We start from the raw sequence: 57671 nt of genomic DNA on the forward strand, positions 1-57671 counted from the left end.
TTCATGATAAGTAGATCAGAAAGCAAAACTATTTACATCCCATCCGGTCAACAATATGCACTTGCTCGTTGATTTACGCACCTCATAGGTTTTCTGTGCCATTTTCTCCCTTTGAGAAGCTCTATTCAAGAAATGATTTACAACTTCGCTTAGAAAACGTTTCAAGTGTGCTATACCTGCATCTGCTTTGTTTGGCCGTATAGCAAAAGCCCCGAGCCCTGGAAGCAATTCATGAAATCCAACGATCTGCTTTGACTCAGATCCAGGATATAATATGTAAGCACCTGCAGTTCTTCTTATTGCATCTCTGTATGTATGCATTTTCAGCAGGTCAGCACGCTTGAAGGTTCCTTTTGTTTGATCTAACTTTTCTTCATCTAAATAGTCATCTGTGCCAAAGATGCTCTTTAGGTCCTCTATACGATATTTTGCATCAAAATGAATATGCGTCATCAACTCTTGCTCCTCAGCCTCTTTAGCACCTATTCCAAATGGCCAAATACTCAGTGTATAATCAGGTCTCAAATTCTTCGACCAACTTCCACCCTTGGGATACTCCTTCTCCCCTACGAACGTTCTGTTATAGCTAAACTCAATATTGAGTACTCTTGTTTCAGCTTTATAGACTCCTTTGACTGGTAAGTATTGCCCTTGCTTCAATTTTAACCCTAATCCATCTTTTGTTTTTTCTATTAATTCTCCAACAGATAAACTATCTAATTGAAACAGCTCTTTGATGACTTCAAGCAGCTTAAAGAATAACCAATACTCATAGAGCACTGCCACGTCTTTTTTGTTGCCCGCATACACATCTTCACCACCAAGCCAAACCAGTTTGGCAGCCAGGTCAAACATTAGCCAAGCCCTCAGTATTTCGCGATAACCTTCTTTGCGTTGTAAAACAGGGCTATTAAGAGGAAGAAGATTGGGATAGGAAATATCCTTGAAAATAGAATGGCTTAAATATTCTTCCAATTTTAATTCTAATAGAGAGGCCTCAGTGGCTAAGCGTTGGCTCGTAGCCTTCGTTCGGATCTCTGTGCAGACAAATAGGAATGAAATCAACACATATCGGACAAACTGATTTTCGGGCGTATTAATTGATTCTTTTTTATAGGAGGTCTTGATTCTTGATGGTATAGTGGGTAAACTAGTGTGTAGGTGGTGGCTTTCAGGTAATGGAATCCTATTACCTGCAGCTACAAATTGTCGCAAATCCTTACTATCGATTCTTTTGAGTGCTCTTACGTCTCTTTCTATTTCTGTTTCAGCCCATTTTGTAATAGGGGATTGCATAAATTTATGAACAGCGTCATTGAATTCAGATGAATCGAGAACGGATTTGAGAAATGCGAAACGCTGATAAAGTGTCTTGGAATCTACTTCAAAGTCAGCAGTGAAGTATTGAGTAACAGGTGAGTTTGGCTGCAAGAGCAGGTCGGTACACCGCTCTGTAATATCTTCAAGCATTGTCCGATAATCACTGCGGTACGCGGACTTAACAGATCGCACCTCTAATTTAACCTCAGAAACTTTCTGGCGGCTCTTCTCCTCAAGTACATTTAAGGAGAGCGTACCTACATATATGCAAGGATTGATCCGCCCTTGATTATTCCGTTTTTTTGATTGGGTGAGGATCCCGTTTATCTCTTCAAATACATAACCTTCTTCTATTGCATACTCGTATGTATGTCCTTCTAAAATTTGATAAGGCGACTCACCATTTTCTTTGGCCTCGGCCTCACTAATTTCGAAAATATCATTGCTAGAAGTTTCAGAAAAAACTTCTAGCTGAAGTGATTTTTTCTCACCCAAAGGCAGATTGATTGTTAGCTTGTTCAATTTAGAAGTTTAAGCTTCTGCATAACTTGTGAAACCATTGTTTACTAACCCTCTTTGCATACGCGCAATCTTTTCCAGGGAAAGAGGGTAACGACAAATTGAAGCATCTAGCGAAGACTCCTGTAGTTCTTCTAGTTTTACAGCGTCTATATTTTCTTTATCCCTTAAGCAAATTGATGCTAAGGCCTTTAACACATCTTCCAGCTTTCTTCTTGAACCATGAACTTTTGGCAACAGCTTTTGCATTACAGCGGCATCAATAACTTTCTCATCTGACCAACTGGGTTCAAGTTTATTAACAACAGCAGCGAATCGCTTAATTTCAGAGGCCGTGCGGTAACCAAATTCAGCACCTAGTTCTCTTAATTCGTCAAAGAATGATAATAGACTAGAATTGATGTTATTTGGATCACTCTGCATTAAGTTTTTATCAGATGCTTTTTCAAGGAATGATTCTGCCATGGCGGCGCCTTTCCCAGCAATTAGGTTAAGATCTATCCTTCCACCGGCATCTAAAAAGGTTTCAAGCTCATTCCTAGTTACTCTAAACTCAATAACATTTGCCCTATCTAGCACCTTCGGACTAAACATGTAGGTAGTTTCGTCGATATTTACGGTTCCAACTATGAATAGATTTGTCGGCAGTTTGATACTAGATGGCACGTGATCTTTCCATTCGGCAGTTTGAGTATGTAAGGGTATGGATCCTGTTGACTCCATTACACTAAGGAAATCTGCAAAGTATCTTTCAACATGACTCAGATTCATTTCATCCAAGATGAGGAAGTAGGGTTTGTGCTGATTCTCTGGTTTATTTGCTTCAATCAATAGGCTTAGTGCCCCATTTTCTGGTAGAACATATTTGCCAGTTTCTAACGCATTAGGAAAACCTAATAAAGGTTCTCTATTGGTCCAATCAGCTCCCACCGGAACTATGCAGATTTGATTGTCATCTAGTGACATCCATTTTGCAAAAGCTTGAGCCAACTTTGTTTTTCCTGATCCTGATAGGCCGGTCAAGATTACAAATGGTTTTGTGAGTAAAGAACAAATGAATCTTGTAATTATATCTGGGTTTAGTAAGAGGCCTGCTGCTTTAACATCAGTAGCAAAGGCATCAATCTGAAATGGGGCGTCTACTTGAATTGTTTGTAGATCAACATCGTTGGAAGAAGGGAACGGTAGATATGGAATATAGGACTGGTTTTCGCTATAATAGATCTTGTTTATCAAATCGAATAATAGCTTTGGGCATTCGGTGATATAAGCTCCTTGACGCAATGTGAGTTCTGAATTGTAAAATACGTTGTGCTTAGATTTAATATCTAAAAGCAGCTTTTTGTTTTCTTCGGTTAAAATCTTGGATTTGGGAAGCGGTACTAGATCGACATATTCTTTTAGGTCAACCAAGTAAGCATCACCTTCCCAATTGGAATTAGCGACACCTTTACCTTCTATATATTTATCCTTTACTTTTGAAACGCCTGTAAATCCATAATTATCTGTTAGATGTAAAATAATATCTCCTTCAGATACCTCGCGCATAAATCCATATATGTTAGCTCCGCGTTTATCTTTTGTTGGGCTCCACATTCGTTTTCCAAGCGCATATTCTCCTTCTATTCTATCTGGTCTATCTTCTACAATTGTTTTTTCAACCCACACTTTGGGAGTTAGGCCCTCCGTGGCATTCTTTTTTTCGACAATAAAACCATGTTCATTTAAAAGTTTGAACGCGGACTTTGTAGAATTATTAAAGTCTTTCAATGTAAGTTCTGTACCGCCCAGAATTTTACTAGCTTCAGATAGAACTAGTATGGGTGGATATGTTTTATTCTTGAATTTTAAATCATATTCAAAAGAATCCCTTCCTTTTCTTAATTCCGGTTGGCTATCAATTTTCTCAATGGCTTGTAGGATACTTTCCTCATTAAATTGTACCATAAGCAGTTAGTTATACACTTGATGCAATTTGATGTAAAATATTGAAAATACAATATTGTAAATATCTAGGCCGGAAAGTTCTTTAAGATACTTCGCTTTAAAAGTACTGGCATTGATGGCAAAAAGGATAATCATCTGCTCTCGGCTTTCTGACATGTTGATTATAAAATCTCTATCTGGAATTAAATTGGAGTCCTCTGATGAATTCTCTGATGCTTTATGCATTATATCTTGTTCTCTGAGCTCAGGCAGCATTGTGATGCTTTGTGCAAGTTTGGAGATAGTCATCGGATTATGGAGAAGATTGCCAGGAGTTTAGCTCGTATCATTGCATGAAAGACGATATCTTAGTTATGTATTAAATGATAGAAGATGAGATCAGAAGTGAATATTCACCTGCTGGATTTTTTTGTATTGATTGCCATCTTCCAGGCAGCTTATATCTCATTTTTCATCATCCGCAATGGAAGAAAACACAGCTACGCCAATGTGTACCAGGGTTTGTTCCTGCTTTCATTTGCACTACTGGCATTCGAAGAATTTCTCAACAATACCGGGTACATTACCAGGATCCTGGCCTTAACCTCGTTCAGCCAGCCATTCAATTACTTCCTGGGTCCTTTTTTCTATTTGTATATAGCGGCCAGTCTTTACCCCGATCAAAAGCGACGTACCTGGATCCATTTCATATTGCCGGTTTTCTGGTGTTGTTATGTCTGGTTTTACCTGGCGCAACCCAATGAGGTGAAATACAATGCCTATATCAGTTTAAAACACCCGGACTGGGAGCCCGCTCAAGTGGTTTCAACTTTTTCGCAGGATCCTTTAGGCATCAGGCAATATGCGAACGAACTGACTATCCTGTCTTTACTGGCGTATGATGTGGCAGCCCTGGTCGTAATTCTGAAAAAACTGAAATCAGTCAACCAGGCCTTCTTCAACATCACCCAGCCACAGATCGCTATGATCCGTAACAGCTTTGTCCATTGTATAGTGGTTGCGTTGCTGTATAGTGCTTTGAAAATACTATGGGGCATGACCAGCGATGTAGGCATGATCGTAGTGCCCTACTTTTGTATTTATATATTTATCATCAGTTACAGGATTACGAGCTCGGCTACCTATTTCAATCAGCCCTTTTCCGTGTTGGATTTTCCCGTATCCAAATATCAAAAATCTTCGTTGGGCGAGGATCAAAAGGACGAGATATTGAGCAAGATCCGGCACGAAATGGAAGTGAACCGCTACTTTGCAGACAACCTTTCGTCACTGGGCGGACTGGCCAAAAAGATCCATCAATCTACCCACCATGTATCGCAGGTGATCAACGAGCGGTTGCATAAAACCTACTTTGAACTCGTGTCCTCCTACCGGGTTGAGTATGCCAAACAACTGCTGAAAGAAGATGCCGGTTCGAAACTGACCATAGAAGAACTGGTGGAAAAAGTAGGGTACAACTCCAAATCTTCCTTCAATACGGCCTTTAAAAAGCAAACCAGCCTTACACCCACTGAATATCGTAAATCACTGAAAGTCAATTAGATTTTTTTCATAAACCCGCTACAATCGTACGAGCCTATAGGTTCGAACGGCTTCCCGATGATTGCATTCGTACCCTTCCGGGAGGATGCTGCAGATTGCACCCGTTTCCAAAACGGATGTTATGAAATCAATATACCTGTTGGCTTGCCTGTTGTCCTTTACAGCTACTGCCCAAAGCGGATGCATTACAGGGTTTGTGCTGGATACGAACCAACAGGCTTTACCCAACGCTTCTGTGGTGCTGCAAAAACCGGTCAACGCATCTTCTGTTGCAGGAACGGCTACAGACAGCACCGGGCGCTTTATGCTGAACGTTCCGGCGGGCGGCTATCATTTGATGGTAACGATGTCAGGGTTTCAGCATCAACTGTTCCCGGTGGAAGTATTCGTTGGTAAGACTGTCCGGGTAGGTCCGGTAATGCTCCGGGGAGCGATCCGGGAACTAAAAGAAGCGGTGATCACGGCTACCCGGAGACCAATAGAGTTTGAAGCCGGCAAAACCATTGTTACGCCCGGCGCGTCCATCCTCACAGCACAGGGCAATCTTTTTGAAGCCCTCAAAAATATTCCCGGACTCGTGGTGAATGAAGACGGAACCCTGATCCTGAATGGGCAGAAAGGAGTAAATGTGCAGGTGAATGGCAAAGAAACCTATCTCTCAGGCATGGCCTTGGTGAGCCTGTTGAAAGCAACTTTGGCAACCTCCGTCGACAAGATTGAACTTTTGACCAGTCCTTCGGCAGCATACGATGCCTCCGGAAGTGCCGGCATGATCAATATCCGCCTTAAAAGATCTGCTGCACAGGGCTTTACTCTTTCATCGCACCTGAATTATCAGCAGGGGAGGAATGGGAGGGCGGATATGGGCGTACGCACCACTTTCAGAAATAAGCTAACGGGGATCAGCCTGGATTATTCCTTCTTTGATGGGGATAAGGCTAAAAAAGGTACGCTCCACCGGGAGTACCACCCGGCCAATGACACCTTCAGGAAGACTGCCAGTCAAAAAGTGGCTTTAACCAACCAGGACCAAACCCACAACTTCAAACTTACGGCTGATTGGGATGTGACAAAATATGTTATGGTAGACGTTTATGCTGCCACTGTTTTCTTTCAGAGAAGCGTACCGGGCAGTTCTTATACCAGTTTTTCTTCCGGCAGCACTATTGAAGATTCAGTGCTCAATACCAATACTCAAAGCAGGTTTCAGCAAAAGACCTTCAATGGCGGTATGTGCACCGTGTATAAAGACGAAAAAAAGAATGAGCTCAATTTTTCAGTTGACCACCTTTCCTTCCGGCACCAGGATCATTTACAGATGCATAGTTGGATGCAGCGGACAAACGCCAGTCTGCCTCTGCGAAACGATACGCTCTTTGGAACGTTCGATGACAAAGTGCGGATGTGGTCAGCTCAAGCTAATTTTTCAAAACCCCTTCCGTCTCACCTGCAATTTCAATCCGGCCTTAAACTCGTAAGGGTTCATATCGATAACCAGGCCCTATACCGTCAGCCTTTCTCCGGTGCGATTGCCACCACCAACAACAGCATATACGCCTATAACGAGCATAACAACGCCGCTTACCTGCAGTTGAGTGGCAAATTCAGCCGATGGAGTTTCGTGGCGGGTTTGAGAGCCGAAAACAATCAGATCAGCGGAACTGCCTTCGACCTGAAGGGGAGTGGCCATGATTCTACTTACTGCATGGATGATACAAAACTGTTTCCTAACCTGGCGCTGCTCTATCAGCTAACTGAGACCCAGGATATATCCGTTACGTATAACCGGAGGATCACCCGGCCCAACTACCGTGACCTGAGTCCATCAGGATATACGGTAGATGAATACATACTCGTTAGTGGCAATACCGGACTGCAGGCAGAGCTGACCCACAAGATAGAAATGGCATATATCCTGAAGAAGTTATACCGTGTTACTGTTTTTTATACATGCACGGATGATGCTATTGCACAGGGGTTCCGTGAAAGGGAAAATGGTGGCCTGCTGGTTATTCCTGAAAATATGGTAAGCCGGAAAACCCTGGGGTTAAAGGGCGATGCCGGGAACCTGCTTGATGCAAAATGGTGGAAAATCAGCGGCAGCGGTTCGTTATTCTATACGGAAAACAAATGGACAGAATCATCCCGGCCCAGGAAAAATAGTACCCTTACACCTACGCTCAGTATCAATAACAGTTTTCCTTTGGCAAAAGGGTGGAGCGCCCAGGTGACGGGATATTACAATGGTAAAATGGGGCTGGGGCAAATGGAGGTTCCCGCTCTTTGGTCTGTATCAGCCGGTGTTCGTAAAAAAATGTTGAAAGAGCAGTTGAATCTTCACCTATACGTGAACGATATCTTTGCCTCTGTCCGCGAAAGAGCTGCTTTCGGAAGTGGAGCCATTGATGGCTTCAGTAATATTCGGTACGATGAAACCTCCGTTGGACTTTCCATCCACTATCATTTTAAAAAAGGCAAACAAAAAGAAATGGCGGACAGAAGTATAGAGGAAAGTAAAAGAATTAATTTTTAGTTTTATAACCGGAAATTTCTGCTGTTACCATTCGCTCACTACACTCTATTGAACAGGGTAGCGGGAATCCTTCCTTCTCCCGTCACAAACGAGGTTCTCTAACCAACCGCGCTATGGAAGAGCATCATCAAACCTTTAGCGGTAGTTCTGGTTTGTTTTGGCACATTTTTTAGTCTTATTATTTGTTTCGTTTATTTCGTTTAGCTACTTTTAGATTGAAAATGTGGTTTATGGATGCTGTACTAGAAAGAACTACCAGAAAAGATCAAAAGATTGCTCAATCTTCTATTTCGAAGATTGAAAAAACATCGAGAAAAGTAATTAGAAAAGACAGTAGTTCTGTAAAAATCAAAATTCAAGAAAATGGGGAATTTTTGGAAATTCCTAAAAAAGCTCTTTATCTGCTTTTCGACATATTGAAAAATATGGCAGAAGGGAGGTCCATTACATTACTTCCTTCAGATTCTCAAGTGAGCACTCAACAGGCAGCAGATCTGTTGAATGTATCCAGGCCTCATTTAGTAAAGCTTCTTGAAAAAGGTGAAATTCCTTTTAAGAAAGTGGGTGCTCATAGAAGAGTTGAGTTAAAAGATGTTATTGCATATGAAGAGAGAATGAAGAAAAATAGAAAGGAGCAATTAGATTTTTTAAGTAGACAGGCACAAAAACTTAATTTAGGATATTAATGATTCATTCTGGGAGATTTACAGCACTATTAGATGCAAATGTACTTTACCCAGCTCCTTTGAGAGATTACTTATTACACCTGGCAAGCTTAGATTTGTTTAAGCCAAAGTGGACAAGTGAGATCCATGATGAATGGATTAGAAATCTCCTCGCAAAAAGAACCGATCTGAAAAGGGCATCTTTGGAAAAGGCTAAAGAAGCAATGGATGCTGCATTTCCTGATGCGAATATTGTAAACTATGAAGATCTGATCAGTGGTGTTGTATTGCGTGATGAAGGAGATAAGCATGTGCTCGCAGCTGCGATCAGGGGAAATGTGGATGTTATCGTAACCTTTAATCTAAAAGATTTTCCTTCTAAATATCTGAACAAATATGACGTAGATGCTCAGCATCCCGATGAATTTGTCTCCAACCTGATCAACCTTGACAAAGTCAAATGTCAAAAAGCATTGAGCAACCAGGTGAAAAGTTTAAAGAACCCTCCTAAGACACAGGTTGAGGTTTTGGAAGCATTGAAAAACTGTGGTTTGGAAAATAGTGTTGTACAATTAATAGATTAGGAAAGTTGGATTATATCTTTTGATGAAACAAAAAAGGCCGGCATTTGCTGACCTCTTGAAGAAACTTGACTAATCATCTTCATCCTTAAACCTGGGATCTATTTTCAGACCGAGGGCTTTTAAGCCCTTTCCGTGTGCGCCGAAGTACTGTTTGGGAAAAGGTTTGTCACCATGGATGGTAGACCATACATACTCACTAAATAACAAGGCATCCCTATCAATCAGATCGGGCCTGGAGAAATCCATTCTCTGTGTCAGGGGCGCTAACCTGGCAGTGGTTTTTAAGTTATCTTTTGAAAGGTCAACAACAGCAATCTCGTTTGCGATGGCAAGGGCTACAAAAGCAATATTATTGTTGCATAATCCGATTCCTAAGGGATGTAGATCACGCCACTATACAGCGGTGGGTATATAAGTTTACTCCACTTATCGAATCGGCATTTAAAAAAAGAAAGAAGTTAGTAGGTAAAAGCTGGAGATTTCAACAGACGCGACAGAGCCGTGAGGTGACTGCTTCGAACATTATTTGTGATAAACTGCACTGAGCTTGAAGAAAATACCGGAATCATTTTTGCCTATTGCTTTGACATTTAAAAGATCATCTTTACCAGCATATTCAATTGAAACAGTTAGTTGTTTCACTTCAGCAGGATTCAGGACTTTTAAAAACTTACAATCGGGCATCTCAATCAAATTCAATTTTCTTTTGAGTTGATTTTCCAGCAGTTCTTGTACTATTTGGACCTGGATAACACCTGGTGTTACGGGATGTCCCGGGAAATGACCCTTATAAATAATATGACCGGGGTGTAATTTTATTGTTGCGGTCAAGCTGGATTCATTACCAGAATTTTCCATTATTTCAAACAGGTCATTGATCAGGGTCACCTTGCAGGGTTTAATTTTTGAGGAGCATTAATCCCAGGTTTCCGGGAATTAAATTGTTGCAGACAAGAATGTTTTTTACCTTATCTCCAAAAATAGAATGGCCTTTGTTGGATAGTATATCAACAGCATAATGCATTGCAAAGGAGGAGTTGGTATAATAAGTACCCGTGATTTCCTGGTAATCGAACATTTGCCATGGTTGGAATATTGATTTCAAATCGTTCTTATTCTCCTGATCGCTGACGGCAAAAAGCACAAGGTCTATTTCTTCTGCCAGTGTATTATTTGTATCCAGGAAATTCTTAATTGTTCCGGTTGTGTTATCAATCAGCCCAAAACTTGCTACATCGACAAGCCGGGCAGATGTGATGCTATCCTGGTTTTTTGACAAGATGAAAAAAGAGGCGCCACAAGTAAGATGGATCTCTTCATTCTTTAGCCTTGCCCGCATATTATAAATCGTGTCTTCCTCCTCGTCGGCACCGCCCACCAGTACATTCTGAGCGCCATTCTCAATGGTTAAAATTCCATCGATCAGGCTTTGCTCAAAGGACAAGCTGTTTTGCGTGTGCGTCATATTGTAGCCATGATTTTTTAGTGACAGGGCTATTTGCCCGGCTATTGTGTTGTGGGTTGATACGATGAAAGAAGTAGGGGATAAGGGTCCGTTAGTTGCAGCCAGTATTTTATCGAGAAAGTTTTTGGTGTTGATACTGCAGCCCATGCTAGTGCCTACAATAATTGCATCAGGTTGCTGAATGCCGGCCTGTTGCAAACAATCGAGGGAACATGCAATGGCCATTTTTTGTACATGGCTCATTCTTCTTCTTTCCATGGCAGGGATAAAATCGCCATAGTCGGGTGTGATCAATCCAGATGATGGATCCAGTTTCCTGAGGTTCGATGAGAACCCGGCATTCCTGAACGTGGGTTGATGCGATATGGTTGATGCTGCGTTTATATACATTTACCAGGCTTTACCAAATATTAAGCAAGTACAGTTTCCTCCGAAGCCAAACGAATTGGAAAGAACATAGTCAATTTTTGCTGAACGGAAACTGGTTTCAGGTGTCATGTTGGTTTCTTTCATTGGCGTTGAAAAATTCAAATTAGGCAGTGGTGCCTGCGACAGTATGGATTGAACACAATAGACGGCTTCGATGGCGCCTGCGGCAGCTAACGTATGCCCGGTAAATCCTTTGGTAGAGCTGAAGGAAGGCATGGCATCACCAAACACATTTCTTAGGGCCATTGATTCTGACAGGTCATTATTAGAGGTGCCGGTGCCGTGTGCATTGACATAATTTATGTTGCCTGCAGTTATGCCGGCTTTTGCCAAAGCATTGATCATTGCCAGATAGGCTCCTTTTCCATCAGGGGAGCTGGCCGTTTGATGGAAAGCATCAGTAGCATTATTCCAGCCCGACAGCATGCAAAGTGGTTTGTTGCCTGTAACGGAAATGCTATGTTCATTTTCGAGCACCAGGTAAGCGGCTCCTTCGCCAAGGTTTAGCCCCGATCTTTTATCATCAAAAGGCTTGCATATTTCGTTGTCGAAAATATTCAATGAACTAAAACCCTTTACATCGAAAGTTGCCAGTGGTTCAGACGCTCCAACAACTACCCTGTCCAATTTATTTCCTTCCAACAGGCGGGCTCCCTGCATAATGGCATTTGCGCCCGATGAGCAAGCGGTGGATATGGTGCCAATGTAACCGGAAATCCCTAATTCAGCCGCTACTCTTTCCGTTGTGCGGCCGTTGTCGTGCGTCATTAGTGAGTAGGTGCGGGCTGTTTTGCTGGTTTGTGATTCAAAGTAGTATTTCTCTGTTCGATCCAGTCCTCCAACAGACGTTGCAGATATCAACCCTGTTCGTACCGACTTGTTTATTTTATTGTTGCTCCAGGCTTCCTTTGCTGCCAATATTGCCAGCAGCGTAGTGCGGGAGTAATCTTCATTGGGCAGATCCAATTTTTCTATCAGTTGCTCATTGCTCAACCTGACTTCTCCAAGCATCAGGTTGAAGTTAGCAGATCTGCTGAGTCCCGTGGTAAGAGATTGGAGTGAACGAAGATTTTGTTCAGCATCCTGGCCAATAGCACTTACCACACCAATACCTGTTACAAATATTTTCACTTGTTTTTTTCTTTTTGTTCAAGGATAAATTCGCTCATAGCGTTGATGGAAGCGAGCACTTTTTTGCCGGTTTCCTCATCGGTAATTTTTACCCCGTAGTATTTTTCCATCAGTACTACAAGTTCCAAGGCATCAATTGAATCCAATCCTAGTCCATCTCCAAACAGGGGCGCATCATCCTCTATATCTTCCGGTTGGATGTCTTCCAGGTTCAGTTCTTCGATAATCTGTTTTTTAAGTTCATATTTCAGATCACTCATAATCATTTCGTTAATCTTAATTGTATCAGATGCCAACCAGTTTTATTTCACATTCCATGAGCTTCCTGTCCTCGCAGTAATTTACTCCTTTCAATAAAAACATATTCTCCAGCCGGGCAACCAGGTTTACTATTGTATAGATGGTTTCATTTACTTTGGGCAGTTCATATAATTTCAATTTTGAAACGCCCCCAAGATATCCATCGGCCTTTTGTTTGCCAAAAAATAAACCGGACGATGCCAATCCTGCTGAACTGGTTTGAGCAATATTTTCGATCAGTGCAAATTCTCTTAGTAAATCATTTTCAAGAAAAATATTGCCTGGTAAGATCCGGAAATCTGACCTAAAAGTTTCAGCAGAAGCCTCAATAAGGTTATCGATCATAATGAACGGAGGCCGCTGCGGAATAAAGTCTTCTATTTTTTCTTTAGGAATGATCATCAGGAATAAAGTCCGCCGTTTATATGGATCACTTCCCCGGTAATGTAAGAAGATTTTTCGGATGCCAGAAAACTGACAAGGTGTGCCACTTCCTCGGGTTGCCCGATCCGGCCTGCGGGAATTGACTTCATGTACTTTTCCATATCAACACCTTTTAACATGGCTGTATCAATAAAGCCAGGTGCTACTGCATTTACGGTAATATTCATTTTGGCAACTTCCTGTGCCAACGATTTAGTGGCACCGATGATACCTGCCTTGGCTGCCGAATAGTTGGTTTGTCCTGCAACGCCTTTGAGACCTGACACCGACGACATGTTAATGATCCGGCCTGTTTTATTTTTCAGCATCTGGCGTATCACATTTTGTGTCACATTAAACATGCCTTTTAAAGAAATGCCAATGACGTCGTCCCAATTTTTCTCAGACATCCACATGAATAGCGTATCCTTTGCAATACCGGCATTATTTACAAGAACGCGGATAAATCCATCCGGATGCTCTTGCTGCCAATTGCTGATCACGCTGTCCACCTCCTGTTTGTTTTCAACATTAAATTTAAGAAGTTCGGCGCTGCCGCCCTCAGCGGTGATTGTGGCCAGCGTTTCCTCTGCGGCAGGTAAGTCCGATGAATAATTGATTAAAATGTGCAGGCGGTGGTCCCTGGAAAGTTGTAACGCAATAGCCCGCCCAATGCCTTTGGAAGCCCCGGTTATTAATGCACAATTCATCAGGCTGGTTTAATTCTCTTTTTCCTGTTCACTAACTTTATTATACCAAAGATGGATAGGGCGATAAGAACCACTCCAAACGCGACAGTCCCTGCACTACCGCCAATTGCGATCATGCAAATGCCTGAGCAAGTAGTCACGATCAATAAAAGAACCAGAAATATGGTACCTACAGTTGCCCAGGCACCAAAAGCCTTTCTTAATTTTAAGACCTGCTTCATCATTCTCTGTTTTTTCCTTTCCAGTCTTTTGGCTTTTTTCCCGGGTTTTATCTTTCCCGGTTCTTCTTTCCCCGGATCGATTGTGGCTGATTTGTGTCCCGTAACGGCGAATGAAGCAAACGAAACCATCGAGGCGTTTTCATTGATCGATGCTGCCTGCTGTTGATTGCTGTAAGATGCTAATTCCAGGTCCGGCACATCGGCTGGTGGAAGGTCCTGGGAAAAAATTGCCTGGTCAATTGAGCTTAAAGTATGGCTTAATGGCGAATTGGGGAATTGATCTTCAATGCGGTTTCCGGTGATCACCATCAGTGCAAATGCCGAAAGGATAATACTCAGGTAAGCTATTCTATCCCTGTTCAGTGTAACAGGCAAGGCAATGGTATTTCTTTTCGGAAGAAAGGGTATGGAGAAAAACCCGATGCACAGAATAGTACCAAATACAACAGTGGCCGTAGTACTTAGCTGGTAGCCTAGTTCTTTCAAATTATAACCGATCAAAAGTCCCAGGAAAATGATAGCTATTTGCAAAACAGTGATGAGTACCTGGGTTTTACGGGGATTTGCTTTTGCCCATCTTGTCACCTGCATACCTCTGAAATTCCGCATGACTGCTATGATCGCTATAGCCATGAGCGCGGTTGACGAATATATCCGCCCAGCACTGATGAATATGGCGGCTGTAACAACCAAAACAATTGCTGCGATGGAAAGGAGTAAATTTCTATTCATGAAAAATCTTATTTGTACCTGGTAAACCCTCCCGTCTCATGCTAGTTTTCTTGCAAAAGTTCGGATTGGATCTGTGCCGGCAAGTGACCGTTATTATGATTGAAAATATAGAAATAATTATTTGTAAGCAAGGCGCCAGGAATTTTTATATCGTTCACTGGCCTGTTGCAAATTATACGACAAGCCATATCCACATCCTCATTAACTGAATTGGATGCCATACGGCTGATGGCTGCAAGCAGGATCCCAATTTGTAATTGTTTATAATGTTTACCGGAAATTGTGGAAAGATAGTTGAGATTATCCTCTGTATTTCCGCCAACGTACCCGCAGGCAATTCCAATTCCGCGAAATAAATCCGGGTGCCTTATTACAGGAAAGTTTTCGACCAAATGATAAACCTCGCTTACATTTCCCCTGGCCATATACCATAGCCGCCTTCCAAGCCCCTGGTCGAAACCCTCCAGGCTTTCACCCTCCATCCCGGCAGGTAAAAGTTTGTTTTTTATCGTGTTTCTTCCTTTGAAAAGGCCATAGTAATAACCTATTCCATCCAACACCATCCATTTTAGTGCAGGGTTCATTGATTGGAGATATGGGCCGGGTTGTATGTCTTTTTTGGCAAATGCCCATCCAAGTCCTATGTCGATATGGAACATATGCTGCTTTGCGCAGGCCTGCCTGAATTGCATCCAGTCGTTTAATGCCCCACCGGTGTTCAAGTCTCTTAACCCGATTTCAAATGAAGCACCTTCATAAGCCACTGATCGAAACCCTGGTGGTTCCTGGTCAAGAAAAGTAATGAGCTCGTCTAATGCATAAAGGCTCTCAACAGACCGGCCTGTATCCATGAATAGTTTCTGGATGTATTCCATTCTCATGGATACATTATTATCCGTATGCATTTTCCGCTGTTTTGATTTTTTTCAGCCACATTTTATCAATATCCATTTTAATGAGATCATCGACGGGTAAGGCATTTGCTGCTCCTGATTTCTCAAGGAGCCCGGCTTTTCCATCATCGAGCTTCATGTGGTAAGGATCGACTTTCATATCCATGGGCGTATGAAAAACCTCATTGCTTACTTTTCTGAATATCTCCGCAGCAATTTGCTCCAGTAATTTCAAATTAGATTCGAGCCTGGGTATCAAGTTTTCGCGACCTATTTGCTGCCCGATCTCACCTTGAAGCTGTTTGAGGCATGTAAGGTCAAAAACATTCAATTGGTGACCGGAACATTTTTCAACGTGGTACCCTCCCCATGTGCGGAAAAGGTGCTGCATGTTTTCATTAAGGGTCGCAAAACGTTGGCCAATGCTATTACCGGGAGAAGAATATTGTTTTAGTACTTCTATATCCGTATACCCCTTATTTGAAAACAAGACATTTGGAATCGCCCAATAGGTAGCCCAATCCCAGATTATTTTCATTAACATGATCTGCGTTTTACCGAAAAGGCCATACATGTCGCGATAAATGGATGCCCATCCGCGGAACAGTTGTTTATGCGCATGATCATATACCAGGGAGCGCAGGGCTATGTCTTCGCCATCCAGGTCGCGGGCGATAAGATCTGTGATCCACGTATTACTTAACCCGATAAAATCAGAGCCTGGTGAATATAAAGGGTCAAGAAAAGCGCCGGCTTCGCCTGCAACAGCCCACCTTTGCGAGGAGTAGAACTGTTTGGTGTCATAAGCAAAATGCTTCATCACCTTAAAGTCCATCAGTTTGTTTTTATGTTCCTCCAGCATGTTTGCCGCAAGCGGTTCATGTGTTCTTAACCAGTTCATTGATTTTTCAAAACTGTTGAACCCGGAAAAGGGGTGATACCTGGGATCTGCAACAATTCCAATGCTGGTCCTGTCTTCGATCAATGGAATGATCCATACCCAATATCCTTCGCCCATCAGGTGGTTTGTCGCCAGCCGCCTGCGTCCCGGATCAATAAAGTTGCGCCAGTCAAGATCATCCGACCAGTAATCAACATCAATGTTGGCATCCAACCTGAACCAAGCGGCATTAATATTATGATCGATGTCCTTGTCGAGGTCCAGTTTTCTTTTCAGGAAACTGTTTCTCCCTGTTGAATCAACAAACCATTTAGACCCGGTGAGGTGTTGACTACCTTCTTTTTCAAATTGAATGGTATGTCCATCCGGCGATAGTTCGACACCGGTGACCTTGGCTCCTAAGACGATCTTAATTCCGCACCCGGTTGCCTGTTGCACCAGGTCATTCTCCAGCTGTCCCCTGTCTACCTGATGTGAAGGGAAGGGGTTAAAGATTTTCGATCCTACTTCAACACGTTTGGTTATATCGCCGGCATGTTCAGGACTAAAGAAAAAGCGGAATCCGAATTTGCGTAACTGGCAGTCGGTTAAGTAGCCTTTGAGGTTAAGTACTTCACGCAGGTAATAAGCGCCCAGTTCGCTTAATGATTCGCCCACCTTATGGGTGGCTTTAGGTGCGCTTTCAGCCCTTTTTTCCAAAACAAGAATATTGGCGGCAGGCTTTGATTGCTTTAGTTGTAAGGCAAGCGTTAAGCCAGCCAAACCACCACCTGCAATAATAACATCGTATTTGATTTGATTTTGGTTGAGCATTTGGGCTTGGATTGAATTAATTTTCGGAAGTTAGGGAGATAATCTGTTGCAGGCTTTATAAAATTGACGATCCCGGTTGCCTGGTGGAGCTGGAATAGAGATGGTCAGAATGATTCAGAAAGATCAAGTGGCTTTTCCTATGTCAACCACTTACAAGACGTTTTGTTCACCTGCAGCATAAAGATTGCCTGAGAGATTCCTAGGTTACGGATGATCACTGGTGAGTTAACAGCATTTGTAAGCAAATGAGACTAACTGTTCAAAAAATAAAAAAAACGGCATTTGAACCAGCGAATTGTCGTATCACTGATGCGACAATTGAGTTGCCTAATCATCATCTTCCTTGAACCTGGGGTCTATTTTCAGACCGAGGGCTTTTAAGCCCTTTCCATGTGCGCCGAAGTACTGTTTGGGAAAAGGTTTGTCACCATGTATGGTAGACCACACATACTCACTAAATAACAAGGCGTCCCTATCAATCAGATCCGGCCTGGAGAAATCCATTCTCTGGGTCAGGGGAGCCAGCCTGGCGGTGGTTTTATTCTTGATCATTTCCTTGGCGGGATTCATTTCGTTGATGGGAACTGATGGCACCAGGAAATTATATGCTGTATAATCCGGGCTCTGCTGAAAGCACTCTGTCATTAACGGAGCCGCTGCCACCAACTGGTTCATGGGCTGTACGCCGAAGATCTGGCAAATGGTATGCAGCACTGATGATTGATTGTAAAACTTACTGATGAGCGTGCCACGCTTTACATGAGGACCTGCCACCATACATATGGAACGATGCCCATCTACATGGTCTGTGCCGCTTTGAGGATCATCTTCATTGATGAATATAGCCATATCCTTCCAGAAGGAACTTTTCGAAAGCGCTTCCACCACTCTGCCTGTGGCCCAATCATTATCTGCTACATAGGCTCGGGGCGTGGGCGAATGCTCACTATATCCACTGGTATGGTCATTGGGTAAATAAATGATGATGAATTCAGGCAGACTGCCTGCTGCTTCGTATTCCTTCAGCGCATTGATGAATGCATCGGCCCTGACCTGGTCTGTAATATTCATGTTCCAGCCAGGGAAACGCAGGTCACTGTACTTTTCCAGGTTTTTCATTGCGTACACGCATTTGTACTGAGCAGAATCGTTTTTATTTTTCCATGAATTATATACATCGGTCCAGGTCTTTCCTTTTGTTATTTCAGCAAGGTCTGTTTCTCCAAAATTTCTGAATGAAATGCCTTTACGCAGCAGGTGATCCCAAATGAAACCACAACCGGCATAAGACAGTGGATCCGTGCCAAAATCATAGGCACAATGCCCATTTGAAAAATCTTTTTCATGATAGGGTGTAGTGATGCCCTGGATTGCCCATTGGTGCCCGTCGCTGGAATTGACACCATTACAATAGTAATTGTCGAGGAGCACAAATTGTTTGGCCAATTCATGCTGGTTGGGCGTTGTCTCTTTTCCAAATTCAACCAATTTGGGATCGCAGTTGCCTTTTCCAATATCACCCAGCACCTGGTCAAATTTTTTATTCTCTTTAATGATATAGACTACGTGTTTTATTGAAGAGGGTTCGCCGGGATTAGCAGGGATCGGTTTCGGTTGAGCGTTTGAATTGGCCCCAGCCTGTGCCCTTAGCAATTCTATAAAATGAAATCCTTTCCTGGCTTCTGATGTATACCTGTCTAATTCAGCTTTATTGCCGGGAAGAACAACTTTTTGCACTTCCCCTTTCAAAGCAGTCACGTTTCCAATAAATAAATTATTCCCGGCAACGCCTATAGTTCCCGGAAAGCCGCCTGCTGCAATAAAGCCATAAGGGCCTTTCTGTGGGTGTTTAGGATCGATGAGTGCAATTGAATTATTGCCGGCATTGGCAGCCAATAATGTTTTTCCGTCGGAGCTAAATGCCAGTGCTGTTGTGAGGCTACCATAGGGAAGAGAAGGATCCGGCTTGGTATTGATGGTATGTACGACTTTGAAGGTCTTTGCATCGATCACGCTGATGCCATCGCCACTATCATCAGTCACATACAATAATTTACCGTCAGGAGATAAAACCATTGACTCCGGGTGGATGCGGGTAACAATCTCTGCAATCTTTTTTCTTGACTGAACATCAATAACGGTAACAGACCCACGCAATGCCACAGAGCGTTCATCCACTGCAACATCTGTTCCGGCTGACTTTTCTGTCCTGTCTCCTTTTCCAGGATGCGGTCCCCCGAAATTGCTCACGAATGCCAACTTTTTGTCTTTACTGATGATTACTGCATAGGGACAAACGCCTACAGGGATCCTGCTTAAAAAGTTGCCTTTTGAAAGGTCAACAACAGCAATCTCGTTTGCGATGGCAAGGGCTACAAAGGCGATATTATTATTGCATAAGCCAATTCCTAAGGGGTTTGTTTTTTTATTATTAACCGACAGGTCGATTTTCTTTGTCAACGTAAATGTTCCGGAGCTGCTCACATTTCCAACATATAAATTCTTTTGCAGCCCGGTAAAATAAATTGTAGAATCGTTGCTATCCACTGCAAGGCCATTCATTGAGCCAGACTCCTTATCAAGATATTCGAAATGGCCAAGTGTTTTAAAATCTTTTGCATCAATCAAAGACAGCTGCTTGTTGGTTTTTGCAATGAGTATATTCTTTTGATGAGCGAGTTCCAGGTTCAATACCCTGGTTCCTGTTGTTAAGCTAAGGCTTTGCCCTGCCGGGTTCAGCAAATGACCAGTTGGCAACAGTTTGTCTCCTGCCAAAAGCTGGTTCCAGGAAGTATCTACGGGTTTTCTAATATCCTTTTTGGGTTCCGGAATGTTTGATATGACCTGAGCCTGTATACTTTGATTGGCCAGTAAAAGGCAGACGAATATATTTTTAAAAAAATGCTGTCTTGTCTTCATATGTTTTTTGTGGTTAGTTGTAAAAGTCGGGTGCATTTGCTTTTTAGGTATTCTGTAATGATTATAAAATTAAATAAGTATTGTTACCGCAACCTATACAGAATGCTACGCTTTTATGAGTTTTTCCCGGGTGAACATATTTTGACGACACTGTCGTCAAAATTATCTTGGTCGCACATGTATAAACAACAAAAAAGGCCGGCGTTTGCCGACCTCTTCGCTCCCCCTGCTGGACTTGAACCAGCGACCCTCTGATTAACAGTCAGATGCTCTAACCAACTGAGCTAAGGAGGAATTTCCCGTTTTGGGAGTGCGAAAATAGAGGAATTTTGAATATGATTTTCATAGTTGTGTAACCACGGGGTGTGTTTGCAAACGGGAAACGTACTGAGTCAGCAACTTGCCTTATCCTCACATAAATTTATTTTCGGTATATTTATGTTATCACTCCGCCCGTTTAACCGTTGGTGCTATGAGAAAGTACCTGCTGATTTTGCCGCTCCTTCCTTTTGCAATGGCTGCACCTGCTCAAAACAAGTTGATTGATAGTGTAAAGCAAGAATTGCTAAAAGCCCGCGAGGATACCCATAAAGTGAAGCTGCTCATCGCCCAGGCTCAAAATTACCTCTGGTCGTACGCCGATACGGCGGTGATGTATGCGCAGCCAGCCATGCGGCTCGCCCAAAGGCTGAACTATCAATGGGGCATTGCCCACGCACAGCGAAACATGGCATTGGCCCTCAACACGCTGGGCTATTACCCGCAGGCGTTGAATTATGCCTTTAAGGCACTGGCCTCCTTTGAACAATTGAAGGATGAAGGATGGACAACGGACGCTTTGCATAATATAGGTATGATTTACGGGAGCCAAGGCGATTACACCAATGGATTAAAGTATTTATACAAAGCCCTTGCCTACGGGCAAGTGCACGCACCCGAGGTAATTCAAGGCGGCTGGCTATGGGGCTCGTTGGGTTGGGTTTACGAAAAGGTAGGGAAACCGGATTCGGCCGTCAAGTACCTGCAAATGAGTTACAAAAAACAGCCGCGCTGGACGAGTGCCATCATTCCTCTGGGCAATGCTTACGCTCAAAAAGGTAGTTACGACAGGGCCATGGAGTATTACAGAAAAGCCATGCCCATTGCCGAACGAAACTACGCACAAGCAGACTTGCTGGACGTTTATAACGGCATGGCCAACGTTTACAACCGCTTAGGCAAAACGGACTCGGCCGTTTACTACGCCCGCAAAGCCGTGCAATTGGATTGGGCCCGAGTGTATCCCACCGGATTGTTGCAAGCCTCCACCGCGCTGGCAAAACTGTACCAAGCCGAAAACAAAACCGACAGTGCATTAAAGTACCTCAACCTCACCCTTGCGCTGAAAGATAGCCTTTTCAATCAAGAAAAGACCCGCGCCGTACAAAACCTGGCCTTCCAGGAACAACAGCGGCAGCAGGATGTTATCGCTCAACAAACCCGCTACCGAAACCGCTTGCGCTACAGCGCCGTGTTGGGTGTCAGCTTTACGCTTTTAGTCATAGCCCTGCTGCTGTGGCGCAACATTCGTCACCGGCAAAAAGCCTATGCATTACTGCAACAACAAAAAGTGAAAACCGATGAAGCATTACAAGAATTGAAGGCTACGCAGGAGCAGTTGATACAACGAGAGAAGATGGCGTCGTTGGGGGAACTGACGGCGGGTGTAGCGCACGAAATACAAAACCCGCTCAACTTCGTCAACAACTTCTCGGAGGTGAGTAAGGAACTAGTGGAGGAAATAAAACAGGAAATTGACAAAGGCAATGCAGCGGAAGCGAAAGCTATTGCAAACAACGTGGTAAGTAATTTGGATAAAGTAGTTCACCACGGCAAGCGAGCCGATGGTATTGTGAAAAGCATGTTGCAACATTCACGGGTAAGCACCGGCGAAAAACAATCTACCGACATTAACGTCCTTTGTGACGAGTACCTGCGCCTAACGTATCGCGGAATCAGAGCAAAGGACAAAGAGTTTAACGCCGTATTGCAAACCAACTATGACAGCAGTATCGGGAAAGTAAACGCAGTACCGCAGGACATAGGTAGCGTGTTGCTCAATCTGTTCAACAATGCCTTTTACGCGGTAAACGAGAAAAAGAAACAGCTGAAGGAAACCTATGAGCCTCTGGTGTCGGTGACGACTAAAAAAGTTGATGGCAAGGTGGAGATATGCGTAAAAGACAACGGTACGGGTATTCCGCAGAAAGCCGCAGACAAAATCTTTCAGCCTTTCTTCACCACCAAACCCACTGGAGAAGGCACCGGTTTGGGATTGTCGTTGAGCTACGACATCATTACCAAAGGGCACAGCGGAGAGTTAAAGGTGAACACGCTAGAGGGCGAGTATACGGAGTTTAAAATTCTTTTACGGGTTTAGGTTCCTTTGTAAAGTCATAAGGTGCAATAGTCAAGATATATCCAGTATGGACAAGGTTTTCAAACAAGCCGGAAATAAAAAAGCCGGCAAAATTGCCGACTTGTCTACTTTGGCTCCCCCTGCTGGACTTGAACCAGCGACCCTCTGATTAACAGTCAGATGCTCTAACCAACTGAGCTAAGGAGGAGTGTGTTTCCCGTTTTGGGAGTGCAAAAATAGAGAGTTTTTCATTCCTGCCAAAACTTTTTAAAAATATTTTCTGATCTTTTTTTGGGGATAGAAAGGATGCTGCTTTTTGCTAAAAAATATAGTAATTGACATATTTTTCGCTATTTTGCAGAACGAAAGGAAAACAACAGAAGATACTATGACCAAAGATGGCGTTAACATAGCGATGATTGTACTGGCAAGGGAGGCAAGAGGCCTGGCCCAAAACGAGCTGGCAGAGCGCATTGGCATGTCGGCCACCAACCTCAGTAAAATTGAAAGGGGCGATATCGGCATCAGCGATGGCTCCGTGGAGGCGATTGCAGATGCGACTGGCTATCCTCCGCATTTCTTCCACCAGCAGGGGATACCTGTTCCCGAGAACTTTACCTTCCGCAAGCGCCATCATGTGGCCCAAAAGCTGTTAACGCCGATCCATGCACAGGCCAACATCCACCGGCGGCATGTGCAGTTCTTCACAAGGGCCTTAAGCATTGCAGCGCCAAATCTGCCAGACCTGGCCCGTTGCACGCCCGCAGAAGCAGCTACCCAGCTAAGAAAACTGTGGGGTATCACCAACCCTGTGATCGACAATCTTACCCGCCTGCTGGAGGCCCAGGGCATTCCCGTTGTTCCTTTCAACTTTGGCACCGACCGGGTGGATAGCCGCAGCATGCACACAGATGACGATTATCCGGTCATCTTCATCAACAATGCGTTGCTGGGCGACAAGCTGCGTTTCTCCCTTGCCTATGAACTGGGTGGACTGGTGATGCATGCAGGAAGCGAGCTATCTCCGGATCACGACCTCAGTCATGAAGCAAACGCCTTTGCTGCCGAATGGCTGATGCCGGCAGAGCACATCAGGAAAGACTTTGAAGGCGGCATTACCCTGCCCATCCTGGGCAGCCTGAAAAAGAAGTGGAAGGTATCCATGATCTCGCTCCTCTACCGGGCCGACGACCTGGGTTTCCTTTCGCCCAACCAGAAGCGTTACCTGCTGCAGCAGTTCAATGCAGCCGGCATCAGGAGGCGCGAGCCTGTGGAGCTAGATGTGCCCGTAGAGAAGCCCTCTCTGATGAAGCAGTGGATCACTTCCTATCGCGCAAAAACGGGATTGGGTACCCTGGAACTAGCCACCATCCTCTGTCTACACGTAGATGAATTTATAGAACTGTATTCTTAACCCTAGCAACAAAAAGAACAAACATGAGTTTCAAAGAAGTAGCCGAAGTAAGACCTTATTCAACAAAGGAATTGGCACAGATATACGGGGTTTGCGACAAAACCCTCATCAAATGGATGAAACCTTTTACCGATGATATAGGCGAAAAGCGAGGCCGTTTTTTCACCGTGGCACAGGTAGAGATCATCTTCAACAAACTGGGTATGCCATACAGGATCAAAGGAGAAATATGACGCCTCATGATCAATAAACAACCCAACCGGCACAAAACAAAAATTGCCAGTAACTGATTACCTCTTTCCCGTAACCAGCTACTGGCAACCCGCTGCCACAATCCACGACTCTCCGCCTCGAAACTGAAATCTCAATTCCGCAATATCTCCCTCACCTGCTCCTCCTTCAATCCCGTAAAACTGCAAAAGTCATCTACGCTCACCAGTGCATCCTTATCCTTATGAAACTTCTTCCTGATCGCCGCGATCATCCTTCTCGCTGTCCGGTCACTTTTTCCCGTAATGATGATAACATCTTTCGTATACAATATAATCCTCGTCTTCGCCATATATACTCGATTAGCTTGTTATGATGTGATTTATTAACTACGCTCTTCCATATTGCATATTCGCCACAATCTCCAAAAACAACTCCCAAAGTAATCCTTCCCCTCTTTCCAAGAAATAGATCTTCCAATACCAGAAGGTCTTGTCTGAATCATCCCTGGCCATTTCCAGTACCGCTTCTGCCAGCGCTTTCCATTCCCACCTGTACAGCGGAAGTGAAGAGCGCCTGTCTAGCATTTGATCCAACCAAGCTTCCGTACCGGCAAAGCCATTCGGATTGTTGCGATCCAGCCAGTGTGAAGGCAGTGGAATATACCGGTGATTGCCCTGTCTAACATACTCTCTGGCCAGTAAAACGCGCTCACAAAAGCAGTAATAAGCCCTTTCCCTGTCGGTGCACTGTAATAGGTATTGTCGGATGGCGTTTTGGGCCCTCTCTTTCTCCTGCGAAGAAAAAAGGTTATGCGCCCACAAAGCTGTATAGGCAAAATTCCATGCAGCGCGAACCATCAGGTTCAGACTGACTTCAGCTCTTATTTCATGTTGTTGTGTTATAGTTTGCTGTATCATAAAAATTGTTTTTTGTTTATACATCAAAGATGATCCATCGCTCTTACCCCGTTTCCTCTTTAAGACCTGTTGTACCAGGTTATACCAAACATTTCCCTGTAAAGTCCAATTAGTAACAACTACGCTCACCTGTTCCCAACTATTCCTCCTTATTCCTGTTTATGCTCCTTTATTACAGAATGATCCTTCTTCGCACGCTCACCCTTTCCCTTCCCACTACACCTTTCAACCTTCAACCTCATCTCCTAATTCGTCATTCATCAATCCAGCGATTCTCCATTCACCGAGAAAGAGGCTTTCGCCTCTTTCTTCAGCGTTTCCGCTTCAATCGCTTAACCAGGAACTTCAATCCCCAGGAAACTAGATAACTCACCACCGCGCCAATTGCCGCCAGCACGGTAGTCTTCAGGATCTCACCACTGCCAATCTGGATCAGCAGTACAAACAGTGTTCCTCCAACCGTCCCGGTAAGCGTATACACGCCCGGTGAAAAGTTAGTTTCCATCTCCTTCAGTTTTAGGTTCCGGATTTTCTGCCATCGTTGCCACTTGGCTTACTGCTGTAGCTACACTGCCCGCTACTGCGAGATAACCCGCCACCTGCATCACTACAGCCGGTAATGCCACCGGAGCCGCTAAGATGGATGCACTAACTGCTGCCAATACCAATCCCACTGTCCGCACTTTCTTAAAGAACTTCGGTGTCGGAGCTATAATTCTATCTAAGATGTTCATGATGTTAAGTTTAATTGTTTACTAATTCAATTACGATTGTTCAAGAAAGTTGTGAATAGGAGGGAGGTTCTAATCTCCCCTCTGTCCTCTATCGTCTGTCTTTCACCATCCGAAATCCCTCCCTCCATTCGTCACGTGTCCGCCTCAGGCGGATTCCCTACGCTCCTTCCACTTTCACCAACCCCAACGCATTATAGCCGCCATTCTTCAATTGGTAAAACTCTCCGTTCACGGATTGCAGGAACTCGATACCGACTGCCAGGAACAGAGGGTGTGTACTTCCTGGTGTTAACGTGCTTTCCAGGGAAATAGCTGCTGTAAGCACGTTGTCCAGGGGCAGTGTGGCAGTCGCTTTATTGTCAGCGGTATAACTGCCATTTACAAAGTCGATTTCAGCTGCCAGCGCATTGATCCGGAAATGTGTAGCACCGCTGGGAGCCAATATCATTTGCGCCGGCACAAAAGCAGCCAGGCTGGTAGTGAATTGTCCTGTAGCTCTGTTGATCGTAGCTTCATAAGGTGCATATAAGGTCGAAGCCAGCCTGTTGTTGTCATTAAAATCGAAACCTTGCAGCAACTCTACGTCACCATCTAGCACATTACGCATACCACGGATGCTGGTTGTATCAGCTTTGATCACCTTCATCATTTGCTTCAATAAGCGACTGTACATGCGTTGGTCCTTAACGCTTAGCAATTGTGCACGGAAAGCTGTATGAAGCAGCGTTGTAGCTTTACCTGCCCTGCCAAATTCAGCTCCGTTTTCGCGGGTACGGACAAAGGCCGGATCTGTTGCAATACGGTCGGCCGAAAGTTTGGGGTTTTCTTTTGCCATATAACCGTCTTTAGTTTTGTAAAAAGTAAGGTCATCGATAGTGCCTTCAAGTTTAATAACTCCTCTTTGTCTAGCCATTGTAATAAAAGTTTTAAGTGTTTAAAATGAGGTTGCTTAAAGCGGTTATGCCTAACCGTATACAGCGCTGTTTTCTTCTTTTCGCGAACCGTGATACAAGATTAGAGTATGCTAATAAATTTAGCAAATAGGTTGGCCGTTTTGACCGGAAGTGACCGCATTTGTCCGCTTTTGTCCACCGGAACCACATTCATCTTTCGTTGCTTAAGTATACCTTAAGCATACTTAAAGTATACCTAGAGTATACCTAAAGTATACCTGTAGTATAATTGAAGGGTAGCTCAAGCTTACTTCAACTATACTTAGTGCAGGAAACAGATTTTAGTACCCTCCACTTTCATTCAATAATTGTTGCACTTCAGATAATAATACAGGTAGGTCTGTGATTAATACTTTCCAGATGATAACATCATCTACAGTATCATACGAGTGAATAACTCTATTGCGAAGATCCACGATCTGTCTCGCCGAGGTGATGGTAATTTGTTTCAAGACTCATAGGAGTTGAACCTTGTGTTGATTGATGTTTTGAAGTAGATAAGGATTTTGAAGAGTTCTTTCAGTGACAAGTTCAACATCTTTCTTCAGCAACTCTTCTAAAGCCTGCGCTAATGCAAAGTAGTTATTGGCATAGGATTCATAATGCATATGCGCAGGAAACCTGATGATGAAGTCCACATCACTGCTCTCCGTCATTGTACCTTTGGCAGCACTACCAAATAGGTAAGCCCTTTCAACGCCATATCTGCGCATCAATTCTTGTATTTTCGGAACATGTTGCTCTACCCATTGATCCATGTACTAAAATTACTCTTTTTTCTTTCCCTGGCAGCTATGTACTTAACGTCTCATAAATTGACACCTTCTCAATTCAAACATCGATCATAACAATTCACAATACCATGTCCAGAAAATAAGTAATCAGCGTCATGATCAATGCGAACAACAACGCTGTAATCCACCCCTCCACGCTGAAGCCGGGAACGATCCGGGCTGCCAGCAGCACGATCAGCATGTCAATCACAAGAAGAAACAGTCCCAAGGTGATGATGGTAATTGGAATGGTGAGAACCACCAAGATAGGCTTCAAAAAAGCATTGAGTAAAGCCAGTACCAGTGCAACAAGTATCGCTGTTACGGCACTGTCTATCGTAACACCGGGTAAGAGTCGGGCCGTTAAGAAGGCAGCTACGGCCATGAGGATGATCCTGAATAGTAAGCCCATAACAAATGTTTTTAATTACGATAATTGAAATACGATCGCTATAAACATCTACTGCATTTTTCAGACCACCCATCACACGCAACCTGGTACCCCTTCCCTCCTCTGAAATCCGAAATCCCAAATCCGAAATCTCCATATCCCTTTTATCATCCATCATCTTCCCTCCCCCCATTCACCATCCATAAGCCAGGCTAATGGTAAACACCTGATTTTTCGTTTATCATATCCTGTTAGTATAAATTGGTTTAACATTGTATCACTATTATTTTTTACCAAAACAATTGTAAAGTTTAGTTGAAGTTGACGCTGGCGTTTCTTGTGGTTATGGCAACTACCAGGGCACCTGGTCTTTAACAAACACCACCACCATTGTGCTGGATGGTGAAACTTTTACAATCAGGAAATTTGATGGTAAAAACCTGGAATTGGTGATTTCTGAAACTGTTTCCGGGGTTACCACTTCAATGATCATGTACTATGTAAAGCAATAGGTCATATTTGTTATTGTAATGGAAAAGGAGTCTTTATGGCTCCTTTTTCATAAACTTCCTTCTGCCGCTATGAATAATAAATCCCGGATTGTACTTTTGATGAGCCTGTTGGCTTAAAATAATTGATCCTTATATCACAATTCATGTTTACCAGGTCAACCGTACTATCTATGGGAAAGTATTTTCTTCTTCTTGCATCCGCATTGGTGTTGTTGGTTACCTCTTGTAAAAAAGATGATTCCGCGCCTACTGTTAAGGAACTGGCGGGAACTTACCAGTTTAGCAAGATGACATACCAGGAAGGCAGTTCGTCAGAAAAAGACGTGACGAATGATTACCTGAATGATTGTGCAAAGGATGACCAGATCATTTTGAGCGTTAGTCGTACGTATACTGCTGTCGATGCCGGTAATTCCTGTGGTGCCGGGAATATAGTTAGTGCGTGGTCTTTGCTCGGTGCCAACACACTCAAACTAGGTAGTGAACTGTATACGATCAGGAAATATGATGGAAAGAATCTTGAATTGAGTATCACCGGGAACAACAGGGGCGTTACCAGCACATTGGTCCGTTACTATGTCAGGCAATAAAACCGGTCTTTTGCTCTTTTAGACCCACTCTCTCCTGCCTATCAATGACCACTATAAATTTGTTGCCAGCCCCAACTTGCCGACACCATAGCCGGAATGACTTTTGAAGCAGGATACGAAAAACAGGAAGCAATGCCAGAGGAAATCAACATGGAACAGATGCCGTTGCAGGATAAAGTAATACACGTCCTTTCCATACTCAGGAAGGGCTCACCAGACGAAGTGGCCATGGAGATCATGGAAAGGCAAGGAATTGCCGCAGAGGATGGTGTAGCAGAGCTCACCCTGGAAACGGCTGAACTGCTCGAAACACTCCTCGAAGAGGGCGTAGTCACCAAGGTCAAAGACCGCAGGCAGAAAGTCCGCTACAGCCTCACGGCACCTCCACCACCGTCCAATTATTAGACCGCCTGCTCCAGACAATCGCATAGTCCTTGCCATGGTACAACTTGTAGCTTCTTGCATTACTGCTGTTGCTAAACCTGAGCCAGCCGTAGTTGTACACTTCAAACTTGAACACGAAAGGCTGGTCTGTCTTTAACGGCGCTTCCGTGAAATCCCTGCCATTGTCGGACAGGTAGACAGTCATTTCCTGGTTGCTGTAGAGCGACAGGTAGATCCAGCTGGCATCGTTGGTGGCCGGAGGCGGGTTTTGCTGCGGCTGTGGTGCGGGCGGTGCCGGTTTCGTTTCGTTCGATATACCATTGGCATAGTTCCAGCCTTGGGTGATCGCCGTAAGGCGGTCCGCCTTGGCAGGGTGCGAAGCGCTGGCCATGGGAGAAGCGATCTGCTCCATAGCGGCCCTGGCTTCGTTGAGGGTGGCACCCAGCTTGGCCATTACATAACCCGAGAAATAATCGGCCTCTATTTCCTTTGGAGGCGTACTGCCACTACTGCTGATCACATGGTTGCGGTAATGGTGCCCCATCTCGTGCGCCAGCACGCTGATGGATGCCCACTTGGTACCGGCGTAGCTGTCCAGGTTCTCGAGGAAGTTGTTGTCGTAAATAATATAGCGCCTGCCCTGCAGGATGGTCGCATAGGCATTGTTGATGCCATTCTGTTCGCGCAGTGAGAAGTTCTCCTGCCAGTTGATGCGATCGAGCATGGTGCTGATGTATTGCTTCGCCTCGTATACAGAGCTAAAGGAGGAGCGTGTAGAAGGGGGAGGGACAATAATGCCGCACTGGTTTACCTTTTGGGCGCCTGCTAGGGTAGCAACAAATAGCCCAAGGATCAATAGGATTCGTTTCATGTCAATATCGTTGTTTTTCTGTTCATACATTCCAAAGAACATCGCCGCTGGAATAAAGGCAATAAATACGCCAGTCTGATATAGGCGGATGGTCTAGCTATGTGATGGAAGAATGGAATGGGGGATTAAAAAGGGAAAGTTAAAAGGTGAGCGCTCCCCTTCAAATACATTACAAACATAGGATGACGTATGAATAGAAGGGGATGAGTTTGGCGTTGGGGATCTATTTCAGGAGTTGGGCAAACCTCTTAAGGTCGGCAACATCCTGGGAGGAGAGAGGTTCGTTTTTGTCGTATTTCATCTTGAGGAAAAGCACTCTTTTATGCTGGGGATACTTGGCCAGGATGGCGTCAATCAGTTGGCCATTGGTTTCTTCTTTTTCATAGAGTGGTTTGGGCGGCGGTGCTTCTGATTTGTAACGTGTGGGCATCTTGTTGATGAGGGCTTCCAATGTAGCCAGTTTGGCGGGTGAAATGTTTTCGGCTTTGGATGCTTTGCCGTATAAGCCTTGTAATTGTTTCTTACTGAGGCTGCCTCTCTGGTTGTATTGTTTATAAAGGCTAATGATGAATGAAGAAACTGGATAAGCCATAATGCAATCCTCTAACACTTCGTTTACAATATCAACCTTCTTTTTGTCCATGATGCAACAAATGTAATTATTGATTACTGATTATATCATCTACCATCTATCATCTTCCTTCCCTCCGTTCCTTTAACAGAATCTTACATCGATGTTATTAAGCCTTAACAATCCTATCCTTTCTTATACACAGAGCGACTGAAAAACCTCGTTCTAATGACTTATGAAAAAACAAATTCTACTCTTCGCTTCTATAGTTGCTTCCACCTTTGCAATGGCTCAGACAAAAGCTTCATTTGGCCTTAGGGCTGGTGTTACATCTTCTACCATGAAGGGGGATGCGATGAGCAGTCTTAATAGCCTCCTTGATTATACAAATGGCAAGGTCGCCACCAAACCGCGCACAGCTTTCTTTGGAGGCGCTTATGCAAACATTCCTGTAGGTGGCGTTTTCTCGGTAGAGCCGGGCGTTTATTATGCCGAAAAGGGTTATGAACTGGGAGGCGAACTGAATTTAAAGAACATGGAATTCCTGGGCGTGAATGCGAAGGCCCAATTGCAGTCGCACTATATTGATATGCCTCTTTTATTGAAAGCCAACGTTGGTGGATTGGAAGTGTTTGCTGGTCCTCAGGTATCTTACCTGGCAAAGGCTGACCTGCGTACTACTGCAGGTGTGTTAGGTTTTAACGTATTGAATAAAACGATAGATGCAACAGATCAATTGAATCGTTGGGATGCTGGTATTACTGGTGGACTTGGTTACCAGTTTGCCAACGGAGTTAACATAAGAGCTTCCTATGATCACGGATTGTCAAAGGCAGATGCCAACAAGAATTTCGACTCCTACAACCGCTCATTTAAGGTAGGTCTCGGATTTAGTTTTTAAGGGTTTATTATATCAAAAATGGACAACCGCCTTGGTCTCAGGGCGGTTTTTTATTGACCAATATTATGACTCCTTCCCCGGTAAGTGTCTAACGTTATTGGTTATCCGAAACCTCTGTTACTTTCTTCACGTTATAAGCGCTCGCTCCCTTATGACTCATTTCCACTTCGAAGGTCACCTTATCATTCTCCCTGATTGGCTCGGACAAATGTTGCACATGCACAAACACACGTTCCTCTGTTTCCAGGTCATTAATGAATCCAAAGCCCTTCGATTCGTTGAAGAAAGCAACCACGCCTGTTCTTACATCATGTTCAGGTTCCTCGTGCGTTTTTTGTGGTACGCTGATTTGTATTTCTTCATAATTGATGACCTTCTTTTTTGAGGGATCCGGAGGTGTGGATGTAATATTTCCATTCTCATCAAGATAAGCCATCATCTCATTCAGGCTTTTGCCTTTTTGTGCATGAGCCCGGCGTTCTTCCCTTTTCTCCGCCTTTTCCTGGCGGTGTTGGGCTCTTTTCTTTTCCAGTTCTTTTTTATTGAAAGTTCCTCCTGATTTCGACATAGTTAAACTGGTGATATTTGGTGAGGCATAAAGGTCGGCAATTCTTGTTAAAATTGGAGATTATTAAATCCTTTCACTGCCAAGCTCAGCCTCAGCAATTCTTGTGTATCTATAAACACAAAGAGTGACCAGCCAGGAGTATTGCTACCCTTAACTGATCACTCATCCACGCGCACTCATTGAACTTCAAACTTCAACCAAACAATCTATCGTCTCACACTCATCTCCTGTTTTCTTTACTATTCACAATTTTTAACTCATATATAAAACCCACAACTAAAAACTCATTATTGATGTATCTACTGTCATCAACCATCTATCATCAGATATGTATTCTTATAGAATCTCCTTCAACACCTTTCGGTACCAGTTGTTCATGATTTACACAGAGCACGCTTCCTTTTGAAGAGTAAGTAACCGTATAGCTGATCCAGATCTGCTCTTTTCTTTCTGATACATCTTTGATAGCAATCTGCTCATTGAATTCCTTTGCAAATGATGGCAGCTCTTTCAGTTTGAAAGGAAGAAACTGCTTTTGCATCAGTGTATCTATATGAGCGCCTTTCACCTTGATTACTGTGTAGTCAATTCTTGCTTCACAGTATTTATAAGCGTTCGAACTGTAATTGTTATTCGCCGAAATGGCCATGTCAATATTCTTGCACACTTTGTTTTCCCTGATCACCAGCTTTTTCACTTGTGCATGAAATGAAGCTGTAATGAATGCCATCGAAAGAATCAGGGTGAATAAAATCTTTTTCATAAAATACATTTTAATAACTTATCTACTGTCAGGCGGGCAATCGGGTCGGACAAGCAAAACGTAGAGGCAAGCGGGAATAATAATCAGAACAATGTTTTGCGTTCAGTTGGGTTATGACAAGTTATTGTGAATGATCTGGAGCAAAAGTAAACAGGATAAACAGCTCCCGGAAATCAATTTGGGGTCCAAATAATATGATCAAGATCATAAATAATTATGAAAACCCTTGCCTGTGCTGCGTTTCATGTTTTTTAATCTATAATGTCCAAAGGTGGTTTTGGGGCATTTTGCAAGGTTGTACATCTTTGAACCGGTCAGATTTTTTTTGCCTCCGGTTTGTTAAAAAAATGTAAATTGAATTACTGTAATTCTTATCACCCTTAAATCTGAAAAACACATGAAAAATTGGATCTCGTCATTTGCCGGGGTATGCCTACTGGCTTATTCCCTCGTAGCCTGTGTGAAAGACACGAAACAAGTGGCCACTCCTGCCGAACCTGTTTCCAGTGAAACGATTGCAAAAATTGCAGCCCTTGGATTTGGCACTGCGGAAGTGCAAAGGATTGATGAGGGCTACCTTGTGGAAGGCGATATTGTTTTAACAGAGGCCGACTTAAGTGCTGTGCGGCCAGCCACTCCCAGCCTGGTCATCGCCCAGGAAGAGCAGTACAATACCAATAACCTTGTCAGGGTAAATACCAAGCGTAACATTACGGTAAGTGTGAGTGGTGATGTGCCCAGTGGTTTTTCTAATGCTGTGAATGCAGCCCTTGCGCGTTACAATACGTTGAACTTAACGATCACTTTTTCTCGCGTTGCCAGCGGTGGTAACATTGATATCAGGATCGTGAATTCAGGGCAATATATTGCTTCGGCCGGCTTCCCCACCAATAGCGGAGATCCCTATAGTCAAGTCAAATATTCTAGAAAATATATTAATTATAGTGCCGGCTTTATGACCACAGTCGTGGCCCATGAAATTGGACATTGCATTGGTTTCCGTCATACTGATTATATGAACCGCAGCTACAGTTGTGGTATCGGTGGTAATGAAGGAGACGGTGGAGTAGGGGCTAACCATATTCCGGGTACGCCAACTGGCCCTGATGCAAAATCGTGGATGCTGGCTTGTTTGAGCAGTACTACTGACCGCCCGTTTAATAACAATGATAAAACTGCCTTGAATTACTTATATTGATGAAGCTTTGCTCCTAATCATTAAAAAAACCGCTGTTGGGGAACAGCGGTTTTTTGTTGCCCGTTGGTAGTTCCTATATGTTTATTTAGGACAAAGCACTTATTATCATTTGTGAAATTACTTGCGCCCCTCGATCTTTTATCTTCTATTGTTTTTATGTTTAATAAAATATAAGTGTTATTGCTTATGTTGCACGGTTTTTCCCCTTTTAACTTTATTTACATGAGAAATAAGTACAATTTTACAGTACTCAATGTCCATACCCGCTGCCGTATTCGGGAAGTTGTTTTGCTGACCGTAGCTTCATATTTTTTCCTGTTGCGGACAAGTTGGTACCGGGCTGAAAGTCTAAACCCTAAGAATAACTTTAGATCAGTTCTAGCATGAACCTAACCGATCCTGCGAAAAATGTCTTCAAGTTGCAGGAGGCCGTGCAACAATCCTTGCATTCCTTTGAAAAGGAAGCGGACTCGATTCAGCTTCAATTCGTTACCGACCTGGTTGCCCCCCTGACGCTTGTGGGCGATGAACAGGTACTACAAACAGTTATATGTATTTTGACAAAGGCAGCTGCCCGCTTTGTGGGCGCTACTAAGGTTGTCATTTCCATGAAACGGTTGCTGCAAGCAGGAGACGAAGTGCTTGTGGAGTTCGAGGTTTCCGATAATGGGCCTGGCATTTCAAGCGAAGATAAATCTTCCCTTTTTTCGTACAAACGCAGCCTGGCCGAGGCCCGTATACAGGTAAAACAGCAGGGAGGAAGGTCTGTGATCAATAGCTTGTATGGCGTAGGCACTAATTTCAAATTCCTGCTCCAGTATAAAGTTGTTCAAAACGAGGAACACGCCACGGTTTCGACAACTTCACAGAATGGCCTGGCTGGTAAAAGGGTGCTGGTGGCTGAAGACAATGAATTGAACCAGCTTACCATTGCCCATTTGCTGAAAAGGGAGGGTATCCATGTAGATATTGCCGGTGATGGCAGGGAAGCTATAGAAATGTTTGAGAATAATAGGGGCTACGATTTGATGCTTTTGGACCTGCATCTGCCACATATGGATGGCTTTCAGTCGGCTGTCTATATCCGGAAAAAACTGAAAAGCAATATTCCTATCATCGCTCTTACAGCCGGCTTTTACACCAATGCTAAAGCGCGTTGTAGCGAAATTGGCATAGACCACTACATTACTAAGCCTCTACAGCCTGCCGAGTTGCTGAAAAACCTGAACTACTTCCTGGTTAAATAGGAATGTTGTTTGGTACTATCTGATGTAACTTTTTTGATGGGAGCAAATTCTGAATCGCCGTCTTTATATATAAAGTTGAGGTATAAGGCAAATAGCAGAATGCAAAATGACACCACGGTCATTAGTCCGAAAATAGGCTTCTTCATTATGGGTCTGGTTTGAAGGTAATTAAGGTTCTGAAAAATCCTTTTTAGTGTACGGACTAAAGGCAGCGGATTATGGTTTCGTTAACATCGTGCTATCTATGGTGCTTTTTCTCACAGGAGTGAATTCGGAAGAATCACCTTTGTACACAAAATTGAGGTACAAGGAAAAAAGCAAAAGGCCAAGAGACGCCACTGTTATCAACCTGAATATAGGTTTTCGCATAGCATTGAATTTTAGTAATTGATCTAAGGGGCTGATTTCCGTTCAATCAATGGCTATCAAATTTAAATAGTTGATCAATAAACTACTTCTTTAAGCTCAACTATTTTTGATCAATCTGAATTTATACTTATTCCCGCTTATTGGAATCCTCAAATTACTTCTTTTTTGTTAACTCATCATTAAGAAATTAAAAAATCCTTATAAAGGGCATTAAAAAAGGCACTTTTTTGAAAGTGCCTTATAGATATTAAATAATATTATTTGTTTTATTACTCTTTTCCGCCTTGGGTATTATCTTTTCCAGCTTGGTTGCCCTGTCCGCCTGGTCTGTTCTGAGGCCTGGGCTGTTGCTGCCTGGCACCACCTCCTTGCTGTTGTGCACCAGGAGCTGGCCTTTGTCCACCACCCTGCTTTTGCTGAAAACCACCTTTCTGCTGGGGTGCAGTCTTTTGTTGCTGAGGCATGGGTTTCTGTTGCTGTGGAGTTGCCTTTTGCTGGGGACCAGTTTTCTGTTGAGGGCCTCCTTGTTGTTGCGGAGCTGGTCTTTGCTGGGATTGCTGGCCTGCTGCTCTCGGCTGCTGAGGAGCCGGTTTAGCCTGCTGGGCCTGGCCACTTAACTGCTTTTGCTGCAGCTGCGGCTGTCCTGGTTTTTGCTGACCGCCAAAGCCTCCCTGGCTCTTTTGCTTTCTCTTTTTGTCTGATTTTTCCAGGCTTTTCAGGGAAATATGTCCTACCACATCCACGAATTCAGGTTCAGCATCTTTAGGCTTGGAAGACACCAATTCCACTGCTTCCAGTTCATCTGGAATGGTGTTCTGCATATTCAGTGCCTTTATCTTTCTGACCCTTTCAATGGTGAGGGGATAAAGCTTGCTGCTATCGGGCAGCACATACCACATCAGGTCTTTGAAAATGTCTTTCTTGATCAACGTAGCCGTGCCACGGGTTACCTGCAGGATGTCGCAGTTTTCAGGGAAACCCTGTAAGGCATCCAGGTAGGTATCCAGCTCGTAGTTGAGGCAGCACTTCAGTCGGCCACACTGACCACTGAGCTTTGTCTGGTTGATGGACAGGTTCTGGTAACGGGCAGCAGCAGTATTTACCGATTTAAAGTCCGTTAAGAAGGTTGCGCAGCACAGTTCACGTCCGCAGCTACCAATACCGCCCACTTTGGCGCTTTCCTGGCGGGCACCTATCTGCCTCATTTCCACTTTCAGCTTGAATTCCGAAGCATAGATCTTGATCAGTTCGCGGAAGTCAACCCTGTCATCTGCTATATAAAAGAAAGTTCCCTTTTTGCCATCAGCCTGGATCTCTACTTCGCTCATTTTCAATTCAAGCTTCAATTGCCTGGCAATGGCGCGGCTGCGAATGAGGGCATCTTTTTCCCGGGCCTTGTTTTGCCGCCACAGTTCCAGGTCGCGGTCGGCAGCGCGGCGCAGTACCTTTTTCATGTCGGGGTTGAACTCATCAACACCTTTCTTTTTCATTTGCAGGCGAACGATCTCCCCGGTAAGTTGTATTTCGCCAACGTCAAAACCATTCATACCCTCTACTGTTACCAGGTCTCCTTTTTCGAAAAACTGGAGGGTACTATTCCGGTAAAAATCTTTACGGCTACCGTTATTAAAACTTAATTCCACAACGCGGCAGGCCGATTCCATATCGCTTAAGGGCAGGTTGACCAGCCAGTCGTATGCATTCATCCGGTTACAACTATTGGTGCCGCAACTGCCGTTACTCTTACAGCCTCCCGGTTTTCCTGTTCCACAGCTTCCACATCCCATACTATTGTTGGTTATTTAAAATGAATAAATGTTTGAGGAAGTGGCGGCAGAATAGCTAAGAATTGTTGCAGGCATGCGCAATCCTGTAAGCAGTAAGCTGTTTACAGATGCTATGCAAGCTCTCTTTTCTGGCAAAAGCAATCTTGCCTGTTTATGAAGAGTATTCGAAAGCTATTGAAAATCAGTCTGCACAGACCAAAACCTCTATATAAAAATACCACCTCACGCTGAGGCGTTTGCAAATATATTTTTTTTATTCCAGAGAAGTTGATGAGTTAGGGCGATATTAATACATTGCTTCTGACTATGTAAAAGATCTTGATAGTCAGGGCATGAAATAGAATGCGGCCATTGGCATTTCTTTCGATGTAGTAGGAGGCCTTGTCCAACTCGGTTGCGATCACTTCCAATTGTTCGATACTGCAGATCTTGTTCAGGCGCTGGGCAAAGTCCTGTTCCCCCTCGGACATGGCATACAGCAGGGCTGCCCTGCCTTCCTCGTTCAGCACACACATGCGGATGGCCAGCTCCAGCAGGTGGGTGAAATAGCGCAGGAACTGCTTTTGTTTTTCCCTTCCTAGCCGGGAAAGGTCATCAATCACTTTTACCTGGGCAATGGGCTGGTTCTTCAGGGTAGCGTTCAACCATTCGCGCAGCAGGCCATGGAAATCGTCGTCAGCGTGTTGCACGAGGTGCAGGGCTTCTCGGTAGTTGCCTTCGCTGATGTTGGCGATCTTTTTGGCTGTTTCGGGTTCGCAGTTGCTCCTGCTTACCAGCGCTTCTTCCACAGCAGCCGCCTCGATGGCGGGTATCTTTACCAGCTGGCAGCGTGAGAGAATGGTGGAAAGGATCTCGCTTTCGCTTTCTGCTACCAGGATGAATAATGTATTGGCAGGTGGCTCTTCGATCAATTTCAGCAGCTTATTGCCCTCTTTGCCTAGGTATTCCGGCATCCACATCACCAGGATCTTATAGCCACTTTCAAAGCTTTTCAGGTTCAGTTTGCGAATGATGTCGTTACACTCCTGGGCGGTAATATTACCCTGTTTGTTCTCTGCCCCGATGAATTGCAGCCAGTCATAAGTATTGCCATAGGGGTAGGTTTTCATAAATTCCCGCCATTCCGCCGCATAGTCGGTACTAATGGGAGGGGTGCCCGACTTTTTGGTAATCACCGGGTAAGAAAAGTGGATATCGGGATGTGCCAGTTGCTCAGCCTTTATACAGGAAGGGCAGGCGCCGCAGGAATCCGAAGGACGGCGCCGGGGTTCTGGGGCTCCAAACAAGCCGCCCTCATCAGGAATTGTGGTTTGCTGGCAAGTGAGGTATTGCGCAAAAGCCAGGGCCATGGGAAGGGCTCCGGTTCCTTCTTTTCCTAAAAACAACAGAGCATGACTTAAACGGTTATGCTCTACCATTTCCACTAACCGCTGTTTGACATCTTCCTGGCCAATAACATCTTTAAATAACATTCCCGTACATGGATTTGCAGCGATGTTAAGGATTTATGGGGAAATAAAAAAGGTTGTCCAATCCCGGACAACCTTTTTTATTTGATTACTGAATGATCAGTTTAAGTATTTGAGTATGTCTTCGCTCATGGGTTTGACTTTGGAAGGGAAAACAGCAACGAGTTTCCCTTTCTCATCAACCAGGAACTTGGTAAAGTTCCACTTGATCGGATCTTCAATGCCTAATTTCTTTGCTTCTGCGGTCAGGTATTTGAACACGGGGTGGATATCATCACCTTTAACGGATACTTTTTCTGCCATAGGGAAAGTAACCCCATAGTTTCTTTTACAGAATTCCTTGATCTCGCCGTTCGAACCAGGTTCCTGGCCGCCAAAGTTGTTGGCAGGGAAACCAATGATCACCAGCTTGTCTTTGTATTTGGAATACAATTGTTGCAGTTCTTCATACTGGGGCGTAAACCCGCATTTGGAAGCTGTATTTACGATCATGATCTTTTTGCCCTTGTAGGCAGAAAAGTCGATCTCATTGCCTTCCAGTCCCGGCACTTTAAAGTCGTAAATGGAAGTCGCCAATAAAAAGGCGGATAACATCGTTGCGAGCAAAATTGTTTTCATTTCAATAAAAATATAAAATGTAAAATAAGGAATATAAAATGTAAAACACGGTATCGTGCTGTCAAAAATCTCCTAACATTATGCCGGTTGCTAATTGTCAATTGCTTATTGGCGCTCATAACTGCCCAGGTCCGGTATTCCCACCGGTCTTGGTTTCCCGTCCAGGTCGATCGTTACATTCGCAGGTATGCCTTTGTTCAGGGCAGGCGAGTTTTCTTTCAGCCTGAAATCAAAAACATTCTTCTCTGCATCAATGGTTACAAATTCGGGCGATTGGTTGTTGATCGCCTCTTGAATCGTAACATTTTGTGGCGTATTCTTTACCTTCCACAGCACGTGATCGAACAGAACGGAAAAAGTGGTATTGCCTTCTTTTTTCACGATTACTTCATCCTCTATGGAGCCATCCTGGCCCCAGAAAATGCAGTTTCGGAATACGGCATTGAGGTTGCCTGTAAAGGTGAGGCCGTTTTGCTGGAAGAAATTCTGTACCTGCAGCACTGGTGTATTATGTGCAATGAAGCCGTTGTAGTAACTGGCTATGGTGCAGTGCGTAAACTGGTACTGACCGCCTCCTACCAGCAGCAGGTTATTACTGCAATTAGAGATCAGGAGGTTCCGGGCTGTGATACTAGTGTTGCCGGCCAGCAGCCCGGCATCATAAGCATTGTCAATGATGGTTTCGTTCAGAAGCAGCTTAGGATTATTGTTTGAAGATTGTTCCGCAACCACTATACCCTGGTAAGCATTTTTGATCAGGGCATAATCGATGCGGTTGTCTTTACTCTCCTTGGTGAAGATAATGCCTGGCCAGCTTGCCGGGAAGTCCTTATAAGGATCATCCAGCCGGTCGCCGGTAAATATTACCCTTGCCGTGTCTTTGCCATTGACGCTCAAAGTACCCTTTATCAGTAATGCTGCATCGGCATGTGCATATACCTTACATCCCCTTTCGATCGTCAGTTGTCCGCCTGCTGCTACTTCCAGTACACCCAGGATCACGTAAGGCAAGTCGGCCTGCCATACTTCATTGCCTGTGATCAGGTGGTTGCGTAGGAAATGCGCATTCTGTCCATAGGCTTCCAGTTGAACAAGCTGTTGGTTGCCATTGCAGGATATCTCTATACTGTCACGAACAACAAAGGGCATGTTGGCTGAGGATGGATCTACATTCACAGTAACAAATACATAGGCGCTGTCATTGGCGGCAATATCTAAACCATTCACAATGGGACCAACTTTGCCATTCACATTGATCAAGAATGGAGATGCCTGGCCTCCCTTCAGAACCACTGATGCGATGTGAAGTCCCTCGTCATTTGTATTGAAGATCTTGAAGAATTTTGTAACTGAACCGGTAGTTGTAAAAACAGTATCAAATTGCACCGTATCGGTAAAAACTGTCAACCGTGCATCAGGACTATCGGTGAAAGATTCCTTCTTACAAGAAAAAAGCAGCAGGGCGAATATGATGAAAGCAGTAATTCTCACGCGGCAAAACTATAAAAGAGTTTGCTAGTTTACTCCAATCTCTTATTTATGTGTTATGCATAGGGCCGCGATGCTGAGTCGGAGGTTCTTTGCTTTGAGCAATTCTGCAGCACAGGCTTCAACCGTAGCACCTGTAGTGATCACATCATCAACCAATAAGATATGCTTGCCTTCTATGGAAGCTTCATTGGTCAGTGTAAAACTGCCCTCCATGTTCTGCCATCTTTCAATCCTGCTTTTATGTGTTTGCGTTTCTGTATGATGATTACGGATAATGATCTGTTGGAGTACAGGTACCTGAAGTATGCTGGCAATGCCTTCACACAATACTGTAGCCTGGTTGTATCCTCTTTTGCGCTCCCTGGAAGGATGGAGGGGCATTGGCACCAATGCATCTATACCTGCAAACCTGTTGGTCTCTGCCAGGCATTGTGCCATAAGGGTACCTAGATAAAAACCTAATTCCTTGTTGCCTTTGTACTTCAACTGGTGCACCAGGTGTTGCATCATCGACTCCTTGGTAAAATAATATTGAGCAGTAGCTACTGTAACCGGTATACGTCCCCAGAATATTCTTTCAACCGGGTTATCTGCATGCAGGTGAAAGGAGGTTTCTGGTAAAGATGAAATACACTCCAGGCAAAGCTGGTGGTCCCTGTTCAATAAGTCGCTGCGACAGCCTGCACAGAGGTGAGGAAAGATGAGATGAAGGAGAGCTTCAAGCAGTGTTTTGGTATGCAGTAGCATCTTCCTGGAAAGATACTACTGCTTATTTCTATTTACAACACCCTAGAAGAAATACCGGTACACTTCATCTACCTGTCCCATTGTGATCACCTCAATATTGAATCGTTGCTTGGGCAATCCCTTCTGGTTGTATTTTGATACAATGATCTTTTCAAAACCCAGTTTCTCCGCTTCTGCTATCCGTTGTTCAATGCGGTTCACAGCCCTGATCTCACCACTCAGGCCCACCTCTCCTGCAAAGCATACATTGTGCGGTATACTGGCATCTTCATAAGAAGAAAGAAGGGCTACTAAAACTGCCAGGTCAATAGAAGGATCTTCCACTTTCAAGCCACCGGCAATATTTAAAAACACATCCTTCACACCAAAATGAAAGCCGCCTCTCTTCTCCAGTACAGCCAGTAGCAATTGCAGCCTGCGCAGGTCAAAGCCACTCACTGTTCGTTGTGGTGTGCCATACACTGATTGTGTTACTAATGCCTGCACTTCTATCAGTAAGGGGCGCTGACCTTCTATAGTAGCTGCTATGGCAATGCCGCTTAAGGCTTCTTCTTTTTGTGTGATCAGGATTTCGCTGGGGTTCAAAACCGGTTTCATACCATCATCATTCATCTGGTAAATCCCCAGTTCGGCAGTGCTTCCAAAACGGTTCTTCAACGTGCGCAAAATGCGATAGGCATAATGACGGTCACCTTCAAATTGCAGCACTGTATCTACCATATGTTCTAATAGCTTGGGACCTGCAATATTTCCTTCTTTATTGATGTGACCAATGAGGAATACTGGTGTGTTCGTTTCTTTGGCAAACTGTTGAAATTCGGCTGCACATTCTCGTATTTGTGAAACACTTCCCTGTGAAGAATCTATAAAAGGTGATTCCAGTGTTTGTATGGAGTCGACGATCACTAGTTGAGGCTTTAGCTTTTTGATCTCCTGGAAGATAACCTGTGTGGAAGTTTCTGTAAGCAGGTAAAAATGATCATTCTGTGCCTTCAATCTGTCTGCCCTCATTTTGATTTGCACTTCACTTTCCTCTCCACTGATGTATAAGGTTGTGATGTCTGCAAGGTGAAGACCCATTTGCAGGAATAAAGTTGATTTACCAATGCCAGGTTCGCCTGCAACAAGAATGAGGCTTCCGGGTACAATCCCTCCACCTAATACACGGTTCAACTCAGTATCTATGGTTAATAAACGTGGAGCTTCCTTTGTTTGGATTTGTTGCAGTGATACGGTTTTACGTGCCGGCGCATCATCAGAAAACGAGCGCCAATCGTTAGCTGTTATTTTCTTGTTGTCTTTCTGTATGAGTTCTTCAACAAACGTATTCCATTGCTGACAGCTTGGACATCTGCCTAACCACTTCGCACTTTCATATCCACAATTCTGGCAAAAAAATCCGGATTTAACTTTTGACATTAGTTCGTGTAATTAGATATTGAAATATTAGGGTATTGAGATATTGTTGATATCTCTATCAAAGTAAACAACTTCAATTTAATTTATTGACCAGATAAGAAGTTACTTAATTTATGTTCAATAACAGTTGGCAGGTTTTATTTTTATTGAACATCACTCATTGTACAATCTGATGCATGTTTGTACTGAATAGAGTCGTAAAATATTCACGTTTGATGCTTCACGTTTGATTCATGCCCCCTCTTTATGATCATTTCAACGCCCCCTTAAGGGCTTTAATCATCCCTTTTTATGATCCTGGGATACCTCCTTTTTAGGACGCTAAGGGTATGTTAAAGGCATGAAAAAAGGGCCGGCCAAAAGACCAGCCCCTTTACTTACTAACCCATTAAATTCTGCCACTAAATTACAAATATGCGCCACATTTCAAAATTATTTTTTGTTCCTGTTGAAAACTTTTACTTCTTTTTAAAAATGAAAACTTAAAGTAATAGACTTTGTAAAATATTGTTAATCAATTTGTTGGAATTTGATCCCAGTCCCTTTGAAAAATCGTTTTCCTGAAAAACTGTCAGGCCGTTCAGTATTTTTCCACATTGGCTGCCAAAATTGGGTAAAGAATGTTAAACCCGGCATTTTCAACAACTTAAATCGCATTTGGTTATAGATTTGATGTTAGAATTTCAAAAAATAGTAGAAGAATGACACCGTCAATAATGTTCGTTTCCTTGATCTTTATCGGCATCAGTATGATCGTTTCTATGATAATGAAGAGCCGGTTTGCTGCTTATAGTAAAGTGCCCTTGGCTGCCCGGCTTACGGGTAAGGATGTGGCAGAGAAAATGCTCCGGGAAAATGGGATTTACGATGTAAAAGTGGTTTCTGTGGATGGATTCCTGTCCGACCACTACAATCCCATGAATAAAACTATTAATCTGAGCCCTGAAGTCTATGGCAACTATAGCGTTGCCGCTGCTGCCGTGGCTGCCCACGAAACCGGCCACGCCGTTCAGCACGCCACAGCCTATAGCTGGTTGATGATGCGCAGTCGCTTGGTGCCACTGGTTCAGTTCAGCTCTACTTTGGTCAACTGGATACTCCTGATTGGGGTGATTATGGCCAGTTCAGGCAATACCACCTTGTTATTGGTAGGTATCGTTTTGTTTGCGTTGTCCGTTTTATTCTCTCTGATTACGTTGCCTGTAGAGTTTGATGCTAGCCGTCGTGCATTGGCCTGGTTGAAAACCACTAATGTTACCACTCCTTACGAGTTCCCGAAGGCTAAAAATGCCCTTAGTTGGGCTGCAATGACTTATGTAGTTGCTGCTTTAGCCGCCGTAGTGACGCTGATTCAGTATGTGATGATATTCTTAGGTGCCAGAAACAGGGAGTAAAAGCCCCTCCTGGAACTCCGGCCCCCTCCCGGCCTCCCAACGGGGGAGCCAAACACAAGCCCATCGGTTTGCTCAGAATTAATAAAAGAAAAGAGAAGCCCCCGCTATTCAACTAGCGGGGGCTTCTCTTTTATGTTTTATATTCAACTCTATGGGTCTGTGCCTGGCGCTCCTCCCCGTTGGGGGGTGTGGCTGGGCTTTGCTTATAGTTTTATCTCCTCTCCGTTGCTATCATAAAAACGGAATTCGGTAAGGTGGTAGTTGGTATTGGGCTTAACATGGATGCTCTGGCTGTATTTTCTCTTCCATTTAGAAGCTTTTGAGAACAGCCAGCCTTTAGTAAGGTAAGCATGAACAATCGGGTGCACGACAACGGTCAGGTTGCGGTGGTTGTGGGTGAACAGGTAGCCAAGGTTCTTTTCAATCTCATCTTCCAGGATCAATGTGGATGAAATTTTGCCGGTACCATTACAGCTGGGGCATACCTCCTGTGTATTGATATTGACTTCGGGGCGCATCCGCTGGCGGGTGATTTGCATGATACCGAATTTAGAAATCGGTAAAACAGCATGCTTTGCCCTGTCAGGCCTCATAAATTCTTCCATGGCCTCCAGCAGCTTCTTCTTATTCTCCGGAAGCTTCATATCGATAAAGTCCACCACGATGATACCGCCTATATCCCTCAGCCTTAACTGGCGTGAAATTTCTTCAGCAGCTTCCAGGTTGGTCTCAAGAGCGTTCTGCTCCTGGTTGTTACTTACACTCTTATAACCGCTGTTCACATCAATAACATGCAGGGCTTCTGTATGTTCAATGATCAGGTAGGCGCCGCTGTTCATGTTCACCGTTTTGCCGAAAGAGCCTTTTACCTGTTTGGTCACTCCAAACTGATCGAAGATCGGCGTGCCGTTGCCATGTAAAGCAACAATATCAGCCTTTTCAGGAGCGATCCGTTGTATATATGACTTGGCATCGGCATAAATACCCTTGTCATTCGTAACAATGCGGTTGAAATCTGCATTCAACAGGTCGCGCAGGATGCTGGTTGTCTTTGTCTGTTCGCTTAATATCTTGGCTGGCGGCGTTGCTCCCTTAAGATTCTGCTGAATAGTCTTCCATGTAGCCTGGAGTTCAGACAGGTCTTCATGTAGTTCAGCAGTGTTTTTGCCTTCAGCTGCCGTACGTACGATCACACCAAAGTTTTTGGCTTTGATGGATTCTACGATCCTTTGCAGCCGCTTACGTTCTTCCGAGGAATGGATCTTCCTGGAAACGGCAACAATATCATTGAAAGGGGTTAAAACGACGAAGCGTCCCGGCAGGGAGATCTCGCAGCTTAAACGTGGGCCTTTGGCAGCAATGGGTTCTTTTAGTATCTGAACCAAAATATTGGGTTTGCCATTCAGTACCTCGTTTATTTTTCCTGTCTTGATGATCTCTGGCTCTACCTGGAATTGCGAAAAGTCAAAACCCTCTGGGGTTTTGTCAGTGATAGCTTGCTGGGTGAATTTGAGCAGGGAGCGTGCATACGGGCTAAGGTCGGTATAATGCAGAAATGCATCCTTTTCAAAGCCGACATCTACAAATGCGGCATTGAGCCCGGGAATCAGCTTTTTTACTTTCCCCAGGTACAAATCTCCAACAGCAAAGCGGGCATCGCTTTTTTCGCTGTGTAGTTCAACGAGTTTTTTGTCTTCTAATAATGCTATTTCCACACCCTGTGGCGTAGCATTTATAATTAATTCTTTGTTCACATTACTCCACCTTTACGATCGTACTTCTTGTGGTGCTTACCATAAATGACATGCCGTAGTGCTTGCAGTAACCAGTGAACAGGATGATGTTGGGGCTATTGAGGGCGGGTTGCAAACAACACTAAAACGTCAGCATGAAACGAAATAACCGGGAACAAGACTCTTGCTCCCGGTATGGATAAGAACCTTTACTTTCTCTTTTTATGACGGTTCTTTCTTAATCTCTTTTTGCGCTTATGCGTCGCTATTTTATGACGCTTTCTTTTTTTACCACAAGGCATACTCTATTGACTATTTATTAATTAACCAATTTATTTTTTGCTGAGTTCAGCTATTCTTTGCTCCACTGCTTCTTTCATTTCAGGTAATCCGATCAACGGCAGGCTTTTGCGGTAATTTTCAACAGCATGGGTGTTATCACCTTTGCGTTCATACACATCGGCCAGTGAAATCAAAGCTTCGAGGTTCTGAGGTTGCACCTGCAACACTTTTTCAAAACGGTCGATTGCCTTATCCAACTGCCCGGAAACAATAGATGCTTGCCCTAGTGTCATCAGGGCAAAAATATTTTTAGGATCCTTATCGGCTACCTGCCTGATTTTCTGGATTCCTTCCATAGGGCTGCCAATGCCGCCATACAGATAAACCGCACCTAATCCGATTTCCGAAGAGTCGTTTGCCGGATTCACCTTCAAAGAACGTTCGAACAAGTCTTTAGCCTGAAGCGCTTTCCAGTTTTTGAGACCTGGATTTTCTTCAGCCCTGAGATTGTTCAAAAACAAATGGGCTGCAAATGTGAGGGATTTTTCTGAATTTTCCAACCGGGCTGCTTCTGCTGTGTACCAGGCATAAGGTTCAAACACCCGCGCAGAGTCACTCCAGAAGTTTGCTAACTGGTGATAAACATGGACTTTCTGATCTTGAACATCACCCCGGGAGATACTCTTTTCCAGGAAATTTAAACGGGTATTTTGTTCCGGACTAAGATTTTCTTTCGCATGAAACAGGATGGTATCAATGGAAATAGTAGCATGCTCCTCACCAGGAGCATGGTTATGACCATCATGATTCTCTGTACTGGCTTCTTGTTTAATACCAAATATCTGGCCCTGGCTAACAAAGAATAATATTATTACGGAGGCTAAGGCAATGCCGGCTGTAATCCACTGCGGTCTCTTCACAAAAAATTTTTTGCAAAGTTAAAAGTTATGAGGTTTTCGAATCTGGAATGTGACTTTTGTATCCTGTTCTTAATGTTAAAATTATTGGCCCCATTTATTTTTCACATCCATACATCTGTTGGCCACTGAGCTTTTTATAAACCGCAACCATGAATGTTTCTTCCATATCCCAATATGCTAATAGCTCAACTTTTTCCCAATCCTTGTAAATCCAGGTCCAGACTAGTTCTCAACCCGTTGTCCCTGTTCTTCAATACTCACCTTCTTGATCTCAGCTACAAACTCTTTGGCTGGCTTGAAAGCAGGAATTAAATGTTCAGGAATGTTCACTGCCACATTTTTCTTGATATTACGGCCAATTTTCGCAGCTCTTTTTTTGGTAATAAAGCTTCCAAAGCCACGGATGTAAATGTTTTCACCCTTGGATAGGGAATCTTTAATCTCTTTGAACATTGATTCCAATGTAACGAGGACATCCACTTTGGGAATTCCTGTTTTTTCTGAGATTTGGTTGACTAAATCAGCTTTTCTCATTTGCAAAGTTGTTTGAAGTTATTACCAAAAATTTATAGCACTAAAATAAATGATTACCAATAGAATACAAATATTTTATGAGTAATTGTTGGGTATTTTTACGATGAAAATAGTGAAATCACGCAAAATGCATACAGATAAAGGGTTTTCTCATCAATTTACAGAGGCTTTGCTGCAATGGAACCGTACCGAAAACCACCGGCAGATGCCTTGGAAGGGAGAAAAAGATCCTTACAAAATATGGCTCAGTGAGATCATTCTGCAACAGACCAGGGTGGAGCAGGGCTTAAAATATTATGAACGATTCATTAAAACCTTTCCTACGATACAAGACCTGGCTGCAGCTCCTGACCAACAGGTGTTTAAGCTTTGGGAGGGATTGGGTTATTACAGCCGTTGCAAAAACCTGCTGGAAGCTGCGCGCTTTATTGCAAATGACCTGCAGGGCGTATTTCCAAATCAATACGAAGATATTTTGAAATTAAAGGGCGTAGGCAGTTATACCGCCGCAGCTATTGCTTCCTTTGCTTTCAACCAGCCCTATGCGGTTCTTGATGGCAATGTGTTCCGGGTGCTGGCGCGTATCTACGATATTGAAGAACCCATTGATACTACCAATGGCAAGAAAAACTTCAGCCGGTTGGCTGGTCTGCAACTATCCAGGGAACAACCGGGTATCTACAACCAGGCTATCATGGATTTTGGCGCCACTATTTGCAAGCCTTTTCCCGAATGTGCTGCCTGCTTTTTTAGTGATCGCTGCGAGGCATTCCTGCAAGGCAAACAGTTGTTGCTGCCTGTCAAGGAAAAAAAGATTGCAGTAAAAGAGCGTTGGTTCAACTACGTTGTATTGCAACATAAAAATGTGATCGCTATCAAAAAAAGAGCCAGCCGCGACATCTGGCAAAACCTGTATGAATTTCCACTAATTGAAACTTCAGGGCCTGCATCTTTGAAGGAGATCCATTTGCAGTTAGAAAAAGGTTTTGGCTTCAGTCATCATGATGTAATATTTAAAAAAGAAATATTTGAAACAAAACAACGCCTTACCCACCAGGTCATAAATTTTTCTTTTTACCAGGCCGAAACCTGCGAAGTAAAAGACATTCCGGGCTTTATATGGGTCGGTTGGGAGGAGTTAAATCATTACCCTTTTCCAAAAACTCTGCAAGAATATATTATCAACAATTAAAAATCCCGTAACTTAAAATAAGCAATGCATAATCCCATAGCCCATTGAACTCGTAAATATTGAAAAGGTAGAGGCTGGCAAAAAATTTGATGTATCTTCTAATTAGCTCATAGATGTGTTATGGAAGAGATTTATTAACTAGTAATTTGTATTGTTATGAGAGGAGTCAACAGAGTAATGCTTATTGGGAACCTTGGGAAAGACCCTGATGTTCAATTTTTGGAAGGAAATATCGCAGTAGCTAAATTTCCACTGGCAACAACAGAAACTTTTAAAGACCGTTCCGGTAAATTGGTATCGCAAACAGAATGGCATACAGTAGTTTTATGGCGCGGACTAGCAGAATTAGCTCAAAAATACCTGCACAAAGGAAGCCTCGTATATATAGAAGGACGACTGAGGACACGCAGTTGGGAAGATAAAGAAGGGAATCGCAAATTTGCTACCGAAGTGGTGGGCGACAACCTGATCATGTTGGATAAACGCATGGAGGGAGCTCCCAACGCTCATTTACATCCCGATACAGGGTTGGAAGGATTGAGTAATCCTGATGCGCCTTTAACGGAACCTTCACCTGACCTTTCTTTTTAGAAGCAATAAAACAATAAATTTGTATTTTACACGGGCAGGCCGTTATGACCTGCCTTTGTGATATTACAAGTTTTCACCAAAACTTTTGAATTGGATTATTTATCGATCATTAACCATATAAACTCGATTTTTCTACTGGAAGTCAATCCCCAGAGCACTATTTTCCTGGCCGTGCTCTTGTCTGTTTTACTGCTGTTAAGCTTTATTACAGCAGGTGCTGAGGTAGCTCTTTTTTCTTTGCAGGCGAAAGATGTTAATATGCTGAAAACTAAGCAGCACGGGGCTGCCAGGCGAATTACAACCCTGCTCGACGAGCGCAAAGCAGTTTATATATCCCTGCTGATCGCTGGTTCCATCATCAACATCAGCATCATTATACTCTCCAACTTTCTTTTAACACCTCTTTTGCAATTTGGTAAGGTGCAATTTCTTGTACCCCTCGACCTGGACCTGCTGATCAAAATTGTGGTCATCACGTTCATTATTGTCCTGGTAGGTAAAATATTGCCAAAGGTTTGGGCTACACAAAACAACCTGCGCTTTGCTTATAGCGCCGCTGCCGTAGTGGAAGGTATTCACCTGCTGTTGCGCCGCATCAGTTTGAGTATGGCAGATGTTGCCGATAACATTAGTCAGCATAGTGGCGCCAGCCAGATGCAAACCAAAAGCCTGCGGGAACTGGATGAAGCGATTGATGTCAACACTGTTGAAACATCAGATGAGGAAAAGAATATCCTCAAGGGCATCGTCAAGTTTGGCAATATCACCGTAAAACAAATCATGCGCTTCCGTCTCGATGTGAGCGGTGTGGATTATGATACGCCTTTTCCTGAGTTGGTAAAGGCTATAGAAGAACTGCATTATTCGCGCCTCCCTGTATACAACAAGGACCTTGATGATATAGCAGGTATGCTGAATACAAAAGACCTGCTGCCGCATATCAATGATGCCGCTTTTGACTGGCATACCATGATCAGGCCTACGATGTTTGTGCCCGAATCAAAGTTGATCAAAGACCTGCTCCATGAATTCCAGGCCAGGCACGTACACTTTGCTATTGTTGTGGATGAATGGGGTGGTACCAGCGGCATTGTGACCATGGAGGACATATTGGAAGAAATTATCGGTGATATACACGATGAATTTGATGAAGATGAAAACACCATCAAACAATTGGATGAGTCCAGCTATATTGTTGATGGCAAGGTAATGCTGCACGACATGTGCCGTGCGATGAACCTCTCCCTGGACACCTTTGACGAGATCAGGGGCGAAAGTGATTCGCTCGGAGGTCTGGTGCTGGAAATTGCCGGCAAGTTTCCAAGAGTTAATGAAATACTTACAGCCGGTGACTTTGAATTTACTGTTTTAGACGTAGCGAAAAACCGTATCACCTCCGTAAAGGTGACCATCAACCAGCATCATGAGTAAGTTTTTATTCTGTATCGGGCTGCTGTTCTTAATTTCCTGCAACAGCGATTATGCCTATAAGCCGAGAGGATATTTCAAAATAGATTTTCCCAAAAAGGCATACCAGTCATTCGACCAGCCTGGTTACCCCTATAGTTTCGAATACCCGGCCTACGCTAAGATTGTTAAGGATACCACCTTTTTTGAGCAAACTCCGGAAAATCCCTACTGGATCAACATTGATTTTCCCCGGTTCAACAGCCGTATTTATATCAGCTACAAGAAGGTAGAAAAAAATAACTTCGACTCCCTGGTCAACGACGCCTTTACGCTTTCGTACAAGCAGCACACTTACAAGGCTTCTGCAATTGAGCCTGAGCCTTTTACCACACCCAACGGCATCAATGGTGTTTATTTCACTTTGAAGGGAAATACTGCCACGGCTAACCAGTTTTTTGTTAGTGATTCTGTAAAGCATTTCCTCCGTGGCGCTCTTTATTTCAATGCTACACCGAATGAAGATTCCCTGCGCCCGGTTAATGCATTTTTGAAAACGGATCTGCAACATCTTATTAACACCCTCAGGTGGAAATAAAAAAAGAATGTTTTCTTATCTGGTTCTTACATATTTGCCTTCCAAACCGGTCTATTCCCGTTAAAATTTCCCGCTTCTTTCTTCCTCCCTGAATATTGATCTACCTTTGCAAAAAATCTAAACCGTGATTGCAATTGAAAATGTGCTGGTGAGCGACGATGTAGTGGAAGCAAAATTTGTATGCGATCTGCATAAATGCAAAGGCGGCTGCTGCGAAGACGGCGACGCCGGCGCCCCCCTGACAAAGGAAGAGAAGAAGATTATTGACCAGAACTATGCTGCTATTGAGCCTTACCTCACTCCTGAAGGCAAAAAAGAGATCAGTCGCCAGGGAAAATATACTTACGATCCTGAATTTGGCTGGGTAACTCCAACCATTGATAATAAGATCTGTGCCTATGGCCATCGCGACGAACAAGGGATCATCAAATGTGGCATTGAACAGGCATACAATGATGGAAAGTTGGACTGGAAAAAACCCATCTCCTGTCATTTATATCCCATCAAGATCACGGAAACCAAAGAGTATACCATGGTCAACTATGAGCCCCGCGAAGTGCTCTGCAAATGTGGTTGCACCCTGGGAAAAAAACTCAAAGTCCCGGTCTACCAGTTCCTGAAAGAATCCTTAGTCCGCAAATTTGGTCCCGACTTCTACGAAGCCCTCGACCAGGTTGCGCAGGATTACTTTGCGGCCAAGGAAACTTCAAAGAAGTAGGAAATAGACCCATCCAGACATTTTTCGTTAATTATCACATCCTCACATTATCCTTGTATTTTTGACCTACACAATAGAATAAGAATTTCCATGTCCGAAAATTCCGCTTCTTTCCTTGCCAAAAGCACGATCAAAGCTGCCGACAGGGAACACCGTAGAAAGATCAACTTCAACATATCGAGGTACAATGCAGTGGTACCCTTAGGCAAGCAGCAGTTTACGAATGTGCACCTGGCAAGAGAGATGGCCAAAAACGCAAAGTGGCAGGCTATAGAAACGCTCGACAAGCAACTCGAAACCTTTGAGGCAAAGATTACCGCCCGCGGTGCCAAGGTTATCTGGGCAGAGACAGCCCAACAAGCTCTTGATGAAATTCTGAAGATCTGTAAGGCAAAGAATTGCTCCACCATCGTGAAAAGCAAAAGCATGGTCACCGAGGAATTGCATCTCAACAAATTTCTCGCAAAGAATAATATTGAAAGTGTAGAGACCGACCTGGGAGAATATATCCAGCAATTGGATGGTGAGCCTCCTTATCACATTGTAACGCCGGCCATGCACAAAAACAAGGAAGACGTTGCCAGGTTATTTACAGAAAAACTGGGAACAGCACCGGGTCTCAATCCGAGCCAGTTAACGCTCGTAGCAAGGCAAAAGTTGCGGGAGAAGTACGTACAGGCCGAAATAGGCATTACCGGCGCCAACTTTATTCTCCCGGATATTGGAGGTATAGCTGTTACTGAGAATGAAGGCAACGCCCGCCTTAGCGCGGCCTGGCCAAAAACACACATTGTGATCGCCGGTATTGAAAAGGTGATTCCTTCATATAAAGACCTCGCCTTGTTCTGGCCGCTGCTTTCTACTTTCGGTACAGGACAGAAAGTAACCGTGTACAACTCCATTTTTACTGGTCCCCACCAGCCAGGGGAGAAAGACGGTCCGGAGGAGATGTATGTGATCTTGTTGGACAATGGCCGCACGAACATCCTGGCCAATACCAAAGCAAGAGAGTCGCTATACTGTATACGCTGTGGCGCATGCCTCAATGCCTGTCCGGTATACAAAAACATTGGCGGACATGCTTATGGAACTACCTATAGCGGTCCTATCGGTTCTGTCATCACTCCGCACCTCAGAGGAATGGGTGAGTGGAAGCATTTAAGTTACGCTTCCTCGTTATGCGGAAATTGTACCGAAGTATGCGCTGTAAAGATTAATTTGCATGAACTGCTGCTGGAAAACCGCCAGGAGGCGGTAAGCGACAACCAAACTTCCTTTGTCGAAAAGATGGCTTGGAAGTTTTGGAAAAGAGCTATGATGCACCGGTGGATGTTAAACTCCGCCTCGGGCAGTACCAAAAGCTGGGTAGTGAATGCATTTGGGAAGGAGTGGACGAAACATCGCAGTGATTTGAAGTTCCCTGAGAAATCATTTAGCCAACTATGGAAAGAAAAGAACAAAAATTCAAATAGCTAACCTGTTAGGTTTCAATTTGAAAATGAAATTATTGGCAACAGGTAACTTCATTTTCAAATTGGTACATTTTCAAATTTTCAAACAAACCGTCTGTGCTCCTCTATTGTCATACCATAACACCAAGGATTAAGTACGTAGTTGATTTCATATCGCAATATTTCCTGCACCCGTTCCAGGTTACTGCCAACGAACAGGCCTATATTGCTTCATCTGGTTTTAAGATCAATTATTCGCACCAGAGATTCACTGCAGAGGAAATTCACATCAAGCCTTGTCCCATACTTTCTGAAAGCGAAAAAAGAAGATTCCATATACATACCTTTCAGCATAAACATTACAAAGCCTTTTTTGAAACAGATGGCGATATGCGCTTCGACTTGTTCGGAGCCATATTCTACCTGCTTAGCCGCTATGAAGAATACCTCCCGCACGAAAAAGATGTGTATGGCCGCTTTGCACACCAAAGCTCCGTAGCTTATCGCGAGGAGTTCCTGCACCTGCCATTGATCAATATCTGGCTGGAAGATTTCAGGGAGTTGTGCCTGCAGAAGTTCCCGGAACTTCAGTTTACACCGGCCCAATTCCAGTTCCTGCCTACTTATGATATTGATATTGCTTGGTCTCATAAGCATAAAACCTTCAAACAGAATTTTGGTGGTATTATGCGTGCTATCCTGCAAGGCAAATGGAGTGCTGCCCGCAAACATATTAGGGTATTGAAAGGAAAAATAGAAGATCCCTTTGATGCTTACGAGTGGATGGATGAATTGCACGAGCGCTTCAACCTGCATCCTATTTTTTTCATCCTGGTAGCAGCAGAAAAGAACAAGTACGACCGCAATATTGATATTCACCACCAGGAGTTTCAAAAGTTGGTACATTCCATTGCCACAAAGAATAAAGTAGGGCTGCATCCTTCATGGGCCAGCAGTGACCACAGGGGGCTTTTGGGGAGAGAAAAAATGTATTTGGAGAAAGTAACCAACCAGCACATTCACGCCTCGCGCCAGCATTATATACGCATGTCGCTACCGCATACTTATCAATTCCTCATCGACAATGGTATTACCCACGAATACTCTATGGGGTATGGCAGTATCAATGGCTTCAGGGCATCTGTAGCCTTGCCGTTCTATTGGTACGATTTGGAGCGGGAAGAAAAAACAAATCTCATCGTGCATCCCTTCTGTTTTATGGATGCCAACGCTTATTATGAACAAAGCCTGACCGCCCAGGAAGCGCTCCAGGAAATGCTGCAGTTTTATACAGCTATAAAATCTGTCAATGGTAATATGTGCACGCTCTGGCACAACAACTTCTTAGGCACTGCCGACGAATTTGCAGGCTGGCGCGATGCTTACGAGAACTTCATTCAAATTGTCTCAGAAGGCAATTAACAGACCGATCAAAATGACGGATCTTTCGTCATTTTGATCGGTTTACCAAATAAACCCCATAAAGCGTTACCAACACGCCTGCTACAATGATGAACGTCAGCTTTTCTTCAAACAACAACCAGCCCAGCACTACGGCTACCACCGGGTTGATGTATGCATACAGGGAAACCTGCTCTACAGGCAGGTTTTGAAGACAATAGATGTAAGCAACAAAGGTGATGATTGAGCTGAAAACAGTAAGAAAAGCAATGGCTGCCCATGATTGCCAGGGTATGGCGGCCAGGGTCACGGCATTACCAGTTGCATGCGATACGGAGAAAAGCGTTACTCCGGATATCAACATTTGCAATCCCAGGCTAAAGTAGGGATTAAAGGTTGCCGCATGCTTTTTAGTATACAAGGTGCCAAAAGCCCACGTCCAGGTAGACACAATGGATATAAAGATCCCAAACCGGAAATAAGGATTCAGCAGGTCGTGCAGGTGTTCTGTAAAGATCACACAAACGCCGGCAAACCCAATTGTCAGCCCAATAATGGCTTTAGGTTTGAGCTTCGATTTGTTGGCGAACAAACCTATGATCAGCAGCCATAAAGGAAAAATGGCCCCAATAATAGCGCCCAGACCTGCAGAGATATATTTTACACCCCAGGTGGACAAGCCATTGCTCAACATGAAGTTCAATACGCTCAATACCAGGATATTTTTCCATTCCTGCCCTTTGGGCCAGGCAGTCCTGCGGGTAAGAAAAAATACAATAAAACACATCCCACCCAGGAACTGGCGTAAACCCGCCATTTGAAGTGCAGGCATATGCCGTACAGCTTCCTTCGAAGCGATCCAGGTGGTGCCCCAGAAAAAGCAAACCACAGCCAGCGCAAATAATGCCCTGGTCCGCTGACTATGATCTACAGCAATATTTTTCATGAAAGGAAAAGAGCATTTGAATTGGAGTTTGAACTATAATTTTTTGCGCAGCAAAAGTATAAATCTTTCAACCGCTCGTCTCACTTCTGTTGATGATGCCTGGTGATTGTTTACCAAAATAGAAAATATCAATAACTTGTTTTTACGGGTATATACATAGCCGCTAAGCGCCACAATTCCTGAAAGCGTCCCCGTCTTGGCATAAACAAAGCTGCTGTCAGAAGTGAAATAATTTTTCAGCGACCCCTCATTGCCTGTAGGAAATATTTCTTTAACGCGCTCCATCCCAAACTCCCTTTGTATTTTATCCAGAATGAACACAAAATCCTGCGGAGTAAACAGGTTATACCGGCTCAGGCCGGAACCATCCACCCACCTCGGCTTTTGTGGCAGATCCTTGAAATCAGTCTTCAACAGCGTATCAATGATCCGCTCATCATTCATCACTCCCAGCACCTCATTGCTCTCCATCAACAGCGACTGCTCGGCAAAGAAGTTGTCACTGCGGTGCATCATGGGTTTGAGCAGGGAGTCCGTGGGTTGAGAGTGAAGTCTTCTTTTGGGGCGTAATGAATCAACGTAATTAGGAAAAACTCTGTCACTCTTTAATGTATCGTTGAGCAACCTGGCTTCCAGGCCTAATGCTGATCCAAACCAGGCAGAAGACTGATATGGCACTTCACTATAAGTCTTGGTACTGTCAGCATCATCAATGATACTAAACTCATTGTCTGTAAAGCTCCTTTTGATAATGAATCCTTTGGTTTTATGAAAGGTGGCATTATGAAGGCTTTCACCCTTGAAATTGACCAAAGATGGTGTGATCTTAAGCTTTCCGTTATTCTGTTCAAACCTTACTAAGTTGTCATACATAGGAAAAACGCTGCGGGAAGGCATGAAAGGGTCTGCATAATCGTCCCATGACCATCCCTTGCCGTAAGTCTTGAATGCCACAACCGGGGGATGTAGATAGATCTTTTTATGATCCTGCTTCAGGTAATTGTACAGCGGATGTTTTGAAAAAGTAGTCGATAAAAAAGTAGGATCTCCATTTGCGTATACATGTATTACGGAATCGTTTTCATTGATGAAGGCTCCTGTCAGGCTATCCCCTAGGTACTTCATTGCCGCATAGCAGGTAGCGATCTTTACATTGCTG

57 protein-coding genes and 2 tRNA genes (1 of these 59 running past the window's edge) are annotated in these 57671 nt (G+C 43.9%); 20 read left to right on the forward strand and 39 right to left on the reverse strand.

Features of this window, described 5'->3' with window-relative positions; all coding sequences use genetic code 11:
* Positions 1-15: 15 nt before the first annotated feature.
* Positions 16-1815 carry a DUF2357 domain-containing protein gene (locus OCK74_RS20860; protein WP_279299027.1) on the reverse strand — a complete coding sequence of 600 codons (1800 nt, stop codon included), beginning with the start codon at positions 1813-1815 and terminating at the stop codon, positions 16-18.
* A gap of 36 nt (positions 1816-1851) precedes the next feature.
* Positions 1852-3786, reverse strand: a complete 1935-nt coding sequence (locus OCK74_RS20865; RefSeq protein ID WP_279299028.1) for an McrB family protein — start codon at positions 3784-3786, stop codon at positions 1852-1854.
* 372 nt (positions 3787-4158) lie between these two features.
* Between OCK74_RS20865 and OCK74_RS20870 the strand changes: the two genes are divergently transcribed.
* The 4 genes from OCK74_RS20870 (at position 4159) to OCK74_RS20885 (ending at position 9110) form a co-directional block, all read left to right on the forward strand.
* On the forward strand, positions 4159-5328 hold the full coding sequence (locus OCK74_RS20870; RefSeq protein WP_279299029.1) for a helix-turn-helix domain-containing protein: 1170 nt from the start codon (positions 4159-4161) through the stop codon (positions 5326-5328).
* Between the two features lie 121 nt (positions 5329-5449).
* Positions 5450-7861, forward strand: coding sequence for a TonB-dependent receptor domain-containing protein (locus OCK74_RS20875; protein WP_279299030.1), 2412 nt, complete (start codon positions 5450-5452; stop codon positions 7859-7861).
* Positions 7862-8091: 230 nt separating this feature from the next.
* On the forward strand, positions 8092-8547 hold the full coding sequence (locus OCK74_RS20880) for an excisionase family DNA-binding protein (RefSeq protein WP_279299031.1): 456 nt from the start codon (positions 8092-8094) through the stop codon (positions 8545-8547).
* A complete protein-coding gene (locus OCK74_RS20885; RefSeq protein ID WP_279299032.1) occupies positions 8547-9110 on the forward strand; it encodes a PIN domain-containing protein in 564 nt (187 codons plus the stop codon). The genes OCK74_RS20880 and OCK74_RS20885 overlap by 1 nt, the downstream gene beginning before the upstream one ends.
* Positions 9111-9179: 69 nt before the next feature.
* Here OCK74_RS20885 and OCK74_RS20890 read toward each other — a convergent pair whose 3' ends face one another.
* The 12 genes from OCK74_RS20890 to OCK74_RS20945 all read right to left on the reverse strand — a co-directional run bounded on the left by OCK74_RS20890 (position 9180) and on the right by OCK74_RS20945 (position 20341).
* Complete coding sequence (locus OCK74_RS20890) at positions 9180-9356, reverse strand: hypothetical protein (protein ID WP_279299033.1); 177 nt, start codon at positions 9354-9356, stop codon at positions 9180-9182.
* A 276-nt stretch (positions 9357-9632) separates the two neighbouring features.
* The gene (locus OCK74_RS20895) at positions 9633-9998 is read right to left on the reverse strand and encodes an ApeI family dehydratase (protein ID WP_279299034.1); all 366 of its coding nucleotides are present in this window, start codon (positions 9996-9998) and stop codon (positions 9633-9635) included.
* Between the two features lie 10 nt (positions 9999-10008).
* A complete protein-coding gene (locus OCK74_RS20900; RefSeq protein ID WP_279299035.1) occupies positions 10009-10965 on the reverse strand; it encodes a beta-ketoacyl synthase chain length factor in 957 nt (318 codons plus the stop codon).
* Positions 10966-12135 carry a beta-ketoacyl-[acyl-carrier-protein] synthase family protein gene (locus OCK74_RS20905; RefSeq protein WP_279299036.1) on the reverse strand — a complete coding sequence of 390 codons (1170 nt, stop codon included), beginning with the start codon at positions 12133-12135 and terminating at the stop codon, positions 10966-10968.
* Positions 12132-12395 carry a phosphopantetheine-binding protein gene (locus OCK74_RS20910; protein WP_279299037.1) on the reverse strand — a complete coding sequence of 88 codons (264 nt, stop codon included), beginning with the start codon at positions 12393-12395 and terminating at the stop codon, positions 12132-12134. Before OCK74_RS20910 ends, OCK74_RS20905 begins: the two co-directional genes overlap by 4 nt.
* 25 nt (positions 12396-12420) lie before the next feature.
* The gene (locus tag OCK74_RS20915) at positions 12421-12837 is read right to left on the reverse strand and encodes a hotdog family protein (protein ID WP_279299038.1); all 417 of its coding nucleotides are present in this window, start codon (positions 12835-12837) and stop codon (positions 12421-12423) included.
* The gene (gene flxB / locus OCK74_RS20920) at positions 12837-13568 is read right to left on the reverse strand and encodes a flexirubin biosynthesis SDR family reductase FlxB (RefSeq protein ID WP_279299039.1); all 732 of its coding nucleotides are present in this window, start codon (positions 13566-13568) and stop codon (positions 12837-12839) included. Before flxB ends, OCK74_RS20915 begins: the two co-directional genes overlap by 1 nt.
* Entirely contained in the window at positions 13568-14521 is a 954-nt protein-coding gene (locus OCK74_RS20925; protein ID WP_279299040.1) for a hypothetical protein, read from the reverse strand. Before OCK74_RS20925 ends, flxB begins: the two co-directional genes overlap by 1 nt.
* Before the next feature lie 41 nt (positions 14522-14562).
* Entirely contained in the window at positions 14563-15426 is an 864-nt protein-coding gene (locus tag OCK74_RS20930) for a DUF1702 family protein (RefSeq protein WP_279299041.1), read from the reverse strand.
* Positions 15413-17128 carry an NAD(P)/FAD-dependent oxidoreductase gene (locus OCK74_RS20935; RefSeq protein ID WP_279299042.1) on the reverse strand — a complete coding sequence of 572 codons (1716 nt, stop codon included), beginning with the start codon at positions 17126-17128 and terminating at the stop codon, positions 15413-15415. The genes OCK74_RS20930 and OCK74_RS20935 overlap by 14 nt, the downstream gene beginning before the upstream one ends.
* A gap of 327 nt (positions 17129-17455) precedes the next feature.
* Entirely contained in the window at positions 17456-20047 is a 2592-nt protein-coding gene (locus OCK74_RS20940) for a bifunctional YncE family protein/alkaline phosphatase family protein (RefSeq protein ID WP_279299043.1), read from the reverse strand.
* A 220-nt stretch (positions 20048-20267) separates the two neighbouring features.
* Positions 20268-20341, reverse strand: a tRNA-Asn gene (locus OCK74_RS20945).
* A gap of 178 nt (positions 20342-20519) precedes the next feature.
* Here OCK74_RS20945 and OCK74_RS20950 point away from each other — a divergent pair.
* Positions 20520-22466 (forward strand): tetratricopeptide repeat protein, encoded by a 1947-nt coding sequence (locus tag OCK74_RS20950; RefSeq protein ID WP_279299044.1) that lies wholly within the window; start codon positions 20520-20522, stop codon positions 22464-22466.
* A 110-nt stretch (positions 22467-22576) separates the two neighbouring features.
* Here the strand turns inward: OCK74_RS20950 and OCK74_RS20955 are convergent.
* A tRNA-Asn gene (locus OCK74_RS20955) sits at positions 22577-22653 on the reverse strand.
* A 180-nt stretch (positions 22654-22833) separates the two neighbouring features.
* Between OCK74_RS20955 and OCK74_RS20960 the strand changes: the two genes are divergently transcribed.
* Together OCK74_RS20960 and OCK74_RS20965 are read left to right on the forward strand one after the other, a co-directional pair.
* Entirely contained in the window at positions 22834-23859 is a 1026-nt protein-coding gene (locus tag OCK74_RS20960; protein ID WP_279299045.1) for a helix-turn-helix domain-containing protein, read from the forward strand.
* Between the two features lie 23 nt (positions 23860-23882).
* Positions 23883-24092, forward strand: coding sequence for a hypothetical protein (locus tag OCK74_RS20965; protein WP_279299046.1), 210 nt, complete (start codon positions 23883-23885; stop codon positions 24090-24092).
* 131 nt (positions 24093-24223) lie between these two features.
* Here OCK74_RS20965 and OCK74_RS20970 read toward each other — a convergent pair whose 3' ends face one another.
* The 9 genes from OCK74_RS20970 to OCK74_RS21010 form a co-directional block, all read right to left on the reverse strand.
* Complete coding sequence (locus OCK74_RS20970) at positions 24224-24421, reverse strand: hypothetical protein (RefSeq protein ID WP_279299047.1); 198 nt, start codon at positions 24419-24421, stop codon at positions 24224-24226.
* Positions 24422-24458: 37 nt separating this feature from the next.
* The gene (locus tag OCK74_RS20975; RefSeq protein ID WP_279299048.1) at positions 24459-24989 is read right to left on the reverse strand and encodes a hypothetical protein; all 531 of its coding nucleotides are present in this window, start codon (positions 24987-24989) and stop codon (positions 24459-24461) included.
* Between the two features lie 310 nt (positions 24990-25299).
* Positions 25300-25494 (reverse strand): hypothetical protein, encoded by a 195-nt coding sequence (locus OCK74_RS20980; RefSeq protein ID WP_279299049.1) that lies wholly within the window; start codon positions 25492-25494, stop codon positions 25300-25302.
* Positions 25484-25723 carry a hypothetical protein gene (locus tag OCK74_RS20985; protein WP_279299050.1) on the reverse strand — a complete coding sequence of 80 codons (240 nt, stop codon included), beginning with the start codon at positions 25721-25723 and terminating at the stop codon, positions 25484-25486. Before OCK74_RS20985 ends, OCK74_RS20980 begins: the two co-directional genes overlap by 11 nt.
* Positions 25724-25880: 157 nt before the next feature.
* Positions 25881-26636 (reverse strand): hypothetical protein, encoded by a 756-nt coding sequence (locus tag OCK74_RS20990; RefSeq protein ID WP_279299051.1) that lies wholly within the window; start codon positions 26634-26636, stop codon positions 25881-25883.
* Positions 26637-26957: 321 nt separating this feature from the next.
* Positions 26958-27128 carry a HepT-like ribonuclease domain-containing protein gene (locus tag OCK74_RS20995; RefSeq protein WP_279299052.1) on the reverse strand — a complete coding sequence of 57 codons (171 nt, stop codon included), beginning with the start codon at positions 27126-27128 and terminating at the stop codon, positions 26958-26960.
* A gap of 3 nt (positions 27129-27131) precedes the next feature.
* Positions 27132-27434: a nucleotidyltransferase family protein gene (locus OCK74_RS21000; protein WP_279299053.1), complete on the reverse strand. Its 303-nt coding sequence runs from the start codon at positions 27432-27434 to the stop codon at positions 27132-27134.
* Positions 27435-27528: 94 nt separating this feature from the next.
* Entirely contained in the window at positions 27529-27861 is a 333-nt protein-coding gene (locus OCK74_RS21005) for a phage holin family protein (RefSeq protein WP_341483208.1), read from the reverse strand.
* A 331-nt stretch (positions 27862-28192) separates the two neighbouring features.
* Complete coding sequence (locus OCK74_RS21010) at positions 28193-28333, reverse strand: hypothetical protein (protein ID WP_279299054.1); 141 nt, start codon at positions 28331-28333, stop codon at positions 28193-28195.
* A gap of 189 nt (positions 28334-28522) precedes the next feature.
* Here OCK74_RS21010 and OCK74_RS21015 point away from each other — a divergent pair, with 189 nt between their 5' ends.
* Together OCK74_RS21015 and OCK74_RS21020 are read left to right on the forward strand one after the other, a co-directional pair.
* Complete coding sequence (locus OCK74_RS21015) at positions 28523-28942, forward strand: hypothetical protein (RefSeq protein WP_279299055.1); 420 nt, start codon at positions 28523-28525, stop codon at positions 28940-28942.
* A gap of 96 nt (positions 28943-29038) precedes the next feature.
* Complete coding sequence (locus OCK74_RS21020) at positions 29039-29347, forward strand: hypothetical protein (RefSeq protein ID WP_279299056.1); 309 nt, start codon at positions 29039-29041, stop codon at positions 29345-29347.
* On the opposite strand, the gene OCK74_RS21025 is transcribed toward OCK74_RS21020, so the two are convergent.
* Both OCK74_RS21025 and OCK74_RS21030 read right to left on the reverse strand, forming a co-directional pair.
* The gene (locus OCK74_RS21025) at positions 29316-30197 is read right to left on the reverse strand and encodes a M48 family metalloprotease (RefSeq protein WP_279299057.1); all 882 of its coding nucleotides are present in this window, start codon (positions 30195-30197) and stop codon (positions 29316-29318) included. The two genes, OCK74_RS21020 and OCK74_RS21025, sit on opposite strands and share 32 nt — an antisense overlap.
* 223 nt (positions 30198-30420) lie before the next feature.
* Positions 30421-30840, reverse strand: a complete 420-nt coding sequence (locus OCK74_RS21030) for a hypothetical protein (RefSeq protein ID WP_279299058.1) — start codon at positions 30838-30840, stop codon at positions 30421-30423.
* A gap of 163 nt (positions 30841-31003) precedes the next feature.
* On the opposite strand from OCK74_RS21030, the gene OCK74_RS21035 reads away from it, so the two are divergent.
* Complete coding sequence (locus OCK74_RS21035) at positions 31004-31669, forward strand: porin family protein (RefSeq protein ID WP_279299059.1); 666 nt, start codon at positions 31004-31006, stop codon at positions 31667-31669.
* Between the two features lie 94 nt (positions 31670-31763).
* Here OCK74_RS21035 and OCK74_RS21040 read toward each other — a convergent pair whose 3' ends face one another.
* Complete coding sequence (locus OCK74_RS21040; protein WP_279299060.1) at positions 31764-32237, reverse strand: cold-shock protein; 474 nt, start codon at positions 32235-32237, stop codon at positions 31764-31766.
* Positions 32238-32559: 322 nt separating this feature from the next.
* On the reverse strand, positions 32560-33000 hold the full coding sequence (locus tag OCK74_RS21045; RefSeq protein WP_279299061.1) for a hypothetical protein: 441 nt from the start codon (positions 32998-33000) through the stop codon (positions 32560-32562).
* A 397-nt stretch (positions 33001-33397) separates the two neighbouring features.
* Here OCK74_RS21045 and OCK74_RS21050 point away from each other — a divergent pair, with 397 nt between their 5' ends.
* Entirely contained in the window at positions 33398-34198 is an 801-nt protein-coding gene (locus OCK74_RS21050; RefSeq protein WP_279299062.1) for a M57 family metalloprotease, read from the forward strand.
* A gap of 383 nt (positions 34199-34581) precedes the next feature.
* Positions 34582-35445, forward strand: coding sequence for a response regulator (locus tag OCK74_RS21055; protein WP_279299063.1), 864 nt, complete (start codon positions 34582-34584; stop codon positions 35443-35445).
* A gap of 638 nt (positions 35446-36083) precedes the next feature.
* Here OCK74_RS21055 and OCK74_RS21060 read toward each other — a convergent pair.
* The 6 genes from OCK74_RS21060 to radA form a co-directional block, all read right to left on the reverse strand.
* A complete protein-coding gene (locus OCK74_RS21060; protein ID WP_279299064.1) occupies positions 36084-37601 on the reverse strand; it encodes a regulatory iron-sulfur-containing complex subunit RicT in 1518 nt (505 codons plus the stop codon).
* A 275-nt stretch (positions 37602-37876) separates the two neighbouring features.
* On the reverse strand, positions 37877-39073 hold the full coding sequence (locus OCK74_RS21065; RefSeq protein ID WP_279299065.1) for a DNA polymerase III subunit: 1197 nt from the start codon (positions 39071-39073) through the stop codon (positions 37877-37879).
* A 96-nt stretch (positions 39074-39169) separates the two neighbouring features.
* On the reverse strand, positions 39170-39688 hold the full coding sequence (locus tag OCK74_RS21070; RefSeq protein WP_279299066.1) for a glutathione peroxidase: 519 nt from the start codon (positions 39686-39688) through the stop codon (positions 39170-39172).
* 105 nt (positions 39689-39793) lie between these two features.
* On the reverse strand, positions 39794-41179 hold the full coding sequence (locus OCK74_RS21075; RefSeq protein WP_279299067.1) for a choice-of-anchor Q domain-containing protein: 1386 nt from the start codon (positions 41177-41179) through the stop codon (positions 39794-39796).
* A 42-nt stretch (positions 41180-41221) separates the two neighbouring features.
* Positions 41222-41926 carry a ComF family protein gene (locus OCK74_RS21080; RefSeq protein WP_279299068.1) on the reverse strand — a complete coding sequence of 235 codons (705 nt, stop codon included), beginning with the start codon at positions 41924-41926 and terminating at the stop codon, positions 41222-41224.
* A gap of 42 nt (positions 41927-41968) precedes the next feature.
* Entirely contained in the window at positions 41969-43345 is a 1377-nt protein-coding gene (radA, locus tag OCK74_RS21085; protein WP_279299069.1) for a DNA repair protein RadA, read from the reverse strand.
* Positions 43346-44046: 701 nt separating this feature from the next.
* On the opposite strand from radA, the gene OCK74_RS21090 reads away from it, so the two are divergent.
* Positions 44047-44739, forward strand: a complete 693-nt coding sequence (locus OCK74_RS21090) for a zinc metallopeptidase (RefSeq protein ID WP_279299070.1) — start codon at positions 44047-44049, stop codon at positions 44737-44739.
* A 203-nt stretch (positions 44740-44942) separates the two neighbouring features.
* Here OCK74_RS21090 and OCK74_RS21095 read toward each other — a convergent pair whose 3' ends face one another.
* From OCK74_RS21095 to OCK74_RS21110, 3 genes are all read right to left on the reverse strand, one after another.
* Complete coding sequence (locus OCK74_RS21095; protein WP_279299071.1) at positions 44943-46493, reverse strand: Rne/Rng family ribonuclease; 1551 nt, start codon at positions 46491-46493, stop codon at positions 44943-44945.
* A gap of 311 nt (positions 46494-46804) precedes the next feature.
* The gene (locus OCK74_RS21105; RefSeq protein ID WP_279299072.1) at positions 46805-47674 is read right to left on the reverse strand and encodes a tetratricopeptide repeat protein; all 870 of its coding nucleotides are present in this window, start codon (positions 47672-47674) and stop codon (positions 46805-46807) included.
* Positions 47675-47896: 222 nt separating this feature from the next.
* On the reverse strand, positions 47897-48208 hold the full coding sequence (locus OCK74_RS21110) for an HU family DNA-binding protein (protein WP_279299073.1): 312 nt from the start codon (positions 48206-48208) through the stop codon (positions 47897-47899).
* A gap of 127 nt (positions 48209-48335) precedes the next feature.
* On the opposite strand from OCK74_RS21110, the gene mutY reads away from it, so the two are divergent.
* The 7 genes from mutY (at position 48336) to OCK74_RS21145 (ending at position 55587) form a co-directional block, all read left to right on the forward strand.
* Positions 48336-49400, forward strand: a complete 1065-nt coding sequence (gene mutY / locus OCK74_RS21115; RefSeq protein WP_279299074.1) for an A/G-specific adenine glycosylase — start codon at positions 48336-48338, stop codon at positions 49398-49400.
* A 156-nt stretch (positions 49401-49556) separates the two neighbouring features.
* On the forward strand, positions 49557-49991 hold the full coding sequence (locus OCK74_RS21120; protein WP_279299075.1) for a single-stranded DNA-binding protein: 435 nt from the start codon (positions 49557-49559) through the stop codon (positions 49989-49991).
* A 57-nt stretch (positions 49992-50048) separates the two neighbouring features.
* Positions 50049-51422, forward strand: a complete 1374-nt coding sequence (gene gldE / locus OCK74_RS21125) for a gliding motility-associated protein GldE (protein ID WP_279299076.1) — start codon at positions 50049-50051, stop codon at positions 51420-51422.
* Entirely contained in the window at positions 51415-51996 is a 582-nt protein-coding gene (gene gldD, locus OCK74_RS21130; RefSeq protein WP_279299077.1) for a gliding motility lipoprotein GldD, read from the forward strand. Before gldE ends, gldD begins: the two co-directional genes overlap by 8 nt.
* Before the next feature lie 124 nt (positions 51997-52120).
* Positions 52121-52714: a DUF3109 family protein gene (locus tag OCK74_RS21135; RefSeq protein WP_279299078.1), complete on the forward strand. Its 594-nt coding sequence runs from the start codon at positions 52121-52123 to the stop codon at positions 52712-52714.
* A gap of 90 nt (positions 52715-52804) precedes the next feature.
* Positions 52805-54190, forward strand: a complete 1386-nt coding sequence (locus tag OCK74_RS21140; RefSeq protein WP_279299079.1) for a lactate utilization protein B — start codon at positions 52805-52807, stop codon at positions 54188-54190.
* Between the two features lie 92 nt (positions 54191-54282).
* Complete coding sequence (locus OCK74_RS21145; RefSeq protein ID WP_279299080.1) at positions 54283-55587, forward strand: polysaccharide deacetylase family protein; 1305 nt, start codon at positions 54283-54285, stop codon at positions 55585-55587.
* Between the two features lie 28 nt (positions 55588-55615).
* Here the strand turns inward: OCK74_RS21145 and OCK74_RS21150 are convergent, their stop codons facing one another.
* Positions 55616-56512 (reverse strand): DMT family transporter, encoded by an 897-nt coding sequence (locus tag OCK74_RS21150; RefSeq protein ID WP_279299081.1) that lies wholly within the window; start codon positions 56510-56512, stop codon positions 55616-55618.
* 33 nt (positions 56513-56545) lie between these two features.
* Positions 56546-57671, reverse strand: the 3' portion of a protein-coding gene (locus OCK74_RS21155; RefSeq protein ID WP_279299082.1) for a D-alanyl-D-alanine carboxypeptidase. It continues 200 nt past the right edge of the window; 1126 of the gene's 1326 nt are visible here — the last part of the coding sequence; the start codon falls outside the window, past its right edge — the gene reads right to left on this strand; the stop codon is at positions 56546-56548.

Origin of the sequence: Paraflavisolibacter caeni (genome assembly GCF_025628885.1) — a bacterium.
In the GTDB taxonomy this organism is placed as follows: Bacteria; Bacteroidota; Bacteroidia; order Chitinophagales; family Chitinophagaceae; genus Flavisolibacter; species Flavisolibacter caeni.

Bases quoted from the DNA above. Each gene is read 5' to 3' on its own strand.
- OCK74_RS21050 (WP_279299062.1), top strand. From the start codon at position 33,398: ATGAAAAATTGGATCTCGTCATTTGCCGGGGTATGCCTACTGGCTTAT.
- OCK74_RS20915 (WP_279299038.1), bottom strand. From the start codon at position 12,837: ATGATCATTCCTAAAGAAAAAATAGAAGACTTTATTCCGCAGCGGCCT.
- OCK74_RS20960 (WP_279299045.1), top strand. From the start codon at position 22,834: ATGACCAAAGATGGCGTTAACATAGCGATGATTGTACTGGCAAGGGAG.
- OCK74_RS20870 (WP_279299029.1), top strand. From the start codon at position 4,159: ATGAGATCAGAAGTGAATATTCACCTGCTGGATTTTTTTGTATTGATT.
- OCK74_RS21030 (WP_279299058.1), bottom strand. From the start codon at position 30,840: ATGGACAAAAAGAAGGTTGATATTGTAAACGAAGTGTTAGAGGATTGC.
- OCK74_RS21000 (WP_279299053.1), bottom strand. From the start codon at position 27,434: ATGGATCAATGGGTAGAGCAACATGTTCCGAAAATACAAGAATTGATG.
- OCK74_RS21045 (WP_279299061.1), bottom strand. From the start codon at position 33,000: ATGAAAAAGATTTTATTCACCCTGATTCTTTCGATGGCATTCATTACA.
- OCK74_RS21020 (WP_279299056.1), top strand. From the start codon at position 29,039: ATGACTTTTGAAGCAGGATACGAAAAACAGGAAGCAATGCCAGAGGAA.
- OCK74_RS21120 (WP_279299075.1), top strand. From the start codon at position 49,557: ATGAGAGGAGTCAACAGAGTAATGCTTATTGGGAACCTTGGGAAAGAC.
- OCK74_RS21110 (WP_279299073.1), bottom strand. From the start codon at position 48,208: ATGAGAAAAGCTGATTTAGTCAACCAAATCTCAGAAAAAACAGGAATT.
- OCK74_RS21040 (WP_279299060.1), bottom strand. From the start codon at position 32,237: ATGTCGAAATCAGGAGGAACTTTCAATAAAAAAGAACTGGAAAAGAAA.
- OCK74_RS21060 (WP_279299064.1), bottom strand. From the start codon at position 37,601: ATGGGATGTGGAAGCTGTGGAACAGGAAAACCGGGAGGCTGTAAGAGT.
- gldD (WP_279299077.1), top strand. From the start codon at position 51,415: ATGAGTAAGTTTTTATTCTGTATCGGGCTGCTGTTCTTAATTTCCTGC.
- OCK74_RS21065 (WP_279299065.1), bottom strand. From the start codon at position 39,073: ATGTTATTTAAAGATGTTATTGGCCAGGAAGATGTCAAACAGCGGTTA.
- OCK74_RS21025 (WP_279299057.1), bottom strand. From the start codon at position 30,197: ATGAAACGAATCCTATTGATCCTTGGGCTATTTGTTGCTACCCTAGCA.
- OCK74_RS20910 (WP_279299037.1), bottom strand. From the start codon at position 12,395: ATGAGTGATCTGAAATATGAACTTAAAAAACAGATTATCGAAGAACTG.
- OCK74_RS20865 (WP_279299028.1), bottom strand. From the start codon at position 3,786: ATGGTACAATTTAATGAGGAAAGTATCCTACAAGCCATTGAGAAAATT.
- OCK74_RS21090 (WP_279299070.1), top strand. From the start codon at position 44,047: ATGACACCGTCAATAATGTTCGTTTCCTTGATCTTTATCGGCATCAGT.
- OCK74_RS20980 (WP_279299049.1), bottom strand. From the start codon at position 25,494: ATGGAAACTAACTTTTCACCGGGCGTGTATACGCTTACCGGGACGGTT.
- OCK74_RS21150 (WP_279299081.1), bottom strand. From the start codon at position 56,512: ATGAAAAATATTGCTGTAGATCATAGTCAGCGGACCAGGGCATTATTT.
- mutY (WP_279299074.1), top strand. From the start codon at position 48,336: ATGCATACAGATAAAGGGTTTTCTCATCAATTTACAGAGGCTTTGCTG.
- radA (WP_279299069.1), bottom strand. From the start codon at position 43,345: ATGTCAAAAGTTAAATCCGGATTTTTTTGCCAGAATTGTGGATATGAA.
- OCK74_RS21055 (WP_279299063.1), top strand. From the start codon at position 34,582: ATGAACCTAACCGATCCTGCGAAAAATGTCTTCAAGTTGCAGGAGGCC.
- flxB (WP_279299039.1), bottom strand. From the start codon at position 13,568: ATGAATTGTGCATTAATAACCGGGGCTTCCAAAGGCATTGGGCGGGCT.
- OCK74_RS20940 (WP_279299043.1), bottom strand. From the start codon at position 20,047: ATGAAGACAAGACAGCATTTTTTTAAAAATATATTCGTCTGCCTTTTA.
- OCK74_RS21015 (WP_279299055.1), top strand. From the start codon at position 28,523: ATGGGAAAGTATTTTCTTCTTCTTGCATCCGCATTGGTGTTGTTGGTT.
- OCK74_RS20950 (WP_279299044.1), top strand. From the start codon at position 20,520: ATGAGAAAGTACCTGCTGATTTTGCCGCTCCTTCCTTTTGCAATGGCT.
- OCK74_RS20965 (WP_279299046.1), top strand. From the start codon at position 23,883: ATGAGTTTCAAAGAAGTAGCCGAAGTAAGACCTTATTCAACAAAGGAA.
- OCK74_RS21080 (WP_279299068.1), bottom strand. From the start codon at position 41,926: ATGCTACTGCATACCAAAACACTGCTTGAAGCTCTCCTTCATCTCATC.
- OCK74_RS21010 (WP_279299054.1), bottom strand. From the start codon at position 28,333: ATGATCATTGAAGTGGTAACCCCGGAAACAGTTTCAGAAATCACCAAT.
- OCK74_RS20985 (WP_279299050.1), bottom strand. From the start codon at position 25,723: ATGAACATCTTAGATAGAATTATAGCTCCGACACCGAAGTTCTTTAAG.
- OCK74_RS20890 (WP_279299033.1), bottom strand. From the start codon at position 9,356: ATGGATTTCTCCAGGCCCGATCTGATTGATAGGGATGCCTTGTTATTT.
- OCK74_RS20975 (WP_279299048.1), bottom strand. From the start codon at position 24,989: ATGATACAGCAAACTATAACACAACAACATGAAATAAGAGCTGAAGTC.
- OCK74_RS20925 (WP_279299040.1), bottom strand. From the start codon at position 14,521: ATGAATAGAAATTTACTCCTTTCCATCGCAGCAATTGTTTTGGTTGTT.
- OCK74_RS20935 (WP_279299042.1), bottom strand. From the start codon at position 17,128: ATGCTCAACCAAAATCAAATCAAATACGATGTTATTATTGCAGGTGGT.
- OCK74_RS20970 (WP_279299047.1), bottom strand. From the start codon at position 24,421: ATGGCGAAGACGAGGATTATATTGTATACGAAAGATGTTATCATCATT.
- OCK74_RS20990 (WP_279299051.1), bottom strand. From the start codon at position 26,636: ATGGCTAGACAAAGAGGAGTTATTAAACTTGAAGGCACTATCGATGAC.
- OCK74_RS21005 (WP_341483208.1), bottom strand. From the start codon at position 27,861: ATGGGCTTACTATTCAGGATCATCCTCATGGCCGTAGCTGCCTTCTTA.
- OCK74_RS20885 (WP_279299032.1), top strand. From the start codon at position 8,547: ATGATTCATTCTGGGAGATTTACAGCACTATTAGATGCAAATGTACTT.
- OCK74_RS20875 (WP_279299030.1), top strand. From the start codon at position 5,450: ATGAAATCAATATACCTGTTGGCTTGCCTGTTGTCCTTTACAGCTACT.
- OCK74_RS20900 (WP_279299035.1), bottom strand. From the start codon at position 10,965: ATGTATATAAACGCAGCATCAACCATATCGCATCAACCCACGTTCAGG.
- OCK74_RS20930 (WP_279299041.1), bottom strand. From the start codon at position 15,426: ATGCATACGGATAATAATGTATCCATGAGAATGGAATACATCCAGAAA.
- OCK74_RS21070 (WP_279299066.1), bottom strand. From the start codon at position 39,688: ATGAAAACAATTTTGCTCGCAACGATGTTATCCGCCTTTTTATTGGCG.
- OCK74_RS21140 (WP_279299079.1), top strand. From the start codon at position 52,805: ATGTCCGAAAATTCCGCTTCTTTCCTTGCCAAAAGCACGATCAAAGCT.
- OCK74_RS20880 (WP_279299031.1), top strand. From the start codon at position 8,092: ATGGATGCTGTACTAGAAAGAACTACCAGAAAAGATCAAAAGATTGCT.
- OCK74_RS21035 (WP_279299059.1), top strand. From the start codon at position 31,004: ATGAAAAAACAAATTCTACTCTTCGCTTCTATAGTTGCTTCCACCTTT.